Here is a 55,916-nt window from a genome sequence, read left to right on the forward strand (position 1 = left end):
GCGGCAGAAGGTGCGGGCCACGACGCACTCGCTGGCCCGGGCGTTCGACCGGATCCGGGCGCTGCTCGCCGAGCGCGGCTACCTCGTCCCGGCCGGGGAGGCCGAGCCCGGCGAGGAGGAGATCACCGCGCACGGCCGGGTCCTGGCCCGGCTGTGGGGCGAGTCGGACCTGCTGGCCGCCGAGTGCCTGCGGCACGGCGCGTGGGACGGCCTGGAGCCCGACGAGCTGGCCGCGGTGGTCTCGGCGCTGGTCTACGAGTCCCGCCGCGACGACGCGCCGATGCCGCGGCTGCCCACCGGTCCGGTGTCCGACGCGCTGGAGCGGACCGTGCGGCTGTGGGAGGAGCTCGACGCCGACCAGCGCCGGCACAAGGCCGAACGCACCCGCGCACCCGACCTGGCCTTCGCCTGGCCCATGCACCGGTGGGCCCGCGGCGAGTCCCTGGCACAGGTCCTGGAGGCGGCCGAACGGAACGGGCACGAGCTGTCCGCGGGCGACTTCGTACGCTGGACCCGGCAGGTCCTCGACCTGCTCGACCAGATCGCCGGGGTCGCCGGGCGGTCGAGCACGGTCGGGAAGGCGGCCCACCGGGCCTCCGGTGCGGTTCGGCGCGGCGTGGTCGCGGCCGGTATGCAGTAGCAGTCACGAACAGCACCAGCAGTCACGAGCAGCACCAGCAGTCACGAGCAGCACCAGTAGTCACGACGGTACGACGAGAGAGACGGGCGGACGAGTAGGCGATGAGCAACCCGCAGGGACCGGACCGGCATCCCGAGGATGCCGCGGAGCGGACCGGGGAGATCCCCGCCTGGGGCACGCCACCTCCCGGCGGGTGGGGCGCCGACCCCGAGACCACCGGAGCCTGGTCCCCCGACCGCGACGACCGTGACGGCTGGGCCGCCCCCGGCGCCGCCCACGACGCCGGCGGCGCACCCGCGCAGGGCACCGGCGGCTGGGACGCCGTCCCGCCCGCGGGCGGACGCCACAGCGGCGACACCGGCGGCTGGGCCGCCCACGACGGGGGCGCCGGGGACCCGGCCCGCGGCGAGCCGCTGTGGGGCGACGAGGCCGGCTCCGACACCGGCACCGACGGCGGATGGGCCGTCCCGACCGGGCGCCGCGCCCGTCGTCGGGCCGCCGAGACCGGAGCGCCCACCGACGCCGTCCCCGCGTCGTCGCCCGGGTCGCCCTGGGCCGACGCGCAGACCACCGCGGCCGTCCCGGCCGACGGCGGGTCCGGTCCGGGCGCGTGGCAGAACCCCGGGCCCGGTGAGGACGAGCCCTGGGTCTCCCGGGACGCGGTCCGCTCCCCGTCGCGGACGCGGCGCTACGTCCTGGCCGGGATCGGCGCCGTGGTGGTGGCCGCGCTCGTGGTCGGCGCGCTGTTCTGGGCGGGCGTGCTCGGCAGCGACCGGCTCGACCGCACCGCGCTGCAGGCCGGGGTCAACCAGGTCCTCACCCAGGACTACGGCCTGCAGGTCGGCGCGATCGCCTGCCCGGAGGACGTCGAGGTGTCGGCCGGCACGCAGTTCACCTGCCAGGCCGTCGTCGACGGCGAGCAGGTGGAGGTCCCCGTCGTCGTGACCAGCGACCAGGGCGACTACCAGGTCGGGCGGGTCTGACCGGGCCGCGGTGGCGGGCCGGGTAATCGGCTGGCGCGCGGGGCGCGCGGAGGCGAGGCTCGTCGGATGTGAGCCCCGATGACCCGTTCGCCCCGCACCCAGCCCCGCACCCAGCCCCGCCGACCGTCGCCCCGCACCCGGTCCGGACCCTGACCGACCCCGCCGACCGGCGCCGCGCGTTCGACCTGTTCCTGGGCACCCTGCACCACGGACCGATCACCGACGACGCGTGGGAGGCCCACGGGCAGGCCCCCGACGAGCACTGGCTCGGCGTCGCCGACCCCTCCGGTGCGGTCGTCGGGTCGGCGTACTCCTTCCCGACCCGGCTGACCCTGCCCGGCGGGGCCCGGGTCCCCGCCGCCGCGGTCAGCGGCGTCGGGGTGCGACCCGACCGGACCCGCGCCGGGCGCCTGACCGCGCTCATGCGCGCGCAGCTGACCGCGGCCCGCGACCGCGGCGACGTCGCCGCGGTGCTCCGCGCGTCGGAGGCCGGCATCTACGGTCGCTACGGCTACGGCGTCGCCTCCCGCGCCGACCAGGTCCGCGTCACGGCGGGGGCCGCGTGGCGCCCGGAGGCCCCGGCCGGGGGCACGGTGCGGATGCTCGACCCCGACGAGGCGACCGGGCTGCTGCCCGGCCTGCAGGAACGCCTCGCCGCGGACCGCCCGGGCGGGATGACCCGCTCCGCGCGCTGGTGGCGGCGGGCGCTGCGCCCCGCGGGCCCGCCCGCCGGCGAGTACAAGGGCATGGCGGTGCACACCGGCACCGACGGCGTCGACGACGGGTTCGTGGTGTGGGGCGTCGCGGAGGGCGACCTGGCCACCGGCGGCACGGACGAGGTCCGGGTGCAGCAGCTCTGGGCCGCCGGGCCCGCCGCGACCGCCGGACTGTGGCGGTTCCTGACCGGGCTCGACCTGGCCGGCGCGGTGACGAGCTGGGCACGTCCCCTCGACGAGGACCTCGACCTGGTGCTGGCCGACTCCCGGGCCCACCGGGTCACCGGCCGCGGCGACGACCTGTGGCTGCGCCTGCTCGACCCGGACGCCGCGCTGCGGGCCCGCGCCTGGGGCCCCGGCGGACCGGTCGTGCTGCGGGTGCACGACGCGTTCCTCGGCGACACCGGCACCTGGCGTCTCGCCGACGGCGCCGCCGAGCCCGCCGCCGGCACCGATCCGGACCTGGAGTGCACCGTCGACGCGCTGGCGGCGGCGTTCCTCGGCGACCGGTCGCCGTCGTCGCTGGTGGCGGCGGGCCGCTGGCGCGAGCACACCCCCGGCGCCCGGGCCCGGGCGGACGCGCTGTTCGCGGTGCCCGGACCGGCGCCGTGGTGCGGCACGTTCTTCTGAGCGTCCCCGCCGGCGACGCGGACGCTCAGGCCCGGCGGCGGGCCCGGACGACCGCGTCGTGGCCGGTCACCGTGCTGCCGTCGGGCAGCGTCACCGGCCGCGGCCGCGCGTCGGCGACCAGCACCTCCCACCGGTCCGGGTCGAGCGCACCGGCGAGCTCGTGCTCGTCGGGGAACAGCTCCGGCTCCGGCGGGCGCGGGATCCCGGCGGCCAGGTCGCGCGGGTGGTGCAGCACCAGCAGCAGCGTCCCACCGGGTGCGACGGCGCCGGCGAGCGCGGCGTACAGGGGGCGGCGCACGTCCGGGGGGAGGTGCAGGAACTGGGCGTTGACCAGGTCGTAGACGCCCGCGGCGGGCGGGTCGGAGCGCAGGTCGGCGGCGGTGAGGGTGACCGCGTCGGCCCACCCGGCCCGCTCGACGGCGGCCCGGGCCCGCTCCACCGCGACGGGGGAGACGTCGACGGCGTTCACCCGCCAGCCCCGCGCGGCGAGCCACACCGCGTCGCCGCCCTCCCCGCAGCCGACGTCGAGCGCCCGCCCGGCCGGCAGGTCCGCGGCCTCGGCGACGAGGGCGGCGTTGGCGTCGCCGCTCCAGATCTGCGGACGGGTGTCGTAGTGGGCGTCCCAGAACGCCGCGGACCAGCGGTCCTCGGTCACGGTGGCTCCTCCGGTGGATGTGGTCGGTGTGGTGGGCGCAGCGGCGGTGGTGGTGCCGGTGGCGAGTCCGTGCACCCGGTCGTCCGCGACGAGCGCGGCGACCCGGCGCTCGGACGCGGCACCGAACGGGTCTGCGGGAGAGGAGGTCATGGCACCACCCTGCGCGCCACGGCGCGATGCTGGCAAACGTCGTTGCCGGGATGGCAAACTGCCGGTGTGGACGAGGCGATCGCGGACACCCTGGCCGGCGTCGGCCCCCGGCTGGCCGGGCTGCGCACCGCGCACGGCATGACCCTGGCCGACCTGTCGGAGGCCACCGGCATCTCGGTGAGCACGCTGTCGCGCCTCGAGTCCGGCGGGCGCCGTCCGACCCTGGAGCTGCTGCTCCCGATCGCGGCCGCCCACCAGGTGCCGCTCGACGAGCTCGTCGCCGCCCCACCGGTCGGCGACCCGCGGGTGCGGCTGCGGCCGCGGCGGGCCAACGGGATGACCGTCGTCCCGCTGACCGAGCGCCCCGGCGGGCTGCAGGCGTTCAAGATGCTCATCCCGTTCCGCGGCGACGAGCCCGACCCGCGGGTGCACGAGGGCTACGAGTGGCTCTACGTCCTCGACGGCAGGCTGCGCCTGGTCCTCGGCGGGCACGACGTCGTGCTCGGCGCCGGGGAGGCCGCCGAGTTCGACACCCACGTCCCGCACTGGTTCGGCTCCGCCGACCGCGACCGCGCCGTCGAGGTGCTCAGCCTGTTCGGCCCGCAGGGCGAGAAGGTCCACACCCGCGCCGCGCCGCGTGAGCGCCGCACCGCAGGCCACGGCGGCTGAGCTCAGTCGAAGAACGCGGGCACGTCCACCGGGCCGCCCGCCTCGGCGAACTCCGCCGCGACCGCCCCGCGCAGCGCCTCGTCGTACAGCAGGTCGGCCACCACCGCCGCCAGCCCGGCGGCGCCGTCGAGCACCGCGCGGTCCCCGGCCGCGCTCGCGGCGGCCTCGGCGAACCCGGTGGTGTGCAGCGCGGTGCCCGGCTCCGCGATCGCGATCATCGGATGGATGGACGGCACCCGCAACGAGACGTTGCCCAGGTCGGTCGACCCGGTCTCGGTCTCCGGCACCACCCCGCGCGGGTACACCGTGCGCCCCCGCCCGGCCTGGTGCACCGCCCAGCGCGCGGCGAGGGTCCGGTTGTGGCGGATCGGCAGGTACGGCGGGCGCGGGTCCCACTCGAGGGTGTGCCCGCAGCCGGTCATCGCCGCCGCCGCGACGGCGATCGCCTCCACCCGCGTGGTCAGGTCCCGCAACGTCTCCGGGCGCTGCGAGCGCAGGTAGTAGCGCGCCGCCGCCCGCTCCGGCACGACGTTGGGCGCCTGCCCGCCGTCGACGACGACGCCGTGCACCCGGTCGGAGTCGGGGATGTGCTGGCGCAGCATCGCGATCCCCTGGTAGCCCAGGACGACCGCGTCCAGGGCGTTGCGGCCCCGGTGCGGCTGGGCCGAGGCGTGCGCGGCGACCCCGTGGTAGGTCACCTCCAGCTGACGGCGCCCCAGGAACGGGTGGTCGGCGATGTCGTGGGCGAACGGGTGCAGCATCACCGCGGCGTCGACGCCGTCGAAGGCACCGTCGCGGGCCATCGTCTCCTTCCCGCCCCCGCCCTCCTCCGCCGGCGTGCCGAGCAGCACCACGGTGCCGCCCACCGGGTGCGCGGCGAGCACCCGCGCCAGCGCCAGGAACGCACCCACCGCCGCCGAGCAGATCACGTTGTGCCCGCAGGCGTGCCCGATGCCGGGCAGCGCGTCGTACTCGGCGAGCACCGCGACCGTCGGGCCGTCCCCGGAGCCGAGCGTCGCCCGCAGCGCCGTGTCCAGCCCGTGCACGCCGACGGCGGCGTCGACCCCGTGCCCGGCCAGCAGCGCGGCCACCGCGGCGACCGAGCGGTGCTCGGAGAACGCGGTCTCCGGGTGGGCGTGCAGGTCGTGCGAGAGCGCCAGCAGCTCGTCCCGCAGCTCCTCGACCGAGGCCGCCACCGCCTCCCGCACCGCGGCGGGGGCGCCGTCGTGGGGGGAGGTGATCGGCTCGGCCGCCGCGGCGCGCACCGCGGTCTCCCGGGCCACGACCTCGTCGTACGCCGACGACGGCGGGACCGGCAGCCCGTGGTCCGGGCAGGTCACGACGACGCCGCCGCGTCCAGGGCCTTCCGCAGCCGCCCGACCGAGGACTCCAGACCCCACCGCCGTGCCAGCTCGTCGAGCCGGTCCGGGTCGGCGAACGACGCCGGGAGCACGTCGTCGCGGCTCAGGTCGACCTCGGCGTCGGTCCGCACCCGCACCACCGGCTCGACGACGTCGAGGTAGTCCCGCGCCGCCGCCAGCTTCGCCCGCGGCCCCGCCCCGATCCGGGTGTCGCCGTCGCCGACCGCGGCCAGCAGCTCCGCCCACGAGCCGAACCGGCCCACCAGCGTCGCCGCGGTCTTCGCCCCGACCCCGGGCACCCCGGGCAGCCCGTCGGAGGGGTCCCCGCGCAGCATCGCCATCTCCGCGTACGCCGCGCCCGCCCGCTCCCGGGGCACCCCGAACTTCTCGGCGACGTCGTCCGGGCCCAGGTTCTCGGCCTTGTTCAGCCCGCGGCCGATGTACAGCAGCCGCACCGGCGGGGCGTCGCGCACGATCTGCATGAGGTCCCGGTCCCCGGACACCCCCAGCACCGGGTCGGAGGCCTCCCGGTGGGCCAGGGTCCCGATCACGTCGTCGGCCTCGCAGCCCACGGCCCCGCCGGTCGCGATCCCCGCCGCGGCCAGCACCTCCATGATCAGCGGCACCTGCGGGGCGAGGGTGTCCGGCACCTCCTCGGGCACCCCGGCCGGCACCTCGTCGCCGGCCCGGCCCGCCTCCACCCGGTGCGCCTTGTACGACGGCAGCGCGTCCACCCGGAACGCCGGCCGCCAGTCCAGGTCGAGGCAGGCCACCAGCCGCACCGGGCGGTGCTCGGTGACCAGCCGCGCGATCATGTCGGTGAACCCGCGCACCGCGTTCACCGGCGTCCCGTCCGGGGCGGTGACGCTCTCCGGCACGCCGAAGTAGGCACGGAAGTACATGCTCGCGGAGTCCAGCAGCATCAGCGGGCGCTCACTCATGCCGCGAGTCTGGCACCGCCGCCGTACCCGGGTGGGCGCCACACCCGCGCGGACCGTGCAGAATGCCCGGTGTGGAGAACAGCGGAACCACCACGAACAGCGGACCTGCTGCGGTCACCGGGCGCGACGACTGGACCGCCGAGCGGGATCTGTTCGTCGTCACCGAGCAGCGCGGTGGCCCCGCCGAGGACGCCCTGGCCGACACCGGCCCGCTCGCCCGCGAGTTCGCCGCCCTCACCGGCGCCCTGCTCGCCTCCGGCTCGGTCGCCGACGTCCTCGCCCGGGTCGTCGCCGCGGTCCGCCGGGTCGTGCCCGGCGCGGACATGGTCAGCGTCACCCTCCGCGACGACGACGGCCGCTTCCACACCCCGGTCGAGACCGACCCCGCCGCCTCCTCGATCGACGAGGCCCAGTACACCAGCGGCTGCGGCCCCTGTGTCGAGGCCGCCCGCGCCGACGGCCCTGCGCTGGCCTTCTCCGACGACCTCGCCGCCGAGAGCCGCTGGAGCGACTTCGCCCACGCCGCCGTCGGGCACGGGTTCCACTCGGTGCTGGCGGTCTCGCTGATCCCCGACGCCGTGCCGCCGCGGCTGCCCGGCGCGCTCAACGTCTACGCCACCGACCGCCGGGCGTTCACCTCCGCCGACCGCGACCGCCTGATCCTGCTCGCCACGCACGCGTCGCTGGCCCTGGCCACCTGCGTCGCCGTGTCCGACGCCGGGCTCCAGGAGACCCAGCTGCGCCAGGCGATCGCCTCGCGTGACGTGATCGGCCAGGCCAAGGGCATCCTGATGGCGCGCCGCGGGCTCACCGCCGAGGAGGCCTTCGACGTGCTCCGCCGCACCTCCCAGGACCTCAACGTCAAGCTCGTCGAGCTCGCCGGGACCGTCACCGCGCACCCCACCGCGCTCGACACCGACTGACCCGCCCTCCGGCTCCGGCAGGCGTCCGGTGACGCAGCGCGTCCGGACGCCCACCGGCCTCCGCCCGGCCCACGCCGCGGTGCTCCGGGTGGCGGTCGTGTACCCCCCGTGCCCGCCTACGCTCACGGTCATGACCGATGCCGTCCCCACCGAGCTGCTCGCCGACCGGCTGCGCCGTGCCGGTGAGCACGCCGCCGAGCAGGGCACCGACGTGCTGTTCCTGACCCCGGGAACCGACCTGCGCTACCTGACCGGGTTCGACGGGTCCTCGCACGAGCGCCTGACCTGTCTGATCGTCCCGGCCGCCGGGCACCGGGCGCCGCCCGCGCTCGTCGTCCCGTCGCTGGAGGCGCCCGGGTTCGCCGGTGTGCCGCTGGAGGCGCTCGGCATCGACCTGGTCACCTGGACCGACGGCGAGGACCCGTACCTGCTGGTCAGCGACCTCGCCGGCGGCCCGACCCGGATGTCGGTCGACGACGACATGCCCGCCCGCCACGTCCTCGGCCTGCGTCACGCCTTCCCCGACGTCCCGCAGTATCTCGGCGGCACCGTGCTGCGCGAGCTCCGCATGCGCAAGGACCCGGCCGAGATCGACCGCCTGCGCGAGGCCGGTGCCGCCATCGACCGGGTGCACCGGCGGATGGGCGAGTTCCTGCGCCCCGGCCGCACCGAGGCCGAGGTCGGCGCCGACATCACCGCCGCCATCATCGCCGAGGGCCACACCGAGGCCGCGTTCGTCATCGTCGGCTCCGGCCCCAACGGCGCCAGCCCGCACCACGACGTCTCCGACCGCGTGATCGAGGCCGGCGACGTCGTGGTCATCGACATCGGCGGACCGCTGCCCGGCGGCTACAACTCCGACTGCACGCGCACCTACGCCGTCGGCGGCGAGCCCGGCCCGGACGTCAAGGAGACCTACGCGGTGCTGCAGGAGGCCCAGGAGCGCGCCGTCGCCGCCGTCCGTCCCGGTGCCACCGCCGCCGACATCGACGCCGCCGCCCGCGAGCACATCTCCGCCGCCGGGCACGGTGAGCACTTCATCCACCGCACCGGGCACGGCATCGGCCTCGACGTGCACGAGGAGCCCTACATCGTCGGCGGCAACGACCTCGTCCTCACCGAGGGCATGACCTTCTCGATCGAGCCCGGGATCTACCAGGCCGGCAAGTGGGGCGCCCGGATCGAGGACATCGTCGTCGTCACCGCCGACGGCGTGGAGCGGCTCAACACCACCGCCCGCGACCTCGTCGTCCTGTAGCGGCCCCCGGGCACGTTCGGGGTCACCCTCCGGGTGTTCCCCGAGCGCGCCGGGCCCCGGTGGTGCCAGGGTGGGGGAGGTCGAGTCCGCAGTACGAAGGAGAACGCAGTGAGCATGCCCCAGTCCCAGCGCCTGGTCCGGCCCCGTAGCGGGAAGGTGATCGCGGGGGTGTGTGCCGGGCTGGCCGACCGCTTCGGCATGGGTCGCAACACCGTGCGGTTCCTGTTCGTGCTGTCCTGCCTGCTGCCCGGCCCGCAGTTCGTCATCTACCTCGCCCTCTGGCTGATCATGCCGAGGAGCACGGTCTGACCGAGCGGTGTGAGCGCCGTCGCGGGGACCCGGTGTGGACCCGTGACGGCGGCCCTGCCATCATCTCCCGCGTGATCGAGCCGACGACCGCCGCCGCCGCGCGCCCCGTGCGCGCCGCCGCGTGTCGCTGTCGTCGGGGTCCGTCCCCGCGCGGCTGACACCGCCGTCCCGGCTCACCGTCCGTGGACCGCTCGCGCCGCCCGGGTACCGACCCGCTCCGGACCCGTGTCCGTACCGGCCGCCCCGGCCCCGCACGCGAAGCGATCACCAGGTGCACACCCTCTCCGGCCAGACCGTCCTGGCCCTGCACGCCCACCCCGACGACGAGTCGATCTTCACCGGCCTGACCCTGCGCCGTCTTGCCGACGCCGGCGCCCGCGTCGTGCTCGTCATGGCCACCGGCGGCGACCTCGGCGAGTCCCGCCTCCCCCTGGAACCCGGCGAGACCGTCCCCGACCGCCGCCGCCGCGAGCTCACCGACGCCGCCGCCCTGCTCGGCGTGCACCGCCTGGTGCTGCTCGGGCACCGCGACTCCGGCCTGCCCGGCGGCCCCGGCCTGCGCCACCCGCGCGCCCTCGCCGCCGCCGACCCCGTCGCGCTCGGCCGCGCCGTCGCCGAGATCGTCGACGCCGAGGGCGCGGGCACCGTCCTGCACGACGACGACGCCGGCATCTACGGCCATCCCGACCACCGCGCCGCGCACGCCGCGGGCGCCATCGCCTGCTCGCTCACCGGCGCCCACGGCTACCGGATGACCGTCGACCGCGAGCACCTCGCGCTGGCCGCGCGTGACCGGCACCTCGTCCACGGCGCCGCGCACGCCGCGGGCGTCGGCTACGGCCGGGTCACCGCCGAGATCGCCGTCGCCGTCGGGGGCGGCCCGGCCGAGCTCGCCGTCAAGCGGGCCGCGATGCTCGCCCACGCCAGCCAGATCGCCCCGGACGCGGTCGACGAGGCGGGCTTCGCCGCCGCCTACGGCTACGAGTGGTTCCTCCCCGGCGAGAACACCGGCGGCCGGGCCCGCGGCGGTGTCCTGGAGGCGCTGGGCAACGCCCACCTGCTCGCCGGGACCCGCTGACCGCAGCCCCCGTCCCGCGCCCGCTCCCGCCCCGGGTCCGGTCCCGCGTCCGGTGCCGCCGCGTCGGGCGGTCGCGGCGCTCCACTACGCTGTCCGCACGACCGCGCTCCGCCGCAGCACGACGAGCGGTGACCGAGCAGGTGCGGTCGGTACGGGTAGGGTCGTCCGGTCGACACCGATCGGGCGGGGGAGAGGACGAGCATGGTCGAACCGCCGGGCCCGGTCCTGGTCGTGGTTCCCACCTACGACGAGCGGGAGAACCTCGGTCCCGCCGTCGCGCGGCTGCACGCCGCGCTGCCCGACGTCGACGTCCTCGTCGTCGACGACGCCAGTCCCGACGGCACCGGAGAGCTCGCCGACGCCCTCGCCGCCGCCGACGAGCGGGTCCGCGTCCTGCACCGCTCCGGCAAGGACGGCCTCGGCGCCGCCTACCTCGACGGCTTCCGGCACGCGCTGACCGGCGAGCACCAGGTCGTCGTCGAGATGGACGCCGACGGCTCGCACGCCCCCGAGGACCTTCCCGCGCTGCTCGCCGCCCTGGCCGACGCCGACGTCGTCCTCGGCTCCCGCTACGTGCCCGGTGGGCGCGTCGTGAACTGGCCCTGGCACCGCGAGGTCCTGTCCCGCGGCGGGAACCTCTACTCCCGCCTCGCGCTCGGCGTGCCGCTGCGCGACATCACCGGCGGCTACCGCGTCTACCGGCGCACCGTGCTCGAGCAGCTGCAGCTGGACTCGGTCGCCTCCCAGGGCTACTGCTTCCAGGTGGACATGGCCTGGCGGGCCCTGCAGGCCGGGTTCCGGGTCAGCGAGGTCCCGATCACCTTCACCGAGCGCGAGCGCGGTGCCTCCAAGATGAGCGGCGGCATCGTCGCCGAGGCGCTGTGGCGGGTCACCTGCTGGGGCCTGTCGCACCGGCTCGGCCGCGACACCCCCCAGCGCCCCGCGGGGCCGGTCACCGAGGGCGCCGCACACGGCTGAGCCGCGCGGCGCCCCCGGGTGCGCTCAGGAGCGCGCCGGCAGGGCTGCCAGCTCCGGCACCAGGTCGTCGAGACCCAGCGTGCCCTGCGCGAGCGCGGCGGCGTGCCACGCGGCGAGGTCGAACTCCTCCCCGCGGGCGGCGTGCGCGGCGCGGGCCCGCTCCCGCCCGGTCAGCCAGGCCCGCTCGCCCAGCTTGTAGCCGATCGCCTGGGCCGGTCCGCCGAGGTAGCGCAGCAGCTCCGAGTCGGCCATCGCGTCCCCGCCGCCGACGTGCCGGCCGAAGAACTCCCGCCCCAGCTCCGGGGTCCACCGCCGACCGGCACCGACCGGGGAGTCGTCGGGGACCGGCAGCGACAGGTGCATGCCCAGATCGATCACCACACGCACCGCGCGCAGCATCTGGGCGTTGAGGTAGCCCAGCCGCGAGCCCGGGTCGGAGTGGTGGCCCAGCTCGTCCATTAGCCGCTCCGCGTAGAGCGCCCAGCCCTCCACGTCCGCGCTCACCGCACCCACCAGCGACGTCTGGAACGTCGACAGCTCGCGGCTGCGCACCGCCCACGACGCCAGCTGCAGGTGGTGGCCCGGGACGCCCTCGTGGTACCAGGTGCTGATCAGGTCCCAGAGCGGGTAGCGGTCGTCCTCGCTCGCGGGCAGCCAGGTCCGGCCCGGCCGCGAGAAGTCCAGCGCCGGCGGTGTGTAGTAGGGCGCCGCCGCGCTACCCGCCGGCGCCAGCCGGGACTCGACCTCCCGCAGCCGGCCGGACAGGTCGAAGTGGACACCGTCGAGCTCGGCGATCGTGTCGTCCATGATCTTCTGCAGGTGCGCCCGGGCGGCCTCCCCGCCCACGACGACCCCGGTCGAGCCCCCGTCGGTCTCCAGGAACTCCATCGCCTCGCGCACGCTGCCGCCGGGCACGATCCGCGCGGCCTCGACGGCCATCTCCTCGCGGATCCGGCGGAACTCCGACCAGCCCCACTCGTAGACCTCGACGGTGTCGATGTCGGCGCCGTTCCAGAACCGGTTCGCGATCCGGTACCGGTCGGGGCCCACGCCGTCCGGGGTCCCCTCCGCGGCCGGGAGGTACTCCGCGGCCAGCCAGTCCCGCAGCTCGCCCAGCGCCGCCGTCGCCTCCCGCGCACCGCGGTCCAGGTCGGCGCGCACGGCGTCACCGACCGAGGCGTCCGCGGCGAACCCGGCGAACCAGCCACGGCCGCCCGCGTCGCCGTTCCAGGCGTCGATCTGCTCGGTCACCCGCACCACCTGGCGCGGCGCGGCGAACAGCCCGCGACGGCGGCCCTCGGCCAGCGACGCCCGGTACCCCGCGAGTGCCTCGGGGACCCGCGCCATCCGCGCGGCCACGGTGGCCCAGTCCTCGTCGCCGTCGACCGGCATGAGGGTGAACGCGGTCCGCAGGGTCGCCAGCGGTCCGAACAGCTCCTGCACCGCGCGCAAGGGCTCCCCGGAGGTCAGGTGGTCGAGCTGGGCGCCGAGGCGCTCACGCAGCAGCCGCGCGCAGCGACGCTCGTCGGGGTCGGCGGGCTGCCGGGCGCCCGTGGTGGTGTCCAGTCGCTCCAGGGTCTCCCGGCAGGCGGCGACGAGCGCGGCGGTGCCGTCGGGGGAGAGGTCGGGCAGCTCGTCCTGCCGCTCGGTCCAGCCGAGGTCGCCGGCGAGGACCGGGTCGAGCTCGGCGAGGCGCCGGACGTGGTCGTCGGCGAGGTCGCGGACCGCCCGGGCGGGGCGGGAGGGGCTGGCGGTGCCGGTCTGCTGATCGTTCATCGCCGGTCATCATGCCCGCACGCGACGGAGCCCGGATCCCTGAGGGATCCGGGCTCCGTGGTCACCGGGCGGTGGTCCGGCGTGTGCCTGCCGTGCGGCCGGGATCAGGCGATCTCGGCGCGCCGCTCGCGCAGCAGCTCCAGGCGCTCGTCGAGCAGCTCCTCGAGCTCGGCGATCGACCGGCGCTCGAGCAGCATGTCCCAGTGCGTACGCGGCGGCTTCTGCTTCTTCTGCTCCGGCTCGGTCCCGTCCACCCGACGGCCGACGCCGCCCTGCGGGGACTCCCACGTCGCGGGAGCCTCGGCGTCGTTCGCGAACGGCACCTGGAACTCGTAGCCGGACTCGGACACATAACGGACCATCTGCCGCGGCGCCAGGTCGTGATTGCGGTCCGTCTCGTAGCTGACAGCCCCGAGCCGGCTGCCACGCAGAACGCGGTCGGCCATGCGTCACCCTCCTGTAGCGCGATGTCGAGGGAGCACCTCGACGGTTACGTCTCCGCCACCGGGTGTAACGTGCGTGGAGCTACGGTATTCCGGCGGCAGGGCAGAACGGACCCGCTGGAGTTACCTCGCGGTAACCCGCTCTGCGCCCGATTGACCAGTGTTCCCTATCGCCGCCCGTTACACACTCCGATGTGACGTGTCAGCCATGTGTGACGGTGCTCACCGGGGCGTCGACGAGTGTTCACACAGCCGACCGGACCGGTGCACGGCCGGGGGAGCGCACCGGCAGCAATGCGACCAGTCCCGCCGCCAGGACCAGCACGATCCCGATCGTCCCCGCCCGGTCCGAGCCGAACACGTAGGTGAACAGGCCGATGAGCGCCGGCGCCAGGAACGACACCGCGCGCCCGGTCGTCGCGTACAGCCCGAACAGCTGGCCCTCCTGCTGCGCCGGGCACACGCGCAGCAGGTACGACCGCGACGACGCCTGCGCCGGCCCCACGAACAGCCCCAGCACCAGACCGAAGATCCAGAACATGGTCGGCCCGGACACGAACAGCAGCACCACCCCGACCACGACCAGCCCGGCCAGCGAGCCGACCACGACCGCCTTCGGGCCGAACCGGTCGTCGAGCCTGCCCCCGAGCAGCGCCCCGGCGGCGGACACCACGTTGATCGCCACACCGAAGATCAGCACCTGGCCCGGCTCCAGCCCGTACACCGTCACCGCCAGGACCCCGCCGAAGGCGAAGATCGCGTTCAGGCCGTCCCGGTAGAGCGCGCTCGCCCCGAGGAAGTACACGGTGTGCGGGCTGGCCCGGTAGAGCGCGCGCAGGTCGGTCACCAGCCTGCGGTAGGAACCGGCCACGCCCAGCTTCGGTGCGTCCGGCGCCACCGGCGGCGTCTCGGGCAGCAGGAGGAACATCGGCGCGGCGAACACCGCGAACCACACCGCCGCCACCAGCACCGCGATCCGCACGTCGAGCCCGTCGGCGGTGGGGACACCGAGCAGCCCGCCGTCGCCGGACAGCAGGACCACGTACACCCCGAGCAGCAGCACGATCCCGCCGATGTAGCCCAGCGCCCAGCCGAAGCCCGACACCCGCCCGACCGTCGCCGGCGTCGACACCTGCGCCATCAGCGCGTAGTACGACACCGCCGCCAGCTCGGCGAAGATCGACGCCAGGCCCAGCAGCAGCAGGCCGAGCCACAGGTAGGACCAGTCGTCGCGGACGAAGAACATCCCGGCCATGCAGAGCACGACCAGCGCCGTCCACACCCCGGTCGCCCGCAGCCGCCGCCCCGTGCGGTCCGCGCTCTGCCCGACCACCGGCGCCATCAGCGCGATCAGCACCCCGGCTGCCGCCGTCGACCACGCCAGCCAGCTGTTCGCACTGACCGAGCCCGGCAGGTCCGCCCCGACGGCGTCGGTCAGGTACACCGAGAACACGAAGGTCAGCGCGATGTGCTGGAACCCCGAGGAGCCCCAGTCCCAGAGCCCCCAGGCCCACAGCCGGGATCGGCGGGGCGGGGCCGGCTCTGCGGTCGGAGCGGTCGAGACGGTCACGGCGCGAGCGTATCGACGCCCGCGGGACCCGGCCTCCGATCATCTACGCAGGCGCCCACCCGGTCAGCTCCCGACGACGTCGAGCAGCCGGTCCGGCCGGTCGGACAGCAGCCCGTCCACGCCGAGGGCCAGCAGCCGTCGCATCTGCTCGGTCTCGTCCACCGTCCACACGTGCACCTCGTGCCCGGCCCGGTGCGCCGCCTCGACGAACCGGCGGTCCGACGCCACCGGGATCGGCCCGAACATCGGCGGGACCTGCGCGAACACCCCAGCCGACGCCGGCAGCAGCCGGCCCGGGACGCCCCACGCACGGGCCCGCAGCGCCACCACCTCGGCCTGTCCCATCGACGTGCACAGCCTCGGCCCGGCCAGCGTCCGGGCGACGCCCAGCCAGCGGGCGGAGAACGAGCCCAGGCACACCCGGTCCCAGGCGTCGGCGGCGTCGAGCACCGCCAACGTCGGCGCGACGACCTCGGCCGACTTCAGCTCGATCGTCACCCGCACCCCGGGGACCGCGTCGAGCACCTCGGCCAGCCGCGGCAGCGGCTCGGTGCGCTGTGCCCCGGTGACCCGCACCGTGTCGAGCTCCGCGGCGTGGCGCGCGTCGATCCGGCCGGTGCCGTCGGTGGTGCGGTCCAGCGTCGGGTCGTGGTGGACGAACGGCACCCCGTCGGCGCTGGCGTGCACGTCCATCTCGACGTAGCGCAGACCGTGGTCGGCGGCGGCGGTGAACGCGGCGACGGTGTTCTCGCAACCTGCCAGCTCCCCGATGTGCCAGCCACGGTGGGCGTAGGCGCGGGGGTGCGGACCGTCGAGGTACGGGTGGTGCACGGCGGTCAGCCTGGCACCTGCCCGATCACGCCACCACGGGGGAGCCGGAAACCCTCGGTGTCGATCAGGGGACGCATGAGGTCCCCGTGCGTGTCCAGCCGGGCCGGCAGGTCGTCGAGGGTGAACACCAGGTCCGCGGGCTCGCGGCAGCCCTCGACCTCCGCCCACGTCACCGGGGTCGCGACGGTGGGTCGCTCGCGGCCGCGCAGCGAGTACGAGGCGATGGTGGTCTTGGCGGTGTTGTTCTGACTCCAGTCGACGAAGACCTTGCCGCGCCGGCGGGCCCGTGTCATCACCGCGATCACCTCGCGCCGGTGCTCCTCGGCCAGCCGCTCGGCCACCTCGCGGGCGAACCCACTGGTCCGCTCCGGATCGGTGACCCGCGCAGGTAGGTAGAGCTGCATCCCCTTGCCGCCCGACGTCGACGGGTACGCCACGAGTCCGTGCTCGTCGAGCAGATCCCGCACCCACAGTGCCACCCGGCAGCACTCCACGATCGTCGTGCCCTCGCCCGGGTCCAGGTCGAACACCACGCGGTCCGGCGGGTGGCGGCCGTCGCGCGGGCCCAGGCGCCACTGCGGCACGTGCAGCTCCAGCGCGGCCAGGTTCGCCGCCCACGCCAGTCCCTCGGCGTCGGCGAGGACCGCGAAGTCCGCGGACTCCGACCGGCCGCCGGGCGTCCCGACGCGGGCGGTGCGCAGCCAGCCCGGCGCGTGCCGGGCCACGTTCTTCTCGAAGAACGACGACCCCTCCACCCCGTCCGGCCAGCGCTTGAGCGTAGCCGGCCGGGCGTCGAGGTGCGGCACCATCACCTCGGCGACGGCCAGGTAGTGCCCCAGAACGTCGGCCTTGGTCGTGCCGGTGGCGGGGTAGAGGACCTTGTCCGGGTTGGACAGCGACGCCCGCCCGTACCCCTCGCGCCGCGCGGTCCCGCGCTGTGCCGTCCTCCGGCTCGCACCGTCCACCCGGACCTCCCGCCAGTCGTCGCCCGCGCCCTCGGGGTACCCGGAACCGGCCCGGACGGCGACCACCCCGGGCAGGCCCTGGTCGCGCACCGCGTCGAGCAGCCGGGCGCCCGCGTTCGGGTACGACGGCGCCGCCCGCCGGTGCGGTCCGTCCAGCGGCAGCTCCTCCAGCAGCGCGCGACGCTCCTCGGCGGGCAGCGCCCGGACGTCGCGGCCGCCGGTGTGCAGGACATCGGCCACCCACAGCTCGCCGCGGCCGGTCAGCTCGGCGTCGAGCAGGTGCCCACCGGCGCCCAGGGCGGGCCCCAGACCCCGCAGCGCACCCGGCGGGTCGAACGGCTCCCCGGCCCGGCCGTCGTCGTCCACGGGGCGCAGGGACAGCCGGCCGCCGTCCACCCGCACCAGTACCCGGCGGCCACCGAAGACCGGGCGGACCGTCCAGTCGTCCCCGGTGGGCAGCCGGTCGGCGGCGCGGGGGACGGCCAGGACGACGTCGTGGGGGAGCGGCTCACCCCCGGCGTCCATGCCGTCGGGCTGGTCCCGGGTGCGGCGCAGCAGCCAGTTGTCCTTCCGCCCGCCGGAGCTGCGGTGCAGCAGCACGAACCGGCCGCGGACGCGCCCGCCGTGCAGGACGAACGCGATCTCGCGGTCGTTCCACTTCTCGGTGTCGTAGCGGCCGTGGTCCCAGATCGCCATCCCGCCGCCGCCGTACTCGCCGCGCGGGATCTCCCCGGAGAACTCGAGGTACTCCAGCGGGTGGTCCTCGGTCCGCACGGCCATCCGGACGGTCTCGGAGTCCTCGGGCAGTCCCTTGGGGACCGCCCACGACGCCAGGACGCCGTCGCGTTCGAGCCGCAGGTCCCAGTGCAGCGCCGTCGCATGGTGCTCCTGGACGACGAACCGGTCGCCGACGGTGCCCGGCGGCCCGGCGTCGTGCTCGGGCACCGGCTCGGGCGTGCGCCGCGCGTCGCGCCGGCGGCGGTACTCGTCGAGGGGCACAGCGGCAGCGTAGTGACCGGCACCGACACCGACCGGGCCGCCGTTATGACAGTTCCGGTGGGGCCGGGACGGCTCGACGTGCGGGGAGTGCCGGTCGAAGATACGTTCGACCCATGACCAACGACCACAGCACCGACGCCGTCGACCCCGGGACGGCCGAGAAGGACCCCGCGGACTGGACGACCGGCGACGAGCCGATGACCGGCCCGCAGCGTTCCTACCTGGAGACGCTGCTGCAGCAGGCCGGGCAGGACGCCCCGGAGGGCCTGGACAAGCTGACCAAGGCCGAGGCCTCGAAGCGGATCGACGAGCTGCAGGACGCGACCGGCCGCGGCAACTGAGCCGGTCCGGTCAGGGCGCGCCGAGCTCCACCTCGGAGCCCTCGGCGTCCTCCGCGAACAGCGCGGTGTGGTCCGGGCCGCCGGCGTGCGGGTGGGTCCCGGCGAACAGCTCGGACCACCCGTGCGCGGCGCAGCGCGAGCCGGGCCGAGCCGTACCGATCCACCATGCCAGCGAGCCGATAATGCACGTTATGACAGTTCGAGCGGTGCGGGCCTGCGCACCGAGGTGATCCTCCTACCCCCCGAACGGCGTCATGCCGCAAGGATCACCCGGCCCCGGTGCCTCCGAGACCTCCCGGCGTCCTAGGTTGGACGCGTGAAGGTCCTGTTGCTCGAAAACATCCACCCCGGCGCCGCCGAGGCGTTCCGACGCGACGGCTTCGAGGTCGAGACCCGGCCCGGGTCGCTCAGCGGGGACGAGCTGCACGACGCGCTCGCCGGCGTGCAGCTGCTCGGCATCCGCTCCAACACCACGATCACCGCCGAGGTGCTCGACGCCGCCAAGGACCTGCTGGCCGTCGGCTGCTTCTGCATCGGTACCAACCAGGTCGACCTCACCGCGGCCGCCGAGCGCGGCATCGCCGTGTTCAACGCGCCGTACTCGAACACGCGCAGCGTCGTCGAGCTGGTCATCGGTGAGATCGTCGTGCTGGCGCGGCGGCTGACCGAGAAGACCCAGCGGATGCACGAGGGCGTCTGGGACAAGTCCGCCAAGGGCGCGCACGAGTTCCGCGGCCGCACCCTGGGCATCGTCGGCTACGGCAACATCGGCACCCAGCTGTCCAACATGGCCGAGGCCATCGGCCTGCAGGTCGTGTTCTACGACACCGCCGACCGGCTCGCCCACGGCAACGCCCGGCGGATGCCGAGCCTGGACGCGCTGCTGGCCGAGTCCGACGTCGTCTCCATCCACGTCGACGGCCGCCCCGGCAACGCCGGCCTCTTCGGCGCCGAGCAGTTCGCCCGGATGAAGCCCCGCTCGATGTTCATCAACGCCTCGCGCGGCATGGTCACCGACGAGCACGCCCTGCGGGACAACATCCTGTCCGGGCACCTCGCGGGCGCCGCCGTCGACGTGTTCCCGGTCGAGCCCAAGGCCCAGGGCGACGAGTTCGACTCACCGCTGCGCGGCCTGGACAACGTCATCCTGACCCCGCACATCGGCGGGTCGACCCAGGAGGCGCAGGAGGGCATCGGCACCTTCGTCTCGCGCAAGATGCTCGACTTCGTGCAGCTCGGTGCCACTCCCCTGTCGGTGAACCTGCCCAATGTGGGCGCCCCGAACCCGCCCGGGGTGTTCCGGACCGCCTACCTGCACACCAGCACCCCCGGTGTGCTCGCCGACATCAACCGGCTGCTGGCCGACGCCGGCGTCAACGTCGTCGGGCAGTCGCTGTCCACCGGCGGCGACCTCGGCTACGTGCTGACCGACACCGACCAGGTCCTGCCCGAGGACGTGCTCTCGGCGCTCCGCCGGGCCGCCCAGACCGTCTGGCTGCGGTCCTACCGGCTCTGAGCGCTCAGGCGCAGGCGTTCGCGCCGTACTCCTCGACGTCGGAGGGGTGCATCGGGCCGTGCACCCCGTGGAAGACGACGAACTCGACGCCGGTCGGGCGGTGGAACAGCCCGCCCGTCCGGCGCCGGTACACCAGCGGCGCGCAGCGGTACCCGAACAGTGCTCGCGCCCACCCCTCGGCCTCGCCGCGCGCCAGCGGCTCCGACCCGGTGACGGCGAGCTCCCAGATCCCCACGCCGGTCGCCGGGGAGCTCCGGTCCGGTGCGGTCGAGGCCACCAGCGTCAGCTCACCGGTCCCCCGCATCGCCGGCACGACGGTCCGCGCGCGGTGCCAGTCGGCCACCGGGTGCGGGTAGGGGTAGGTCAGCAGGCCCTCGCGCAGCGCCGTCACGGGTCCCCCGTGCTGCTCGTGGATCAGCTGTGCCAGGTCCACCGACCGCTTGCGGCGCAGGTCGGCGTTGACCAGACCGGCTTCGACCGTCATCCCCGTGGCCTCATTTCCGTCCCCGCGTCCCGGGACGGACCTCCGGCGCTGAGGCGGCGCGGTGGGGCCCGACGCCCGGGTGGGAGGACCCTCGAACGGTCCGGCGTCGGCACCGTGTTCTACGGCTCGTAGAGCATTCTAGATCACGTGCGGCATCCGGGCGAGAGCGGGATCACATGATCGCCGGATCACACGAGGCGTCGGTAGTGCACGCTCAGCGGATCGACCGGGTAGTCGGCGAACGGCGGGCAGACGGCGAACCCGAAGCGCTCGTAGAGCCGCCGCGCCGGGGCCCAGTACTCCCCCGCGCCCGTCTCCAGGTACACCGCCCGGTGCCCCCGCCCGCGCGCCGCGTCGAGCAGCCGGGTCAGCACCGCGGCGCCGACGCCGCGACCGCGGGCCCGCTCGGCCGTCCGCATGGACTTGATCTCCGCTGCCGGGTGCTCGGGCACCGACCCGGCCGCCAGCTCGCTCAGCGCGCCGCAGCCGAGGAGGGTGCCGTCGTCGTCGCGGGCGGCCCAGACGGTCACACCGGGCCCGCGGAGTCCGTCGAGGTCCAGCGCGTGTGTGCTCTCCGGCGGCCCCTGGGCGCGCATGTCGGAGAGGTGCCCTGCCAGGAACCGCCGGATCTGCGCTCCGGACAGGTCGTCGACGTCGATCTGCACGTGCTCCATCCTGGACCCTTCCCCGGCGGGCACGGCTCAAGAATTGCTCAAATACCGCGCCGACCCATTCGGCACGCTCCTATCGTCGGTACATCGCACTTTCACCGGCGGCGGGTGGCCGCGTACCGACCGGCGAGGAGAACACCGTGAGCGCAGTCGTCGCAGTACTGCTGGTCATTGTCCTGATCGGCCTCGCCGTCCTGATCGGAACGCTCCGTGAGGTGCGTCCGACCAGGCCGAGTGTGGTCCGGGCGCGGGAGTTCCGCCGTTCCGCCCGGCCGGGCGCCCACGATTAGGAGGGCCTCCGTCGTTATGCTGCCGGAGATCCCGGGTGAATCCGGGGCGGCGAACCGGGAGGAACTGCAGTGGCGAAGGTCGAGACGATCCGGCTGGTCGACGACATCACCGGCGGCGACGCCGACGAGACCGTCGATTTCGGGCTCGACGGCCGCCGGTTCGAGATCGACCTGACCGCGGACAACGCCGCGGCGCTGCGGGACGCGCTCGCCCCGTTCGTCGGGGTCGCGCGTGCCGCGGGGGCCCCGCGCACCGGACGCAACGCGGGCGTGTCCGCGCCGTCGGCCGGGCGCAGCGGTGCGGACGGCTCGGACACCGCGACCCGCGAGCACAACCGCGCGGTGCGGGCCTGGGCCCGGGAGAACGGCTGGACGCTGTCCGAGCGGGGCCGTATCCCGTCCGAGGTCGTCGAGGCCCACCGCCGCGCCCAGGACGGCGACGCCGCGGGCGACACGCCGCAGGGCCCGATCACCGGCGAGCCCGCCGCCGAGGCCGTGCCGACGGCGCGGGCCGTCCCGGACAGCGAGACCGGGGACGAGGCCCCCGCGGAGCGCAGGCAGCCCTCCGCCGCGGCACCCGCGGTCGAGTTCAGCGGCTGACCCCGCTCCCCGGGCCGGTCCGGCCCGGGGCCCGTCGTCACCGGCTCGGTGACGGGATGCCCGGCGGCGGCGCCGGCAGCGGACCGGAGCTGTAGAGCCCGGAACGGTCCACGTCGCGACGTTCCAGGGTCGGCGCGACCGCGTTCGGCCGGTACGGCTGGATCGCCTGCACCTTGCCCCAGTCCCGGCCCGGGTCGCCCTCGAGGTAGGTGGGCAGCTCCGCCTGCTTGCCGATCACGGTGATCCAGCCCAGCGGGCCGCCGGCCTGCGGGGACGACCAGCCCTCGCCGTCGCCGCGCATCTGGCTGCCGTCGGCCTGCAGGCGGTAGGCCGGGACCTCGGCGATCCCGCCCGAGGTGCGGAACGGGTGCAGGCACGGGCTGGCCAGCGACACGGGGTACTCCAGGAACATCGGCTGGTCGCCCACCACCTGCGACAGCGGCGCCAGCTGCGGCGCGCGCAGCGGTGCGACGGCGAGCCACCCGTCGGCGCCGAGCGAGTTGTCCTGCACGACCATCCGGACCTCGGTCGCGGCGCGGGCGGTGTCGGGCAGGTCGAAGCGCAGCTCGCGCCACGGCATCTCCTCCCCCCGGCCGTCGTCGAGGGTGGTCTGCTCGACCACGCGGACCCGCCCGTCGGACAGCCGCGTCGCGTACTGGACGGTGAGCCGGTTCCCGTTGCCCAGGCGCCCGGCCGCGGTGACGACCAGCGGCGTGGTGCCGGCGCGCTGTTCGGCGGTCAGCATCACCCAGGGGGTCCGCAGGGTGCCGGTGTTGCGGTCGCCGCGGGGCAGGTAGCTGCCGAACGCGGGCGCCGCGTCGCTCCCCAGGCCGCCGGACAGGACGTACTCGAACCCGGAGGCCCCGGTCCCGCCGCCGGTCGGCGGGATGCCGTTGCGGACGAAGCCGCTGCCCCCGCTGTTGGGGTCGAGCAGCTGGGCGTCGGGGCTGTTCGCGGGGACGACGCCCGGCGGCAGCGGTGCCGGGGTCGAGGTCGGCTCCCCCGGTGGGGGCGGCGGGGCGACGGTCGGGAGCAGCCCGGAGCGGGCCGGAGCGGCCATCCCGGTCGGTTCCGGGGCGGGGGGCAGCACGCCGTCGACGGGGCGGCGCTCGGCGAACACCTGGCTGGCGAGCCCGCAGGACCCGCCGAACGGGTGGGACAGCGCGTCGGCGCCCATCGTCCAGGTCCCGGAGCGGTCCTGGATGGCCGAGACCATCGACCACACGTTGAACGTGACCAGGAGTCCGCACAGCACCGCCAGCGGTGCCGACGTCAGCCGCAGCCGCCGTGTCGCCCGCAGCGCCGACGACGCGTCGCGGCGCCAGTCCCGGGCCCGGACCCAGCGGCCCAGCAGCGGGATCCGGCCCAGTGCCCGCTCGACACCCGCCAGCTGGTCGGGGTGACGCTCCTCGCGGATCCCGCGCAGGTGCTCGACACCGGCGCCCGCGGCGAGCAGCAGCGCGACGAGCAGCAGGATCGTGGAGAGCTCGTAGCCGGCGACGGTGACCTGCTCGCCGGCCCACGGCACGCCCCAGTTGTTCGTGTACCACCACAGGTTCGGCCCGGCCGCGGACAGCGCCGCCACCAGGAACACCGCGGACAGGAACGCGAGCCGGTTGCGCAGGGAGCGCAGGACGTCGGAGCCGGTGGCGATCGCGGCGAGCGCCACCATGCCCGAGCCGAGGCCGACCAGGTCGCCGAAGTGGTGGGTCCACTTCGTCGGCGTCAGCGCGAAGATCAGCAGCGCGATCACGGTGCTGCCGATCAGGCGCTGGGCCGGGCCGAGCGCGGCGCCCGGGATGCGGTTGCGCCGGATCAGCACGACCACGCACGCCAGCAGGCAGAGGATGACCAGCAGGATCGGGAACCGGCGCGCGATGGACCCGTCCGCGAGCCCCTCGAACAACGGCGCGTAGCGCTGGGCGATCTCGGTGTACCACGGCCAGTCCGGTCCGATGTCGGACCGCAGCCGGGTGGAGTCGATCACCGCGGCCCAGCTCTGGTCCGCCCAGGCGATCATCAGGATCGCGGTGCCCGAGGCCAGCAGCGGCGCGAGCACCGGCACCGCGCCGACGGCCCGGATACGGGCCGCGAGCAGGTGCCACAACGGACGCACACCGGCGATGAACGGCGCGATCGCGATCAGCCCGGCCGGGTTCGCCCCGACCGCCATCGATGCCGCGAACAGGCCGAGCGCGACCGGGAGCAGCCGCTGCAGGGCCAGCGCCCGCTCGACGCAGACCAGCGCCAGCAGCGAGCACACGACGACGACCGGCTCGGGCCGCAGCCCGGAGTTGTAGGCCATCCAGAACGCCAGGAACACCATGCCCGCGGCCCAGGTGGCGGCGCGGGAGCGGCGGGCCTGACGGCCCAGGCGCGGGAGCAGGCCGCGGGAGACCAGCCACCAGGCCATGATCCCCATCAGCACCGAGGGCAGCCGCAGCCACAGCAGCGAGTCCGAGACCCGCACCCACAGCGCGTAGAGGTCGTAGAACCAGCCGAACGGCGCCTCCGCGGCGTCGTACCAGCGGTAGTAGTTGCCGACGTAGCCAGAGGTGGGGACGTCGCGGACGATGCCGAGGGTGAACCCGTCGTCGGAGGTCTGGCCCCCGATCGCGGCCCACCCGACCAGCACCACCGTGACGATCAGGTCGATCGGCCGGGGCCTCGCACGGGACCACCAGCGGCGCAGCCGCGGCGGCCACCGCCCGGCGAGACCGCCGATGGCGTCGCGCCCCGCCCGGTGCGGGCTGCGGCCCAGGTGCCGGTCGACGCCGGCCAGCGCGAGCAGCGAGCCCAGCAGCGCCACCACGGCGACGACGGTGGCCGCGGTCTTCCACACCGACGGGCTGGTGTCGAAGCGGGTGTCCGGGGTGATCCGGACCGCGGTACCGGCCGTCGGGTCGAGCGCGGTGTCCAGGTCGGAGTAGATCCCCACGACCTGCGGCCGCAGGTCGCCCTCGAAGGTCTGCGCGCCGGAGCCCAGGTCGATCGTGGTGGACGTGCCGTCGGAGGTGATCCGGACCTCCGACGGGCCGGCCCGCAGCGGCGCCGTGGCGAGCTGCTGTCCGCGGTCGACCAGCGCCAGCTGGCCGTCGGCGACGGTCAGGACCATCCCGGAGCGGGCGCCCTCCGGCGACTCCGGCGGAACGGTCGACAGCACCGTGGCGGAGCCGTCGGTGCGGTCGTCGAGGCTGCGGATCGCGTCGGCGGGGACGACCACGGACATCGTCTCCGGGCGCAGCGCGACCAGCGGCGCGTTGACGTCGGCGGTGCCGTCCGTCACCGACGGCCAGACGATCGTGGTCGTGTGCTGCACCACGGGCAGGAAGGGCACCGCGACGGCGAGCACGAACGCCAGGAGGCCGAGCCGGCCCGCCCAGCGCAGGCGTCGACGGTCGCGGAGCGTGTCGACCGGAGCCGGCGCGGCGACCGTCGCTTCGGAGGTGAGCACCGAACGACGGTAGCGGCCTCGCTCCGTGTGATCCGGGGAGCCCCCGGGGGTGATCAGCCCACCGGGACGTGGTGCCGGTCGCGGAACCGCCTGCCCTGCAGCCACCACCCGAGGACGCGGGTGATCCAGGGCAGCATCACGTACACCATGACCGGGGTCAGGACGATCGTCGTGACCGCCAGCCGCGGCACGACGGGCCAGTCCGCGAGCAGCGCGCCGAGGGTCACCGTGGCCAGCAGGTTCATCGGGAAGAAGACGAGCCAGATCGTCGTCGCCTGCTTCCAGCGCGGCGGTGTGACCTGGGGCGGGCCGGCCGTCTCCACCGCGGTGGGCTGGTCGAACCAGCCCTCGATCCCGGTGCGGCGCTCGGCCCGGGTCATCTCCGCCAGGCCCTGGGCGGAGCCGAGCCACCAGCGGCGCTCCGGGCTGGCCTCCCAGCGCCCGAGCGACTCCGGGGAGTCGAAGCGGGCCAGCATGTGCCACTCGTCGGAGCCGTCGCGGCTGCGGACCCAGCCGCCGCCGAGGAAGCCGGGGAACCCCTCGGCCATGAGCAGGCCGGAGCGGATCCAGGCGGTCATCTCCGCGGCGTGACCGGGGTCGGCGCGACGGGTGAACGAGACCGTGACGGGGTCGCCGCCGGTCGGAGCGGGAGCGGACGCGGCGGCGGGGGTGGTGCCGTCGGCCCGGTCGCGGGTGTCGAGGGACATGCCCCTCATGGTGACCGCTGACCCCGGCGGACTCCCAGCCCGGCCGCACGACATCACTCCGGGACACTCGGGGAGCCCGTTCCCCCGCCGTCCCGCGTCGAGAGGTCCCGCCGTGCCCGTACCCGTCCTGCGCCGGGCCACGGTCCGTGACGTGCCGTCCGTCGTCGCGCTGCTGGCCGACGACCCGCTCGGCGCCACCCGGGAGGCCCCGGAGGACCTGGCGCCCTACCTCGCCGCGTTCGCCGAGCTCGACGCCGACCCGCGACACCTGCTCCTGGTCGCCGACGACGACGGCACGGTCGTCGGGACCCTGCAGCTCAGCCTGCTGCCGGGCCTGGCCCGCCGCGGCGCGCTGCGGGCACGGATCGAGGCCGTCCGGGTGGCCGCGGGCCGGCGCGGCGACGGGCTCGGGGCGACCATGGTCCGGTACGCCGTCGACGAGGCCCGTCGACGTGGCGCGGCGCTCGTCCAGCTCACCTCCGACCGGTCCCGTACCGACGCCCACCGGTTCTACGAGCGCCTCGGGTTCCTCCGGACCCACGACGGCTTCAGCCTCCCCCTCACCTGACGGCCGCTCCCCCGGTTCGGCCCGGTCTTGGCGGTTCTGTTGTCGTCGTTTCGATGACTACAAGTAAGCGTCAATGAAACATTGACCTCAGAGGAAACCGAGGCGCCGGCGGCGGGGATCCGGACCACGAGCGGGTCTCGACAGCCGTGGGGGCATCCCGGTTCGCCCCCGTCCGGCCGCGGGAGGTTCAGCGGGCCCTGGACAGGCCCGGTCGTGCGTGGCCGCCGGATGGTCCGTCCCCGCCGCGGCGGCCCGCACAGGGCCGTCCAGGGCGCTCCCGGCGCCTCCTGGGCCTCCTGGGCCTCCTCCGGCGACGACCGGCACCCCCGGGGCACCCGTGGTGCCACCGGCGCGTGGCCCGGTCACCGGCACCGCGGCCGTCGTCGTGGCCCGCTCCCCCGCGACACGCCCGTGTCGCGCAACGGTTGACCGCGCGCACGCGTCAATGAACCATTGACATCATGAGGTACGAGGAAGCGCAGCGCTGGCTGGAACGGGCCGACCCCTCGATCGCGAAGAAGCGGGAGTCCATCACCGAACAGCTGGACGGGATGAAGGAGCGGGCCGCCGACGGCGTCCTCACCCACGACGGGGCGGCCGCCTGGTACGCCCTGGTGCAGGAGATGCGCCGGCTGGCCGACTACTACGAGCGCGACCTGATCCGCACCCTGCGGGCCGGCGGGATGACCTGGAAGGAGGTCGCCGACGCCGTCCAGGCCCAGCTGTCGAGCCGTCAGGCGGCCCAGGCCAAGTGGAAACGCCTGGTCGACCCGACCCGGCGGACCACCAACGGGAACATGCGCCGCGGCGGACGTCCCCGCCAGGACCAGGTCCCCCGGCACGACGGGTCCACGGAGCCGGAGGGGAGCGCCGGTCAGGATCGGACGGAGTAGTCACCCCTCCCCCGGACGGCCCTGTCCGGTGACGGTGCGCAACCTCCGGTGACCGTCGTCGTTGATCCTCGTGACGACGGCATCCGAGGAGGCGGCTGGTGGCTGGACAGGGCAACGACCGGCGCAGGTGGGCGGCGGTCGTCTCGATCGCGGTCGCGGTGTGCACGGTCGGCCTCGCGCTGGTCCCGCCCGCCCAGGCGGCGGCACCGGAGCCCGAGCAGGTCGCGTCGGTGCAGGACCTGCTGGACCCCTCCCCACCCGGGTCGAACGACTGGGGCTGCCGGCCGTCGGAGGCGCACCCGGAGCCGGTCGTCCTCGTCCACGGCCTCTCGGCCAACCAGGGGAACAACTGGGCCTACATGGCCCCGCAGCTGGCCCAGCGCGGTTACTGCGTGTTCTCCCTGACCTACGGCCGCAACCCCCTGGCCCCGCCGCCGCTGACCCAGGTCGGCGGGCTCGCCCCGATGGAGGACAGCGCCGCCGAGCTCGCCGCGTTCGTCGACCGGGTGCGCGGGGCCACCGGTGCCGCGAAGGTCGACATCGTCGGCCACTCCGAGGGTTCGCTGATGCCGAACCACTACGTCCGGTTCCTCGGCGGCGCCGAGAAGGTCCGGCGCTACGTCGGCCTGACCCCGCTCTGGGACGGCACGAGCACCGCCGGGCTGGCGTTCCTCAACCGCACCGGTGAGCAGCTCGGCCTCGGCCCGGCGGTCGGCACCGTCCTCGACCCGCTGTGCGCGTCCTGCCGCCAGTTCCTGCGCGGCTCGGACTTCCTGCAGCGCATGAGCTCCGACGGCGGGCCCCGCGCCGACGGCGTCGACTACACGATGATCCTCACCCGCTACGACGAGCTGGTCGTCCCCTACACCTCGGGCCTGCTCGACGGCGCGCACAACATCGTCCTGCAGGACGGCTGCCCCACCGACCTCGCCGAGCACGTCGCCGTCGCGTTCGACCCGGTCACGCTGCAGCACGTGCTCAACGCGCTCGACCCGGCCCATGCGGACCCGGTGCGCTGCCTGCCGGTGGGCCCGGACGCACCCGCCGCATCCTGACCGTGCCACGCTGTCGCCCGTGACGGCGGTGACGACGGCGGAGGACCTGCTCGCGGCGGCCCGGGACGGCGTGGAGGTCGGCTCGGCCGTCCTCGACGAGACCGACCTGCGGGAGACCGACCTCGCCGGGCTGGTCCTGCGGGGCGGTTCGCTCGCCGGAGCCGATCTGCGCGGCGTACGGCTGGACCGGGCGCGGATCACCGGGACGTCGCTGGCCGGGGCCGATCTGCGCGAGGCGGACCTGACCGACGCCGTGCTCGGCGGTGTCGACCTGTCCGGGGCCCGGCTGGCCGGGGCGACGCTCGGCGACACCCGGTTCACCGGCTGCCGGATGATCGGCACCGTCCTGCGCGGACTGCGTGGGCTGACGGCGTCGTTCGTCCTGGACGACTGCTCGCTGCAGCTGGCCGACCTGCGCGACGTCGCGATGCGCGGGCTGCGGATCGCCGACTGCGACCTCTCCGAGGCCGATCTGTCCGGCGCCGACCTGCGCGACGTCCGGTTCGAGCGGTGCCGGCTGCGCGGCACGGTGCTGCGGTCCACCCGGCTCGACGGCGCCGACCTGCGGGGCTGCGACCTCGGCGAGGTCACCTCCGACACCCCACGCGAGCTGCGCGGGGCGATCGTCTCCCCCACCCAGGCGGGCGCGATCTGCGCGGCGCTGGGACTGACGGTGCTCGAGCCGTAGGCCGGGTCAGCCGACGGGGCGGTCGAGACCGCCGCGGCGCATCGCGTCCTCGACCTGGCCGGCAATCCACGGGTCCTCGTCGCACTGCGGGCCGGCCGCGGTGAGCGGGCCGAGCCGGACGACGTCCGCGGCGCGGCAGAGCGGCGAGGTGCCGGCGAGTTCGTCGTCGCCGGTCTGCTCGTCGGGGACGACGGGGCGCGAGGCGTCCGCGACCCGGTCCTGCCGGGCCGCCTCGTCGCGGTGGTAGGCGGCGAGCTCGGCGTCCCCGGCGGCGCGGGCAGCGTCGGCCCGGGACCGTGCCTGGTCGCGCAGCTCGGCGGCCACGGTGCTGACCCGGTCCGCGGTTTGTGCGTCGCCCGCGCGGGTGGCGGCGTCGCGGGCCCCGCCGACGGCGTCCAGCACGATCTCACCGCGCCCGGGGACGGCGATGGCGTCGGTCGGGTCGACCGCTGCGCCGTCGACCGCTGCGCCGTCGACCGCTGCGCCGTCGGCGGCTGCGGCGGTGGGGGTGATGTCCCGGGCCGGGTCCGTGCCGTCGGCGCCACCGACGAGGGCGGCCGCCAGACCGGCACCGCCGACCAGCGGGACGGTGCCGAGAAGGGCCAGGCGGCCCGGCGTGGTGCGTGGACGTCGGTGCCGTGCGCTCATCGTGATCGCCTCCTGTACTGTCGGTAGCCGGAGCCGGAGGGGCTCAAACCTGCATCGCCCGGCCGGGCCTCAGCAGGGGACGATCACGAACCGGACGACACGACAGACGACGCCCTCGGTGCGCGGGGCGCCCCCGGTCGGGGCGGGGGTCGCGGTCCGGGCGTCGTCGGGCGCGGTGCCGGTCGGCGGGGCCGGGGTGGTGGTCGGGGCGGGCGGGGTCGTGGGTGCCGCGGTCGGGGGGACGGCGGCGCGACGGCGCGCGTCGGCCTGCTCCCGGGCCCGTTGCGCGGCACGGTCCTGCGCCGCGCGCTGCTCCGCGGCCTGACGCTCCCGTGCGGCGGCCTCGGCGGCCCGGCGCTCCTCGGCGATCCGGCGGTCCTCGGCGATCCGGGCCGTGGCCGCGCGCACCGCCCCGTCGGCGACGGCGGCCGCGCGCGTCTCGCGGGCCGCGACCGGTGCCGTGGTGGGCGCGATCCCGGTGCCGGAGCCGTACCAGCGCGACGGCATCGGGATCGACGAGGCGTCGTCGACGGTCGGGCCGGACGCGAAGGTCGGTACCGGGACGTGGTCGTCGACCCGCTGGTCCGCCGGAGCGACCCCGCCGAGCACCCCGGTCCCGAGGAGACCGGCGACGGTGACCGACGCGACCAGCACCACCGGGACGACCCCGGCCAGGGTCACACGGAGACGCCGGCGGCCCCGCGGCTGCTGGGCCCGGCCCTCGACCGGTCGTGGCGCGTCCCACGGGCCGACGGGCGCCGTCGCGGTCGCGCCCCGGGAGCGGGCAGCGGAGCTCGGCCACACCTCGGGCCCGAGGGGGTCCGGGCCGGACCCGCCCGGCATCCGGTGCCGGCCGGTCACGTGGTGGAACCGCTCGCCGTGCGCATAGGGTGATCGTCACCGGCGGGCGGCGGTACGGCCATGCACCGAACGGGTGTGTCGCCGTCGCGGGCCGTCCCGGTGGGGTGAACTGCGCGCCGCCCGGACGGGCGGCCGGGCTCAGCCCCCGAGCAGCGACAGCGCGGGTCCGGGCACCCGGACGTCGACGGGCGGGGTCTCGGCGATCCGCAGGCGCAGCCGGAGCAGCGCCCCGTCCGCGGCGCCGGTGTCCGGGTCGGCCGGTGTGACGGTGCCCGGGGAGACACCGGAGGAACCGCTGCCGGCCGGGTCGTCGTCCGGCGGCGCGGCGGACCGTGGGGCGGCCTGGGGCGGGACGGCCACGCGCGGGGCGGGCACCACCGGCCGCGGGACCGTCGGCCGGGACGGGGCGGACCACCCGGTGTCGTCGCCGGGTGCGGTGTCGTCCGGGGCGGTCTCGTCCGGGGCGGTCTCGTCCGGAGCCGTGTCGTCCGGAGCGGTGACCTGGCCGGGCGCCGGCGCAGGGCCCGCGCCGGGCGCGACGGCGAGTGGTCCGGGCGCGGTCCGGTCACCGGCCGTGCCGTCACCCGGGCCCACCGGAGCGGGGCCGTCCGCCCCGCCGGTCGTCGACGGCGGTGCGGCGGCGCGCGACGCACCACCCCCGCCGGACCGGACCGGGCCGGACCCGCCGGTGGCCGTACCCGGCGACCCCGGCTCCCGGGGCGACCCCGCCGTGGGGTTCCGGGGTGCGGCGGCCGCGGCGTCGGCGGCCGCCCGCACCGGTGCCTGCGCGACCGGTGCCGGGTCGGCCGTCCGCGCCGGGGAGCCACCGCCGGGCACCGCGGGACCGGCGGCGAGCGGCGCGGCCGGGCCGGGGCCGGTCTGCTCCCCCTGCTCCCCCTGCGCCGCGACGGGCTGCTCCCCCGGCGTCACGGTGACGACGACCGCCGCGGCGACTGCGATCGCCCCGACCACCGGGACCGTCACGGCCAGGACCCGCCTGACCAGTCCGGCCCCCGCCGCCCTCCGGTGCCTGCCGCTCATCGCTCGGTCCTCCCCCACGTCCGGTACCGCCCCGCGTCACCGAGCGTCGAGTCTGGACCAGACGGCGCTGCGGGGCCAGCCCGAACGGGTGAGCGGGAGCGGTGTCACCGCTCCAGTGCGCTGTGCATCCGCGCGAGCCGGTCCTTGCGCTCGGCCCGCAGCGACAGCGCCGTCTCCAGGTCGACCGCCACGAACCGGGTGCGGGTGCGCGGCGCCGACTGGGCGACGACGTCGAGGTCCCCGGAGATCACCGTCGCCACCATCATGTAGCCGCCGCCGGACACCGCGTCCCGGTGCAGCACGATCGGCTCCACACCGCCCGGGACCTGGATGGAGCCGATCGGGTAGGGCGAGTCGACGATGTTCGACGGGTCCTGGCCCGCCCCGAACGGCGGCTCGCGGTCGACGGTCTCCAGCTCCCCGCCGGTGTAGCGGAACCCGATCCGGTCCGCGACCGGGGTCAGCGTCCACGTGGTGTCGAGGAAGGTGGTGCGGCCCCGGTCGGTGAGCCGGTGGTCGTAGAGCCCCATCACGACCCGGACCTCGACGTCCTTCGCGAGCGACGGCCGCAGGTCCTCGGGCACGACGAGCCCGGCCCGGCCGGTGCCGGACCCGACGGGCAGGACGTCGCCCTCGGCCAGCGGCCGGCCGTCGAGCCCGCCCAGGGCGCCGAGCGCGTAGGTGGCGCGGCTGCCGAGCTTCTCCGGCACGTCGATCCCGCCGGACACCGCGAGGTAGGCCCGTGCGCCCGCCTTCAGGTAGTCGAACGACAGCACGTCGCCCTCGGCGACGTCGAAGGACTCCCAGCCCGGCACCGCCGACCCGTTGACCTTCGGGGCCATCGTCGCCCCGGCGACGGCGAGGGTCGCCGGGCCGGTGAACACCAGCTCCGGGCCCATGTAGACGATCTCCAGCGCGGCGGCGCCGTCCGGGTTCCCGACCAGAGCGTTCGCGCAGGTCAGCGAGTACTGGTCCAGCGCGCCCGACGGCGGGATGCCCAGGTGGTAGTAGCCGGAGCGGCCACCGTCCTGCACGGTGGTGGACAGACCGGGCTTGCGGACCTCGATGCGTGTCACGCGAGCACCTCCAGCAGGCGCTTGTTGTAGCCGTCGGGGTCGTCGAGGAACGGTTGCAGGTCGAACGCCACCGGACGGGCGGTGATCCGGTACTCCCCCGCCTCGGCGGCGGCGTGGAGCTGGTCGTACTCGTCGCGGTCGATGCCGCGGAACTTGACCATGTCCCCGGGCCGCATGAACACCATGTGCTCGGTGAAGTCGGGCTTGGTCTGGGTCGGGTCGTAGATCGGCGCCGGGGTGATGCCGAACATCTGGTAGCCCCCGGCCCCCCGAACCGAGTAGATGCAGGAGAAGCAGCCGCCGTAGCCGACGGTCTGCTTGGGGGTGTCGGTGCGCGGGCGCAGGTACTTCGGCACCACGATCTGCCGGTCCCGGGGCACCATCTGGTACTTGAACGGCAGGCCGGCGACGAAGCCGACCATCGAGGTGAACCAGGGCGATCCGGAGTGCGCGGCGATGAACTCGTCCACCCCGGCGTAGCCGTTGATGCGGGCCGCGTACTCGATGTCGGTGGCCTCGGGGTCCTGGTGGCGGTCGCGGAACCGCATCAGGGTCTCGGTGGTCCACGGGTCCTGGTAGAGCACCGGGATCTCGACGACCCGGCAGTCCAGGGTGACCCCGAGCGCGTCGCCGACCCGGGTCTCCAGCTCCGTCAGCTGCGCCATCAGGGCGTGCGGGTCGAGCACGTCGGGGTCGTAGCGCACCTGGTAGGAGGCGTTCGCCGGGCAGATCTCCAGGATGCCGTCCGGACGTTCGGAGCGGAGCAGGTTGGTGATCGCGACGGCCTTGAAGTTGGCCTGCAGGCTCATGTCCTCGGCCAGCTCGACGAACACGAACTCGTCGCCGCCCCAGCTGTAGCGGGCGCTCATGAGGTCCCCTTCCCTTCGGCCAGCCAGTGTTCGAGGGTCCCGGTGTGGAAGTCGGCGTCGGCGACCCACGGCTCCCCGGCCAGGGTGCGGAGCAGCCCGGCGGTGGTCGGGATCCCGGCGACGGAGAACTCGTCGAGCGCGCGCCGGGACCGGGCCAGCGCCTCGGTCCGGTCGGCACCCCACACCACGACCTTCGCCAGCAGCGAGTCGTAGTACGGCGGGACCGTCCCGTCCGGCTCCAGCCACGTGTCGCAGCGCACCCACGGCCCGGACGGCAGCGTGACCCGCCCGACGCCACCGGGCTGGGGCAGGAAGTCCCGTTCCGGGTCCTCCGCGCAGACCCGGAACTCGATCGCGTGCCCGCGCCGGGAGATCCGGTCCTGGGTGAACCGCAGCGGCTCCCCCGCGGCGACGCGCAGCTGCTCGGCGACCAGGTCGATGCCGGTGACGAGCTCGGTGGTGGGGTGCTCGACCTGGATGCGGGTGTTCATCTCGATGAAGAAGAACTCCCCCGTCTCGTCGTCGACGAGGAACTCCACGGTGCCGGCCGAGGTGTAGCCGACCTCGCGGCACAGCGCGACCGCCGCGGCCGTCATCGCCTCGCGGGTCGCCCCGGTGATCCCCGGCGACACCGCCTCCTCGACGACCTTCTGCCTGCGGCGCTGCAGCGAGCACTCCCGCTCGAACAGGTGGACGGCGTCGCGGCCGTCGCCGAGGACCTGCACCTCGACGTGCCGGGCGCGCTCGACGAACCGCTCCAGGTACATGGTGCCGTCGCCGAACGCCTTCTCCGCCTCGGTCGAGGCCTGCCCGAACGCGGTGCGCAGCGCCTCGGCGTCGGCGACGACCCGGATGCCCCGGCCGCCGCCGCCGGCGGCGGCCTTGAGCATCACCGGGTAGCCGACCTCCTGGGCGGCGGCGACCGCGGCGTCGGCATCGGCGACCCCGCCGGGGGTACCGGGCACGGTCGGGACCCCGGCGGCGCGCGCGACCTCCCGGGCGGCGACCTTGTCGCCCATCCGCTCGATCGTCGCCGCGTCCGGGCCGACGAAGGTCAGACCCGCACCGGCGACGGCCGCGGCGAACGACGCCCGCTCGGACAGGAACCCGTAGCCGGGGTGGACGGCGTCGGCGCCGGTCTCGGTCGCCGCGGCCAGGATCGCGTCGGCGACCAGGTAGGACTTCGACGCGGGCGAGGGCCCGATCGCCACGGCGGTGTCGGCCAGGCGCACGTGCAGGGCGTCGGCGTCGGCCTTCGAGTGCACCGCGACGGTGCCGATGCCCAGGTCCCGCGCGGCCCGGATGATCCGGACGGCGATCTCGCCGCGGTTCGCGACGAGCAGCCTCATGCCGTCTCCACCACCGCCACGGGCTGGCCGGCGTCCACCTCGTCCTCGTCGCCGACCAGGAACTCGACGACGGTGCCGGTGGCGCCCGCCGGGATCTGGTGGAAGGACTTCATCACCTCGACCAGGCCGATCGCCTGGTCGTCGGTGACGGCTGCGCCGTCCTCGGCGAACGGCGGGCTGCCGGGGTCGGGACGGCGGTAGAACACACCGGGGATCGGGGAGACGACCTCGTGTCGGGGCACTGCGGTACTCCTTCTCAGCTGCTCAGGTGGGGCTTCAGCGCGTCGTGCACGGCACGGGCGAGCTCGACGGCGTTCGGGGTGTCGGAGTGCACGCAGACCGAGTCGGCGCGCACGGTGAGCTCCTTGCCGTTCTCCGAGGTCGCCTTCCCCTCGGTGACCGCGCGCAGGGCGCGTTCCGCGGACCGCACCGGGTCGAACGCCTCGTGCTCACGGGTGATGATCAGCGAGCCGTCGTCGCGGTAGTCCAGATCGGCGTAGTACTCGGCGACGAACCCCGCGGGCCGGTCACCCCAGACCTGTTCGTGCGCGGTGCCGACCATGCCGACCAGCGGGGCGCCGAAGACATCGGCGGCGTCGGCGATCGCGGCGGCCACCTCCGGGTCCCGGGCCGACATGCCGTAGAGCGAGCCGTGCACCTTGACGTGGTTGAGCTCCATGTCGTGCGCGCGCAGGAACCCCGCCAGCGCACCGATCTGGTAGACGACGCCCGCGGTCAGCTCCTCGCGGTCGAGCGTCATCTCGCGGCGGCCGAAGCCCTCCCGGTCGGGCAGCGACGGGTGCGCCCCCACCTTCACCCCGTGCCGCTCGGCCAGCGCGACCGTGCGGGCCATGACCCGTGGGTCGGAGGCGTGGAAGCCGCACGCCACGTTGGCGACGGTCACCCAGGGCATCAGTCCCTCGTCGTCGCCGCAGTGGTAGATCGAGTACGACTCGCCCATGTCACAGTTGATGTCCACCATGTCCGGTCTCCCTCCCGGTGGGTTCAGGCAGTCTGGCCGGACGCGGCGGTGATCGCCCGCCAGACCGCCTGCGGCGTCGCGGGCATGTCCACATGGGTCACCCCGAGGTGTGCGACGGCGTCGATCACCGCGTTCACCACGGCGGGCGAGGAGCCGATCGCGCCGGACTCGCCGATCCCCTTGACCCCCATCGGGTTCGTCGGCGACGGCGTGACCAGCTGCTCGAGCTCGAAGTGCGGCAGGTCGGTCGCGGCGGGCACGGCGTAGGACGCCAGGTTGCCCGCCGTCGGGTTGCCGGCCTCGTCGAAGGTGGCGTGCTCGTAGAGGGCCTGCCCGATGCCCTGGGCGATGCCGCCGTGCAGCTGCCCCTCGACGATCGTGGGGTTCACCACGACCCCGCAGTCGTCGACGGCGACGTAGCGGCGGATCCGGGTGAACCCGGTCTCGGTGTCGACCTCGGTGACGCACACGTGCGTCCCGAACGGCCAGGTGAAGTTCGGCGGGTCGAACGCCGAGTCCGCGGTCAGGTTGGGCTCCATGCCCTCGGGCAGGTCGTTCGCCAGCGACGCCGCGCCCGCCACCTCCTGGATGGTCACCGACGGCCCGGCCGTCCCCGCCACCGAGAACCGGCCGCCGGTGAACTCCAGGTCCTTCTCGTCGGCCTCCAGCAGGTGTGCGGCGATCTGCATCGCCTTGTCGAGCACCTTGCCCGCGGCCAGGTGCACCGCGGTGCCGCCGACGGCGAGGCTGCGCGAGCCGTAGGTGTCGCGCCCGAACGGCGCGACCAGGGTGTCGCCGTGCAGGACCTCGACGTCGTCGGGGTGCACACCGAGTCGGTCGGCGACGATCTGCGACCAGGCGGTCTCGTGGCCCTGCCCGTGCGGGGAGGTGCCGGTGACGACCTCGACCTTCCCGCTGGTCGTCATCCGGACGGTGGCCTGCTCCCAGCCGCCGGACTGCAGCCGGACCCCGGCCGCGACCTTCGACGGCGACAGACCGCCGGACTCGGTGAAGTTGCCGAACCCGATGCCGAGCTGGACCGGGTCGCCGGACTCGCGGCGGCGGGCCTGCTCGGCGCGCAGCTCGTCGTAGCCGACCAGCTCCATCGCCCGGCGCATGCAGGTCTCGTAGTCCCCGGAGTCGTACTGCACCCCGGACGGGACCGTGCGCGGCTCGAGGAACTTGGGGTGCAGGTTGCGCAGCCGCACCTCGGCGGCGTCCATGCCGAGCTCGCGGGCCAGGTCGTCCATGATCCGCTCGTGGCCGTAGGCGGCCTCCGACCGGCCGGCGCCGCGGTAGGCGTCGGTCGGGGTGAGGTTGGTGAACACGCCCTTCGCGGTGAACGAGTAGTGCCCGAAGTCGTAGAGCCCGCAGAAGGTGAACGCGCCGAACACGGCGATGCCCGGGGTGAGCAGCTGCAGGTAGGCGCCCATGTCGGCGAGCAGCTCCACCTTCATCCCGAGGATCTTCCCGTCGCGGGTGGCGGCGACGGAGACGTCCTGGATCTGGCCGCGGCCGTGCGTGGTGGCCTGGTGGTGCTCCGAACGGGTCTCGGTCCACTTCACCGGTGCCCTCAGCCGGCGGGCGAGGACGAGGGCGAGGAACTCCTCGGCGTAGACGTTGAGCTTCGCGCCGAACCCGCCGCCGACGTCCGGGGCGACGACCCGGATCCGGGTGTCCGGGATACCGGTGACCGCGGCGAGGATGTCCCGGACGAAGTGCGGTACCTGGGTGGCGGTGTAGACGGTGAACCCGGCGCCGACCGGGTCCGGCACGCACACCACCGCGCGCGGCTCCATCGGCGAGGGGACGACCCGCTGCTGCAGGTAGCGCCCGGACACGACGACCTCGGCCTCGGCGAAGGCGGTGTCCACGTCGCCGGTGGCCAGCGGCCAGGTGTAGCAGTGGTTGGTGCCCATCTCCCCGTGCACGACCGGGGCGCCGTCGGCGAGGGCGTCGGCCATGTCGACCACGGCGGGCAGCTCGGCGTACTCGACGTCGACGAGGTCGGCGCCGTCACGGGCGGCCGCGGCGCTCGTGGCGAGGACGACCGCGACGCCGTCGCCGACGTGGTTGACCTCGTCGCGGGCGAGCGGGCGGTGGTCGGGGATGCGGATGTCCTCGGTGACCGGCCAGCCGCACGGGATGCCGGCGAGGAACTCGTCGTCGACGTCGGCGGCGGTGAGCACCGCGCGGACCCCCGGGGCGGCGGCCGCGGCGGCGGTGTCGACCGCGACGATCCGGGCGTGCGGCAGCGGGCTGCGCACGACGACCATGTGCAGGGTGCCGGGCGGGGCGATGTCGTCGGTCCAGGTGGCCCGGCCGGTGAGCAGCGCCTGGTCCTCCTTGCGCTGCATGCGGGTTCCCACCCACGGTGCCGCAGCGGTACCGGTCTCCTGCGTGGCGGTCACGACGCTCCCTCTGACGACGACTGCGGTCCGTGCCGGACAGCGTGATCCGGAACACGCCGGGGCGGTAGTGTCCGCACTGTCCAGTTCGATGTCCGGTACACGCCGATCCGGCAGGGGGCCAGATGGCGCTGACGCTGCGCACGCTGTGTGCGAGCCGCAGTCTCGGACTGCGGCTCGCGTGTCCGTCCGCGGATCAGGATCGACCGCTCACGTGGGTGCATTCGAGCGAACTGTCCGATCCGACGCCCTATCTCGACGGCGACGAACTGCTGCTGACCACCGGGCTCGGACCGGCGCCCGACCCGGCCGGCTACGTGGACCGGCTCGTCGCGCACGGCCTCGCCGGGCTCGGGTTCGGCTGTGGTCTGGGACACGACGACCTGCTCCCCGCGCTGCGCGAGGCCTGCGCGCGGGCCGGGCTGGCGCTGCTGGAGATCCCCGAGCGCACCCCGTTCCTGGCGCTGACCAAGGCCGTCGCCGAGGCCCGCGCCGCCGACCGCTACGCCGAGGTCGTCCGCACCGACGAGGCGCAGCGGGCGCTCACCGCCGCCGCCCTGGGCGAGGACGACCCGGACACCGGCACCGCCCGGGTGCTGGACCGGCTCACCGAGCGTCTCGGCGCCTGGGCGCTGATCTCCGGGGCCGACGGGCGGGTCCGCCGGTCCGCGCCCGCCGGGGCGGCCCGGCGCGCGGTCCTGCTCCGCGCCGAGATCGACCGGGTGCGGGACCACCCCGGGCCGTCCAGCGTCACCGTCGCCGTCGGGGACGGGCAGGTCGTGCTGCAGCCGGTGCGCCTGATGGGGCCCGCGGTGCTCGTCGTCGGGCGGGACCGGCGCTTCACCCCGGTCGACCGGCAGCTCATCGGGTCGGCGGTGTCGGTGCTGACCCTGGCCCACGCTCGCAGCGCCGCGGCCGGGCGGGCCGAGCGCCGGGTGCGGACCGCGGTGCTGCGGGCACTGGCCACGCTGCCGGGCTGCGGCGCCGAGGACGTGCTCGCCGAGACCTGGGGCCCGCTGCCCGGTGGGGACCTGGTCGCGGTCGCGCTCGGCGGGCGGGCGACCGGTGCGCCGCCGGACCTCCTGCTCGACGCCCTGGAACGGGCCCCCGGGGTCGCCTTCCACGCCGAGCTCGACGGGCAGGTGGCCGCGCTCGTCGGCGCCGGCTCGGTGCCCGCGGTGCTGGAGGTCGCCGGGCGGGTGCGCGGGGTGCGGGCCGGGGTGTCGACGCCGGCCCCGGTCGGTGAGCTGGGCCGCGCACTGCGCGAGGCGGGCCGGGCGCTCGACGCCGCCGAACGCCGCGACCGGGCGGTGCTGCGCTTCGCCGACCTCGCGGGCAGCGGGCTCGCGTCGCTGGTGCGCCCCGAGGACGCCACCGCCTTCGCCGACGCCGTGCTGGCCCCGCTCGTCCGCCACGACACCGAGCGGCGCGGCGACCTGGTCGCCTCCCTGCGGGAGTGGCTGGCCCACCACGGCCAGTGGGACCCGGCCGCGTCCCGGCTCGGGGTGCACCGCCACACCCTGCGGGCCCGCATCACCCGGGCCGCCGCGCTGCTGGAGCGCGACCTCGACTCCCCCGGCGTCCGCGCCGAGCTGTGGTTCGCCCTGCACACCGCCGACCCCGCCTGACCGGGCTCCCCCGCCGATCCCTACCGGGCGGCGACCGACCCCACCGTGGCCTGCGGCGGCGCCGGGTCGGCGGAGCACACCGGGCCGGGGCGCGGCACGAAGGTCCCGCCGCTGCCCCCGGGCGGGGCGACCCGCAGCCCGCGCGCCTGCTCGGGGAGGCAGTCCGCCTCCGGGTACGACGTGGTCGCCCGAACCCGCAGCGGCGCCGTCGCCGCGGCCCCCGGCGCCAGCCGCACCCGCGCCCGGGGGCCGTCGATCGCGGCCCGCGGCCCGACGCGGGTCCCCTCGTTGCCCGCCACGAACGCGACCCCGGGATAGCCGTCGAGCACGCAGGGGGCGCTGCCGGTGTTGCGGAACACCAGGTCGGCGACGGCGACCGGCCCGTCGGTGCGGGGTGCGGTGGCGGACACGTCGAGGGTGTCGCCGGTGCACGGACCGGCCGGGCCGCCGTCGTCGGCCGGGGCGGACGCGGTGGTCGCCGGGGGCGGGGTCGTCGCGGCCGCGGGGGCCGGGGCGGGCGGGCGCGGGGCAGGGACGCCGGGACCCGCGGCGGCGCAGCCGGCGAGCAGGAGCAGCACGGCGGCACCCACCCCGGCCTCGCGCGGCCCCACCACCGTGACCCCCGTTCCGACGCAGGTCGCTGCGCCGATCGGCGTCATTGTGACGTGGTCGTGCCCCTCACCGGGCGGCGGGTAGGGTCCTGTGCATCGACAACGAGGTGCTCCGCCCGTGACCCCGTGGCAGCTGCTCACGCTGTTCGGTGCCGGCGTCGCGGCCGGCCTGATCGGCGCCGTCGCCGGCCTCGCGTCGCTGTTCTCCTACCCCGCGCTGCTGGCCGTCGGGCTCCCCGCGACGACGGCGAACATCACCAACACCGTCTGCATGCTGTTCCAGGGGGCGGGCGCGGTCGCCGGGTCCCGCCCGGAGCTGCGCGGCGCCGGGCCGCAGCTGCGCCGCTGGATCGGCCCGGCGCTGCTCGGCGGCGCGGCCGGGGCCGGGCTGCTGCTGCTCACCCCGGCCGGTGGCTTCGAGCGGATCGTGCCGTTCCTCGTCGCGGTCGCGGCCCTGCTGCTCCTGCGCCCGCCCCGGCCCGCGGCCGAACCGCGACCGCCCGGGCCGGGCGTCGCGGTGGGGGTGTTCGGCGTCGCCGTGTACGCCGGGTACTTCGGCGCCGCGGCCGGGGTGATGATGCTGGCGCTCACGCTGTCGCTGCCGGGCGCGACCCTGCTGCGGGCCAACGCGCTGAAGAACGTGCTGACCTGGGCGGCGAACGCCGTCGCCGCGGTCGGCTTCGCGGTCCTCGGCGACGTCGCGTGGGCCGCGGTGCCCGCACTGGCCCTGGGCCTGCTCATCGGCGGCCGGCTCGGCCCGGTCGTGGCCCGGCGTCTCCCGGCCCGCCTGGTCCGGATCGGCATCGCGGTCGCGGGCCTCGGCCTGGCCGTGCGGCTGTTCGTCCAGGCCTGGCTCTGAGCGGTCCGGCGTGGCCCTGCGCCACGCCGTGGGCGGGCCCTCAGCCCCGGCGGTACTCCAGCATCGCGGTGACCGGGCCGTCGGTGCGGTGTCCGTGGCGGCGCAGCCAGCCGTCGAGCTTGCCCTGCACCGTGGGCAGGTCCGGGCGCCGGTGCGGCTCGGTGCGCATCGCCTGCTTGAGCAGCGCCAGGTGTGCGGTGCGGCTCGGCAGGTGGGTGAGCTTCGCCCCCGCCGCGGCCGCCCGCAGCCCGGCGACGGCGTCGGCGGACTCCCCGCGCGGCGGGTGCCCGCTCAGCGCGAACGACACCGCCGCCGCGAGCTGCCAGGCGTCGGAGGCGGGCGAGGCGGGCTTCCCGGCCGCGGCCTCCGGCGCCAGGTAGTCCGGCGTGCCCAGGACGTAGCCGGTCTGGGTCAGCGTGGAGTCGCCCTGCTTGCGCGCGATCCCGAAGTCGATCAGGTGCGGGTGCCCCTGCGGGTCGACGACGATGTTGCCGGGCTTGATGTCGCGGTGCAGCACCCCGGCACGGTGCGCGGTGTGCAGGGCGCCGGCGATGCCGGTCCAGATGCGGGCCGCGGAGATGTCGTCCACCGGGCCCTGCTCGCCGACGAGCTGGCCCAGGGACATGCCGTCGACGTACTGCATGACGATGACCAGCCCGTCCATGCCCTGCAGGCCCGGGTCGGACGAGGCGTGCAGCAGGTCGTGGATCTGCACGCAGCACGGGTGGCGCAGCGCGCCGAGCGCGGCGGCCTCCCGGCGGATGCGCTCCTCGGTCTCCGGGTCCGCGGCGTGCGCGGACTTGACCGCGACGGTGTGGCCGAGCTTGGCGTCGTGGGCCAGCCAGACCCCGCCGAAACCACCGGCACCGAGGCGGCGCATCAGCCGGAACCGGGGCGCCCGCGGCGGACCGCCCGCCACGGGTGCGACGAGCGTGGGCCGGCGCGGCGGCCCCGCCGGCGGCCGTCCCGCACCGGAGGCCGGGCCGCGGGCCGCTCCCGGCACCGGGCCGCGCAGCGGACCCGCGGCGGGGTGCGCGGCCGGGCCGGTGAACGGCGGCGGTCCGGCGGGCGGGCGCCCGGTCGGGCCGGGGGCGTACCCGGCGGGCGGCGGCGCGCCGTACCCGGACGGCGGGCGGGGCGCGGCGGCGAACCCGGCGTAGGGCGCGGACTGCTCGACCGAGGACGGCCCGCGGGTGCCGTCGGTCCCGGCGGTGCCCGGGGTCTCGCGGGCGGAGAAGCGCTGGGCGAGCCGCTCGGCGACGCTGGGCGTCGCGGCGGCGCCGGACTGCGGGGCGAGCCCGTCGCCGCCACCGCGCCCGGCCCGCGACGACCCGGTGCCGGTGCGTCCCGCGGCGGGCGGCTCGGCGCGGCGCGGCGGCGCGTCGCGCCCGGCGCGGATCCGCTCGACCGTCGCCCGCGACGGTGCGGGGAACAGCGGGACGATCAGCACCCCGGCCAGGCTCGCGGCGAGGATGCCGACCCACAGGTGCTCGGCGGTGCCCGCGGGGACCCCGCCGGTCAGCACGATCAGCGCGAACAGCGGGAGCCAGAAGAACTTGGCGGGCCAGCGGGGCCCGCGACGCAGCGCGGTGCGCGCCTGGACCGCGACGAGCACGGTCGCGAGCAGCGGCACGACGCCGAGCAGGGCGACGGAGGTGACCGAGGTGACGACGTCCCCGCCGATGGACCCGGCCACGGTGCCGCGGCCCAGGTAGCTGCTCTGGGTCCCGACGACGCTGCAGGTCTCGACCCGGATCGACGAGGTGGCCGACGAGCTCAGACCGGGGACGGCCGGCACACCGGCGGTGGCACGGCTGAACACCCCGCCCGCCCCGACGAACACCGCCAGCGGGAGCAGGCCCGCCGACAGCACTCCGATCCCGGCCAGCAGCACGGACTCGGCCGAGCCGTAGCCCGACGAGGACCCGGAGCCGATCCCCCGGCGCAGCAGCGCGACCAGCGCCGCACCCGCGGTGGGCAGCAGCCCCGTCAGCACGCCGAGCGCGGTGACCGACCAGGCCCAGTCCCCCGGGCACACGTCCGGCACACCGAGCCCGCGGATGCCCTCCAGAACCCCGGCGACGAGCGCCACCAGCGCGTCCACGCCCGTCCTCACCCCCGAACTCGCTCCGGGTGCGGCCACCCGGACTGCCCACTATCGCATCACCCGGGTGGGGCCCGGCGGAGCAGCGGGTGCACGGGGGCGCGCGCGGGCGGGTGCAGCGGGGTCAGCGCACGAAGAGGTCCAGGTCGGTGTTGAACCGGTCGAGCAGCTCGGCCAGGGAGTCGCGGTCGTGGGTCGGCCAGTGCGCGATGACCTCGCGCAGCGGCGCCAGGCGGGCCTCGCGGACCTGCTCCCGGGCGGCGAGGCCGGCCGGGGTCAGGGTGACGCTGACCGAGCGGGGGTCGCGCTCGTGCGGGGACACGTCGACCAGGCCGGCCCGCGACAGGCGCGAGACCTGGCGGCTGGCGGTGGGCTTGGAGACGCCCAGCTTGCCGGTCAGCGCGGTGAGCGAGAGGGCGCCCTCGTCGTCGAGCAGCATGAGGACCGGGTAGGTGTAACGGTCCACGGCGTCGTTGGCGCCGTAGCCGTTGGACCACACCGACTCCATGGTGCGGCGGACCAGCAGCGTGATCTGCTTCTCCAGCGAGTGCAGCGGGTCCTGGGTCGCCGTGGCGAGACCGCCGGCCGCCACGGTTGCGTCGTCGTCAATCGGGCCAATCGGACGTTCCGTCATGATTCGCATGCTACACACGTTGCGGACTGCAACATTGACGATCGCAATCACGTAAGCGGATCGAAAGGTTCGTGCGCCTTCACGCAACGATGCTCCGCCGAACGGGTGTGATCAGCGACGCCCGTCGTCGAAAGCGCTGGACGAACCGCCCGTTGCCGGACGGAGCGCCCACGTCGCGTTACTCACGTGTTGCGTCTCGCAATCATTAGCGTTGCAATCGATCTTACCGGGCGGCGCGGCCCGGGCCACGAGATCGAGGAGGCGCTCAACCGTGTGCGGAATCTGCGGCTGGATCGACTACCGACACGACCTGGGGGCGGACGAGCACGCCCGCACCCTCGCGGCGATGAACGACACGATGTCCTGCCGCGGACCGGACCAGCAGGGCGTGTGGGCCCAGGGTCCGGCGGCGCTGTGCCACCGCAGGCTCGCGGTCATCGACATCGAGGGCGGCCGCCAGCCGATGACCCTCGACGAGGGCGGGGCCCCCGCCCTGCACATGGTCTACTCCGGCGAGACCTACAACTTCCGCGAGCTGCGCGAGCAGCTCGCCGCCGCCGGGCACCGGTTCCGGACCTCCAGCGACACCGAGGTCGTGCTGCGGGCGCACCGCGAGTGGGGCGCGAAGGACCCACGGGACGTCGCCCGCCGGCTCAACGGCATGTTCGCCTACGCCCTGTGGGACTCCGGCACGAACGAGCTGGTGCTGGTGCGTGACCGCCTGGGCATCAAGCCGCTGTACTACTACCCCACCCCGCACGGGGTGCTGTTCGGCTCCGAGCCCAAGGCGATCCTGGCCAACCCCGAGGCCGAGCGGGTCGTCGACGCCGAGGGCCTGCGCCGGGCGCTGGCGTTCGTCTCCGACATGTCCAACGCGGTGTTCCGCGGCATGCGCGAGGTCCCGCCCGGCTGCGTCGTGCGGGTCTCGCGGGACGGCGGCGTCCGCGAGGAGCGCTACTGGGAGCTCACCGACACCGGGCACACCGACGACGTCGACACCACCGTGCACCACGTCCGCGAGCTGCTCGAGGACACCGCGCTGCGCCAGCTCTACGCCGACGTCCCGCTGTGCACGCTGCTCTCGGGCGGGCTGGACTCCTCGGCGCTCACCGCGCTGGCCGCCAAGCACGTCGACGGCACCGTGCGGTCCTTCGCGGTGGACTTCGTCGGCTACGCCGACAACTTCGTCGCCGACGACGCCCGCGGCACCCCCGACTCCCCCTACGTGCACGAGGTCGCCGAGTACGTCGGGACCTCGCACCGCGACATCGTGCTGCGCACCGAGGACATGATGGACCCGGCCGTGCGCCGGGCCACGGTGCACGCCCGCGACCTGCCCGCCGGCATCGGCGACATGGACTCGTCGCTGTACCTGCTGTTCTCCGCGATCCGCACGGAGTCCACGGTCGCGCTGTCCGGGGAGTCCGCCGACGAGGTGTTCGGCGGCTACCGCGACTTCCACGACCCGGAGACCGTCGCCGCGGACACCTTCCCGTGGCTGGCCGGGCGGATGATGAACGCGGACCAGTCCGACCCCGGGCTGTTCGACCGGGCCCTGTGGGACAAGCTCGACGTCCCCGGCTACCTCGACGACCAGTACCGGGCCGCGCTCGCCGAGGTGCCGGAGCTGACCGGCCCGGCCGCCGACGACCCGCACGAGCGCCGGATGCGCGAGATCTGCTACCTCTACCTGACCCGCTGGCTGCCGGTGCTGCTGGACCGCAAGGACCGGATGAGCATGGCCGTCGGGCTCGAGGTGCGGGTCCCGTTCTGCGACCACCGACTCGTCGAGTACGTCTTCGGCACACCGTGGGCGCACAAGACCTTCGACGGGCGCGAGAAGTCGCTGCTGCGCCACGCCACCTCCGACCTGCTGCCCGAGTCGGTGGTGCAGCGGGTCAAGAGCCCCTACCCCTCCACCCAGGACGACTCCTACGAGAAGTCGCTGCGCGACCAGGTCGCCGAGATCGTCGGGCAGGGCGACGACGCGCCCGTCGCGCCGCTGGTGGACCGGGCGGCGGTGCGGCGCCGGCTCGACGAGGGCGGGGGGCACGAGGCCAACTCGATGGGCCGCCGGATGCAGCTGGAGCGCATCATCGACCTCAACACCTGGATCGGCGACTACGACGTGCAGCTCTCGCTGTAGCCCCGTGGCAGGTTCTCCCCGTGGGTGGTTGTGTGGGTACCGACCCGCACGACCACCCACGAGGTGAGGCCACATGGGACTGACCCGCACCGACGGCCCGCTGTCGCCGTACGCGCCGACCACGGTGAACTACGCGATCGACGGCCCGCCGCACAAGCTGCTCATGCATCCGTTCCCGAGGCGGGTGCGGGCGGAGTTCGCCGGGCGCACCGTGCTCGACACCCGCGGCGGGTTCCTCCTCCACGAGTCGAACCTGCTGCCCGTGCTCTACGTCCCCGAGGCCGACCTCGACCAGGACGTGCTGGTCGCCACCGACCACACCACGCACTGCCCGTTCAAGGGCGACGCGTCCTACCGGTCGCTCGTCGTGGGCGACCGGACCGCCGAGAACGCCGTCTGGCACTACCCCGAGCCCGTCGCGGCCGCCCCCTGGCTGCGCGGGCTCGCCGCGGTGTACTGGAACGCCGCCGACGCCTGGTACGACGAGGACGAGCAGGTCTTCGCCCACCTCACCGACCCCTACACCCGGGTCGACGTGCGCCCGACCCACCGCGAGGTCGTGGTCACCCACGTCGCGACCGACGGCGTCGAGACGGTGCTGGCCCGCTCGGAGCACCCGTGGGTGCTGTCGGAGACCGGGCTGCCGAACCGCTGGTACCTGCCCGCCGCCGACGTCGCCGTCCCGACCACGCCGAGCGGGCTGCGCACCCGCTGCCCCTACAAGGGCGAGGCGCACTACGAGCACGCCGACCTGCCCGGCGGGACCCGGCTGGCCGACCTGTTCTGGCACTACCCCGACCCGCTGCCGGAGTCGGCGCGGGTCGCGGGGCTGCGGTCCGTCGCGGGCGGCAGCCGGGACGACGGCTCCCGGGTCGTGGTCAGCGTCGACGGCGCCGAGGCCTGAGGGGACCCGGCGGCGCTCAGTCCTCGTCGGCGACGATCAGCGCCTCGATCGCGGGCAGCGCGGCCTCCAACGCGGCGCGCTGGGCGGCGTCGAGCCGGTCGAGGCGGCGGGCGACCAGCGCGGTGCGCTGGCTGCGGACCTCCCGCAGCCGGTCGAGCCCGTCGGCGGAGATCGAGATGAGCACGCCGCGGGCGTCGCCCGGGTCCGGGGCACGCTCGACCATGCCCTGGTCGTCCAGCGCGGACAGCACCCGGGACATCGTCGGTGCGGTCACGCCCTCCCGGCGGGCCAGCTCCGACAGGCGCAGCGGGCCGTGCTGCTCGACGGTGACCAGGGTCGACAGCTGCAGCGGCGGCAGCGACTCGGAGCCGTCGATGCGGATCCGGCGGTTCAGCCGTCCCACGGCCAGCCGCAGCCGGGAGGCCACCTCGTCGTCGCTCGTCTCGAAGCGGCTCGACACCACGGTGCCGCCGGAGCCGCCGGACTCGCTGCCCGATCCCTCACTCATCGCCCCATTCTGCCAAAGAAGTGATGAGCAATGGCATCGGCCCTCGGAGGCGGCGGGGTCGTGGAAGGGTCGCGGAGATGGAGACCCCCGACCCCGTCGCCCTCGCCGGCTCGCTGATCGCCCTCGACACCCGGGGCGGCGGGGAGCGCGCGGCCGCCGACCTGCTCGCCGGCCTGCTCGAGGACGGCGGCTTCACCGTGCGCACCGAGCCCGACCCGACCGACCCGGCGCGGGCGAACCTGGTGGCGCGCCGCGGCGACGGCCGCCCGCCGGTGACCCTCACCGGGCATCTCGACACCGTCCCCGCCGACCCGGCGGGCTGGTCGTTCGACCCGCACGCCGGTGACGTCGTCGACGGGCGGCTGCGCGGGCGCGGCAGCACCGACATGAAGGCCGGGGTCGCGGCGCTCGTCGTCGCGGCGCTGCGCAGCGACCCGGCCACCCCGCTGCAGCTGGTGTTCACCTTCGGCGAGGAGACCGGCGGCGACGGCGCCCGCCTGCTCACCGGCCTGGAGCCCTCACCGCTGCTGGTGGTGGCCGAGCCGACCGCCAACCGGGTGCTGCACGGCCACAAGGGCGTGCTGTGGCTGCGACTGGTGCAGCACGGGGTCGGCGCCCACGGGTCGCGCCCCGAGCTGGGCGACAACGCACTCGTCGCGCTCGGCCGGGTCGCGGCGGCGCTGCACGACCACACCTGGCCCGTCAGCGCCACGCACGGCGCCGCCACGGCCAACCCCGGGACGCTGCACGCCGGACTGCAGCCCAACCTGGTGCCCGACCGCGCCGAGCTGGAGGTCGACCTGCGCCTGGTCCCCGGCCTGGACGCCGCCACCGCCCGCGACGAGGTCGCCGGGATCGCCCGCGCCGTGCTGGCCGCCACCCCCCACCGCGGCGTCCCGGAGGTCGAGGTCCGCCTGGACCTGCCCGCCGTCGCGACCGACCCGGCCGACCCGCGGGCGGCCGCGGCCGCGACGGCGCTCGGGTACGGCGGGCCGGCGGCGTACGCGTCCTACTTCACCGACGCGTCGGTGCTCGTCGGGGCGCTCGGGGACCCGGCGGTGCTGGTGTACGGGCCCGGCGACCCCGAGCTGGCGCACGTCACCGACGAGACCTGCTCCGCGGCCCGGGTCGGCGAGGCCGCCGACGCCCTGGTCCCGGCGCTGGTCAGAGCTTGCGCAGCCGCACCCGCGTGACGTCGTGGTTCGGCCCCTTGGTCAGCACCGCGCTGGCCCGTGAGCGGGTGGGCAGCACGTTCTGCTCCAGGTTGGGCTGGTTGATCGTCGCCCAGATGTGCTCGGCCCGGGCCACGGCCGCGTCGTGGTCGAGCTCGGCGTAGCGGCGGAAGAACGACTGCGGGTCCCGGAACGCGGTCTCGCGCAGCCGCAGGAACCGCTCCACGTACCAGCGGCGGACGTCGGCCGTGGCGGCGTCGACGTAGACCGAGAAGTCGATGAAGTCCGACACGGTCAGCGCACCCGCGACCGCGGGCTGGAGCACGTTGAGGCCCTCGACGATGAGGATGTCGGGGCTGCGGACCACGAGCTGGGAGTCGGGCACGATGTCGTAGACCAGGTGCGAGTAGACCGGGGCGCTCACCTCGGGGCGGCCCCCCTTGATCTCGGAGACGAACCGCAGCAGCTTGCGGCGGTCGTAGGACTCCGGGAAGCCCTTGCGCTCCATCAGCCCGCGGGCCTGCAGCTCGGCGTTGGGGTAGAGGAACCCGTCGGTGGTGACCAGCTGCACGTCGGGGTGCTCCGGGGAGCGGGCCAGCAGCAGGCGCAGCAGCCGCGCGGTGGTCGACTTGCCGACCGCGACCGAGCCCGCGATCCCGATCACGAACGGGGTGCGGGCCCCGCCCGAGCCGAGGAAGCGCCGGTAGGCCCGGTAGAGCCGCCCGCCCTCCTCGACGTGCAGGTTCAGCAACCGCGACAGCGGCAGGTAGACCTCGCGGACCTCGTCGAGGTCGACGAAGTCGCCGTAGCTGCGCAGCTGCTCGAGCTCCTGGGCCGACAGCGGCACCGTGGTCGAGGACGCGAGCTGTGCCCAGGAGCGGCGGTCGAAGTCCACGAACGGTGAGGCGCTCCCCCGGGCCAGCCCGGAGCTGCGCCGGCCGCCGTACTGCGGGGGCGCCGCGGCCGCGGGGGTCGCGCGCTCCGACGGGGGCGTCGGCTGCGGGGCGCTCACCGCTGCGCCGCGGTCGGGGCCCCGGCCACCGGCCCCCGACGGCCGTCCGGGGGGCCCGGTGGCGCGGGGAGCGGTGCGGAGGGCGACGTCGCCGTGGTCATGGCTGACCAACCTAGACCCCGGTCACGGCCCGGATCACCGTCGGGACGCCGTGAGATCACTCGCAGCTCCCGTCGGGCGGGCCGGGCACGGCCGCCGTATCGTCGTGCACCGTTTCTCCCTGATGGAGGCCCTGAACTCCGTGTCCGTCCTGCTCTCCTGTCTCGGGCTGCTCGCGGTCGTCGCGCTCACCCTGGGAACCGCCGTCTCCGTCGCCTCGGAGTTCTCCCTCACCGCGCTCGAGCGCAGCCGCATCGACGCCGCCGTCGCCCGCAGCGACGACCGGCGGACCCGCTCGGTGCAGCGGGCGCACGCCGGCCTGTCGTTCCAGCTGTCGGGCTGCCAGCTCGGCATCACCGCCACCACCCTGGCCACCGGCTACATCGCCGAGCCCGCCGTCGCCGAGCTGATCCGGCCGGTGCTGGAGGCCGTCGGGCTGCCCGCCGGGATCGCCTCGGGCACCGCCACCGTGCTGTCGCTGGTCCTGGCGACGGTGCTGTCGATGGTGTTCGGCGAGCTGGTCCCGAAGAACCTCGCGATCGCCCACCCGATGGAGGTGGCGCGCTCGGTGGTCTGGCTGCAGGCCGGGTTCGCCGCGGCGTTCCGCTGGCTCATCACCGGCCTGAACACCGCGGCCAACGCGATCGTGCGCCGGTTGGGCATCGAGCCGGCCGAGGAGCTGCGCTCGGCCCGCTCCCCCGGCGAGCTGAGCTCGCTGGTCCGGGCCAGCGCCGAGAGCGGCAGCATCGACCCGGGCACCGCGGTGCTGCTGGAGCGCTCGCTGCGCTTCACCGACCGCGTCGCCGAGGACCTGATGACCCCGCGCGTGCGGGTGGAGACCATCGACGCCACCGACACCGTGACCGACCTGGTGGCCCTGGCCCGCCGGTCCGGGTTCTCCCGGTTCCCGGTCGTGGACGGCGACCCCGACGTCCCCCTGGGGCTGGTGCACGTCAAGCAGGCGTTCTCGGTCCCGCCGGCCCGCCGCGCCGACACCGCCGTGCGGGACCTGGCCCGGCCGGTCGAGACCGTGCCGTCGTCGCTGGACGGTGACGAGCTCATGACCCGGCTGCGGGCGGCCGGGCTGCAGACCGCCGTCGTCGTCGACGAGTACGGCGGCACCGCGGGCCTGGTGACCATGGAGGACCTGGTGGAGGAGATCGTCGGCGACGTCCGCGACGAGCACGACCGCGGCGAGCAGAACCGGGTGCGCCGCCTCGGCGACGGGGTCTGGGCACTGTCCGGGCTCATGCGCGACGACGAGGTCGACGAGGCCACCGGCTTCCGGATGCCGCACGGGGAGTACGAGACCCTCGCCGGGCTGGTCGTGGCCCGGCTGGGCCGCATCCCCGACGTCGGCGACGCCGTCGAGGTCGACGGGTGGACCCTCGAGGTCCTGCGCCGCGACCGCAACCGGGTCGCCGAGGTCCGGGTGGGCCGCACCACCGACCGCGCGGCCGGCCGCACCGCAGCGCACGGGGCGGTGTCGGCGTGAACGACCTGATCGCACTGCTCGCCGCCGTCGCCCTGCTCGGGGTGAACGCGTTCTTCGTCGCCGCGGAGTTCGCACTGATCTCCGCCCGGAAGGACCGCCTGGAGGCCATGGCCGACGGCGGATCCGCCGGGGCGCGGCGGGTGCTCGACGCCTCGCACGACCTGTCCCGGATGCTCGCGGCCTCCCAACTGGGCATCACCATCGCCTCGCTGCTGCTCGGCCGGCTCGGCGAGCCCGCCGTCGCGCACCTCATCGACGGGCCGCTCGCCGCCGTCGGGGTGCCGGAGGCGTTCGCCTACCCGGTCGCGTTCGCGGTGTCGCTGATGATCGTCGTCGTCGCGCACATGATGCTCGGCGAGATGGTGCCGAAGAACATCTCGATCGCGGGCCCCGAACGCGCGGCGATCCTGCTGGTCCCGCCGTTCCTGGTGTGGACCCGGGTCACCCGCCCGTTCATCGACCTGTTCAACGCGATGGCCAACGGCACCCTGCGCCTGGTCGGGGTGACCCCGCGCGACGAGCTGGAGACCGCGTTCACCACCGGCGAGCTCGCCGAGATGCTGGGCGACTCACGCCGGGAGGGCCTGCTCGACGACTCCGAGAGCTCCCGGATCGAGCGGACCCTGTCCTCGGCGGAGGCGACCGTCTCCGACGTCGTCGTCGCGCTGGAGGACCTGGTCTGCCTCGACGCGGGCCCCGGCGGGTCGACGACGGTCGCCGCGCTCACCGAGGCCGTGGAGCGGACCGGGTACTCCCGCTTCCCGATCCGCGGCGCCCAGGGCAGGCTCACCGGGTACCTGCACGTCAAGGACGTGCTGGACCTCGCCGACTCCGAGTCGGCGACGATCCCGCCGCAGCGGGTGCGCAGCCTGCCCTCGGTCCCGGCCTCGGCCCGCCTGGACGAGGCGCTGGCGACGCTGCGGGCGGCCCGGGCACACCTGGCCCGCGCCGTCGACGGGCACGACACCACCGTCGGCATGGTCACCATGGAGGACCTCACCGAGGCGTTCGTCGGCAGCGTCCGCGACGCCACCCACGCCCCCGGCACCCCGGCCTGACCCGGGCGGGTCGTACCGTCGGACACCGTGCCCACGCCCTCCGCCCCCACCACCGCCGTGCCCGTCCTCGACGGCGCCGCGTGGCGGGCGCGGGCGGCGGCGCACCGGGATCGGGTCGCGGTGTGGACCGCGCCGCACCGCGAGCGGCGACGGCGCGGCGAGCCGCACCCGGTGTGGGACTTCCTGTTCACCTACTACTCCCACCGCCCCGCCCAGCTGGAGCGCTGGGACCCGGGTCCCGGAGTGGCGCTGGCCGACGCCGCGGAGCTCGCCGACCGCCCCGGTCACGTCACCCGGCCCGACGGCACGGTGCTGTTCGACCCCGCGGCGGCGCCGGCGCGGCTGCGGACGACGGCGGCGTTCGTGCACCGGCTGCTCACCGCGACCCGCTCCCGGGCGCCGCGGCTGGGCTGCTTCGGCCTGCACGAGTGGGCGATGGTCTACCGCACCGACGACGCCCGGCACCGCGACACGGTGCCGCTGCGCCTCGGGCGGGCGGGCACCGACGCCGTCGTCGAGTCGGCGCGGATCAGCTGCACCCACTACGACGCCTACCGGTTCTTCACCGATGCCGCGGCCCCGCGCAACGAGCTCGTCCCGACCCGGGAGCGGCAGGTCGAGATGGAGCAGCCGGGCTGTCTGCACGCGACGATGGACCTCTACAAGTGGGCCTACAAGCTCGCCCCTGCGGTGCCGTCGGAGGTCGTGGCCGACTGCTTCGCCCTGGCCGCGGACGTGCGCGAGCTGGACATGCGGGCCTCCCCCTACGACCTGTCCGGGCACGGGTTCGACCCGGTGCCGATCGAGACGCCCGCCGGGCGTGCCGAGTACGCCCGCGCCCAGGCCGGGTTCGCCGAGCGGGCGGCGCCGCTGCGCGAGGAGCTGATCGACCTCGCGGGGAGCCTCGCCGGGGCCGGTGACCGGCCCCGGAACGACGACGGGGCCGCCGGGGAGGTCCCCGGCGGCCCCGCGACCGCGTAGCGGCTCAGCTCGCGACGAGCTCGTCCAGCAGGCCGTTGCGGGCCGAGGCGACCAGGTCGGCGAACTGGTCCACGCTCATCTGCACGCGCTGGCCGAAGTCGTCGGTGACCACGATGCGCTTCTCCGGCGCGGCGGCGTCGTCGACGTACAGCTCGGGGCATCCGCAGTTGCAGCTGCCGCAGAAGGTGGCGATGTGTCGCACTCGGGTGCTCCTCGTCGTCGGTCCGGGGTGGCGGGACGGGTGCCCGCGCCGTCGTGAGGGGTCGCGCACCCGGGCCCGCCGGTTCCGGGCATCACCCGATGGGGTCAACCGGTCACCGTCGGGGCACTAGTGCTTCGGGAGGTCGGCCGGGTCGGTGCCCTCGATGAAGAAGTCGATGTCGTTGTGCTCGGAGTCGCCGTACGGGGCGAGGTCGGTGACGCCGTGCGCGGCGAGCACCTCGTCGTCGATGAAAGTCTGCCCGGTGGGGCGGGCCGGGTCGGTCAGGACGGCCACGGCGGCGTCGGCCATGATCTCCGGGGTGCGGGCCCGCCTGCCGGCGTCGTCGCCGCCGAGCAGGTTGACCACGGCCGCGGTGGCGATGGTGGTGCGCGGCCACAGGCAGTTGGCCCGGATGCCGTCGCCGGCGAACTCGTGCGCCCAGCCCAGGGTCAGCAGCGACATGCCGTACTTGGAGAGCATGTAGGGCGGGAACTCCCCGAGCCACTTCGGGTCGAGGTTGATCGGCGGGGACAGGGTGAGGACCTGCGCGTCGTCGGAGGCCTTCAGGTGGTCCAGCGCGGCCCGGGTCAGCAGGTAGGTGCCGCGCGAGTTGATCGACTGCATGAGGTCGTAGCGCTTGGGCGTGACGTCGGCGGTGCCGCTCATGTTCAGCGCACTGGCGTTGTTGACGACGATGTCGACGCCGCCGAAGGTCTCGACGGCGGTCGCGACGGCGCGGTCCACGTCCTCCTCGACCCGCACGTCGCCGACGACGGCGACGGCCTTGCCGCCGGCCTGCTCGATCTCGGCGACCGCGGTGTGCACGGTGCCGGGCAGCCGCGGGTCGGGCTGGTCGGTCTTGGCCAGGATGACGGAGTTGGCGCCGCGGCGGGCGGCCGCGAGCAGGATCGCGAGGCCGATGCCACGGCTGCCGCCGGACATGACGATGGTGCGGCCGTTCAGGTCCCGCTGGGCAGGCTGGGTCATGGGGTCCTCCGGTGACGGTGCGTCGGTGCACGTGCTCGGAGCGCACTGTAACAGTCAGATCTGACCGTTTCTGTGGAGGTGGGTCACACGCGCCGGTCGCAGGCGGTTCAGGGCGGCCGCGACCTCGTGCCGGCGCGGCACCGCGACGTCCACGGGAGCGCCCCGGGTGATCGCGTCGGGCCCCTCGCGGCGCACCGCCTCCTCCAGCCGGTCCAGGGCGTGGGCGAGGGTGACCCCGCGCAGGTCGAGGGCGGCCAGGGCGTACCCGACGCCGGTGGTCTGGCCGGGGTCGGCGAGCTGGGCGATCGCGGACAGGTCGATGTCGTCGGCGCCGAAGGTGAGCCGGCCGCGGCCACGGGCGGTGACCCGGCGCCGGCCGCGCACCGAGGCGTCCACGCTGCGGGGGTCGAACTCGCGGCGCGCGAACGCCGGGAACGCCGTGTCGCCCGCCTCGTCCGCCCGCCCGGCGATCTCCCGGGCCCGCCCGGTGACCTCGGAGGCGGCGTAGTCCTGCAGCAGGACCACCGTGTCGGCGCGGTCGAGGTACTCCCCCGACCCGCCCATGACGAGCACGGTGGACACCCCGTGCCCGCGGTGCAGCGGCCGGACCCGCTCGACGAACGGGACCAGCGGCTCGGCCGGGATCAGCGCGCGCATCCGGTCGTCGCGGATCATGGCGTTGGTGGCGGCGGTGTCCTCGTCGATCAGCAGCACGCCGGCACCGGCCTCCAGCGCCTCGACCGTGGCGGCGGCCTGGGAGGTCGACCCGGACGCCGACTCCGTCGAGAAGTCGTCGGTGGGATCACCCGACGGCAGGCCGGTGACGAAGGCCGACACGTCGACGCGCTGCACCGAGCGCTCGTCCTCGGCGCGCACCGACACCGTGTCGGCACGGGCGACGACGAGCTCACGGCCGTCGCCGGGGACGTGGTCGTACACGCCACTCTCCAGCGCGCGCAGCAGCGTGGACTTGCCGTGGTAGCCGCCGCCGACGATCAGCGTGACCCCCTCGGGGACGCCCATCCCGGTCACCGTGCCGCGGTGCGGGACGTCCAGGGTCACCCGCAGCTCCGGCGGGGAGACGAACGGCACCCCGCCGGCCAGCGGCCGGTCGTCGACACCGGAGGCCCGCGGCAGCAC

54 protein-coding genes (2 of these 54 only partly in view) are annotated in these 55,916 nt (G+C 75.4%); 25 read left to right on the plus strand and 29 right to left on the minus strand.

All coding sequences use genetic code 11. The annotated features are described in order from the left end of the window. The 3 genes from KPF22_RS15445 to KPF22_RS15455 all read left to right on the plus strand — a co-directional run. A protein-coding gene (locus KPF22_RS15445; RefSeq protein ID WP_224402486.1) for an RNA helicase crosses the window boundary here: on the plus strand, window positions 1-640 show its end. Its footprint begins 2,267 nt before the window's first position; only the last 640 of its 2,907 coding nucleotides appear in the window; its start codon lies off the left edge, out of view; the stop codon is at window positions 638-640. Window positions 641-741: 101 nt separating this feature from the next. Further along, window positions 742-1,623: a DUF4333 domain-containing protein gene (locus tag KPF22_RS32700; RefSeq protein WP_208823714.1), complete on the plus strand. Its 882-nt coding sequence runs from the start codon at window positions 742-744 to the stop codon at window positions 1,621-1,623. A 68-nt stretch (window positions 1,624-1,691) separates the two neighbouring features. Then, the gene (locus KPF22_RS15455) at window positions 1,692-2,969 is read left to right on the plus strand and encodes a GNAT family N-acetyltransferase (RefSeq protein WP_224402487.1); all 1,278 of its coding nucleotides are present in this window, start codon (window positions 1,692-1,694) and stop codon (window positions 2,967-2,969) included. Window positions 2,970-2,994: 25 nt separating this feature from the next. Here KPF22_RS15455 and KPF22_RS15460 read toward each other — a convergent pair whose 3' ends face one another. Beyond that, window positions 2,995-3,774, minus strand: coding sequence for a cyclopropane-fatty-acyl-phospholipid synthase family protein (locus KPF22_RS15460; RefSeq protein ID WP_224402488.1), 780 nt, complete (start codon window positions 3,772-3,774; stop codon window positions 2,995-2,997). Between the two features lie 66 nt (window positions 3,775-3,840). Here KPF22_RS15460 and KPF22_RS15465 point away from each other — a divergent pair, with 66 nt between their 5' ends. After that, window positions 3,841-4,443 (plus strand): helix-turn-helix domain-containing protein, encoded by a 603-nt coding sequence (locus KPF22_RS15465; RefSeq protein ID WP_224402489.1) that lies wholly within the window; start codon window positions 3,841-3,843, stop codon window positions 4,441-4,443. 2 nt (window positions 4,444-4,445) lie between these two features. Here KPF22_RS15465 and KPF22_RS15470 read toward each other — a convergent pair whose 3' ends face one another. Further along, the gene (locus KPF22_RS15470; RefSeq protein ID WP_208825067.1) at window positions 4,446-5,783 is read right to left on the minus strand and encodes a M20 family metallopeptidase; all 1,338 of its coding nucleotides are present in this window, start codon (window positions 5,781-5,783) and stop codon (window positions 4,446-4,448) included. After that, window positions 5,780-6,745, minus strand: a complete 966-nt coding sequence (locus KPF22_RS15475) for a 5'-3' exonuclease (RefSeq protein ID WP_224402490.1) — start codon at window positions 6,743-6,745, stop codon at window positions 5,780-5,782. Before KPF22_RS15475 ends, KPF22_RS15470 begins: the two co-directional genes overlap by 4 nt. A gap of 71 nt (window positions 6,746-6,816) precedes the next feature. On the opposite strand from KPF22_RS15475, the gene KPF22_RS15480 reads away from it, so the two are divergent. The 5 genes from KPF22_RS15480 to KPF22_RS15500 all read left to right on the plus strand — a co-directional run bounded on the left by KPF22_RS15480 (window position 6,817) and on the right by KPF22_RS15500 (window position 11,291). Then, window positions 6,817-7,668: a GAF and ANTAR domain-containing protein gene (locus tag KPF22_RS15480; RefSeq protein WP_374107493.1), complete on the plus strand. Its 852-nt coding sequence runs from the start codon at window positions 6,817-6,819 to the stop codon at window positions 7,666-7,668. A gap of 130 nt (window positions 7,669-7,798) precedes the next feature. Continuing rightward, a complete protein-coding gene (locus tag KPF22_RS15485; protein ID WP_208825072.1) occupies window positions 7,799-8,926 on the plus strand; it encodes a Xaa-Pro peptidase family protein in 1,128 nt (375 codons plus the stop codon). 114 nt (window positions 8,927-9,040) lie between these two features. Next, entirely contained in the window at window positions 9,041-9,235 is a 195-nt protein-coding gene (locus tag KPF22_RS15490; protein WP_208825119.1) for a PspC domain-containing protein, read from the plus strand. A 271-nt stretch (window positions 9,236-9,506) separates the two neighbouring features. After that, the gene (locus tag KPF22_RS15495; protein ID WP_224402491.1) at window positions 9,507-10,313 is read left to right on the plus strand and encodes a PIG-L deacetylase family protein; all 807 of its coding nucleotides are present in this window, start codon (window positions 9,507-9,509) and stop codon (window positions 10,311-10,313) included. 201 nt (window positions 10,314-10,514) lie between these two features. Beyond that, on the plus strand, window positions 10,515-11,291 hold the full coding sequence (locus KPF22_RS15500) for a polyprenol monophosphomannose synthase (protein WP_208825076.1): 777 nt from the start codon (window positions 10,515-10,517) through the stop codon (window positions 11,289-11,291). Between the two features lie 24 nt (window positions 11,292-11,315). Here KPF22_RS15500 and KPF22_RS15505 read toward each other — a convergent pair whose 3' ends face one another. The 5 genes from KPF22_RS15505 to ligD all read right to left on the minus strand — a co-directional run bounded on the left by KPF22_RS15505 (window position 11,316) and on the right by ligD (window position 17,875). Then, a complete protein-coding gene (locus KPF22_RS15505) occupies window positions 11,316-13,067 on the minus strand; it encodes a DUF885 domain-containing protein (RefSeq protein WP_224402492.1) in 1,752 nt (583 codons plus the stop codon). 104 nt (window positions 13,068-13,171) lie between these two features. Continuing rightward, window positions 13,172-13,513, minus strand: a complete 342-nt coding sequence (locus KPF22_RS15510; RefSeq protein WP_020627709.1) for an RNA polymerase-binding protein RbpA — start codon at window positions 13,511-13,513, stop codon at window positions 13,172-13,174. 241 nt (window positions 13,514-13,754) lie between these two features. After that, entirely contained in the window at window positions 13,755-15,080 is a 1,326-nt protein-coding gene (locus tag KPF22_RS15515) for an MFS transporter (RefSeq protein WP_224402493.1), read from the minus strand. Window positions 15,081-15,143: 63 nt separating this feature from the next. Next, the gene (locus tag KPF22_RS15520) at window positions 15,144-15,911 is read right to left on the minus strand and encodes a glycerophosphodiester phosphodiesterase family protein (protein WP_208825080.1); all 768 of its coding nucleotides are present in this window, start codon (window positions 15,909-15,911) and stop codon (window positions 15,144-15,146) included. A gap of 5 nt (window positions 15,912-15,916) precedes the next feature. Next, window positions 15,917-17,875 (minus strand): non-homologous end-joining DNA ligase, encoded by a 1,959-nt coding sequence (gene ligD, locus KPF22_RS33170; protein WP_308010404.1) that lies wholly within the window; start codon window positions 17,873-17,875, stop codon window positions 15,917-15,919. Between the two features lie 113 nt (window positions 17,876-17,988). On the opposite strand from ligD, the gene KPF22_RS15535 reads away from it, so the two are divergent. Continuing rightward, the gene (locus KPF22_RS15535; protein ID WP_208825084.1) at window positions 17,989-18,216 is read left to right on the plus strand and encodes a DUF3072 domain-containing protein; all 228 of its coding nucleotides are present in this window, start codon (window positions 17,989-17,991) and stop codon (window positions 18,214-18,216) included. 316 nt (window positions 18,217-18,532) lie between these two features. Continuing rightward, window positions 18,533-19,732: a phosphoglycerate dehydrogenase gene (gene serA / locus KPF22_RS15540; protein ID WP_062395041.1), complete on the plus strand. Its 1,200-nt coding sequence runs from the start codon at window positions 18,533-18,535 to the stop codon at window positions 19,730-19,732. Window positions 19,733-19,736: 4 nt separating this feature from the next. On the opposite strand, the gene KPF22_RS15545 is transcribed toward serA, so the two are convergent. Beyond that, window positions 19,737-20,216 carry a hypothetical protein gene (locus tag KPF22_RS15545; RefSeq protein WP_062395039.1) on the minus strand — a complete coding sequence of 160 codons (480 nt, stop codon included), beginning with the start codon at window positions 20,214-20,216 and terminating at the stop codon, window positions 19,737-19,739. A gap of 188 nt (window positions 20,217-20,404) precedes the next feature. Then, a complete protein-coding gene (locus tag KPF22_RS15550) occupies window positions 20,405-20,890 on the minus strand; it encodes a GNAT family N-acetyltransferase (RefSeq protein ID WP_208825088.1) in 486 nt (161 codons plus the stop codon). 137 nt (window positions 20,891-21,027) lie between these two features. On the opposite strand from KPF22_RS15550, the gene KPF22_RS15555 reads away from it, so the two are divergent. Together KPF22_RS15555 and KPF22_RS15560 are read left to right on the plus strand one after the other, a co-directional pair. Further along, window positions 21,028-21,177, plus strand: coding sequence for a hypothetical protein (locus KPF22_RS15555; protein WP_224402494.1), 150 nt, complete (start codon window positions 21,028-21,030; stop codon window positions 21,175-21,177). A gap of 69 nt (window positions 21,178-21,246) precedes the next feature. Then, window positions 21,247-21,777 (plus strand): Lsr2 family protein, encoded by a 531-nt coding sequence (locus KPF22_RS15560; protein WP_308010405.1) that lies wholly within the window; start codon window positions 21,247-21,249, stop codon window positions 21,775-21,777. Between the two features lie 37 nt (window positions 21,778-21,814). Here the strand turns inward: KPF22_RS15560 and KPF22_RS15565 are convergent, their stop codons facing one another. Both KPF22_RS15565 and KPF22_RS15570 read right to left on the minus strand, forming a co-directional pair. Beyond that, window positions 21,815-25,231: an arabinosyltransferase domain-containing protein gene (locus KPF22_RS15565; RefSeq protein ID WP_224402495.1), complete on the minus strand. Its 3,417-nt coding sequence runs from the start codon at window positions 25,229-25,231 to the stop codon at window positions 21,815-21,817. A gap of 53 nt (window positions 25,232-25,284) precedes the next feature. After that, window positions 25,285-25,938 (minus strand): antibiotic biosynthesis monooxygenase, encoded by a 654-nt coding sequence (locus tag KPF22_RS15570; protein ID WP_083474738.1) that lies wholly within the window; start codon window positions 25,936-25,938, stop codon window positions 25,285-25,287. A 112-nt stretch (window positions 25,939-26,050) separates the two neighbouring features. On the opposite strand from KPF22_RS15570, the gene KPF22_RS15575 reads away from it, so the two are divergent. The 4 genes from KPF22_RS15575 to KPF22_RS15590 all read left to right on the plus strand — a co-directional run bounded on the left by KPF22_RS15575 (window position 26,051) and on the right by KPF22_RS15590 (window position 29,142). Then, window positions 26,051-26,506 (plus strand): GNAT family N-acetyltransferase, encoded by a 456-nt coding sequence (locus KPF22_RS15575; RefSeq protein ID WP_224402496.1) that lies wholly within the window; start codon window positions 26,051-26,053, stop codon window positions 26,504-26,506. A gap of 461 nt (window positions 26,507-26,967) precedes the next feature. Beyond that, the gene (locus KPF22_RS15580) at window positions 26,968-27,399 is read left to right on the plus strand and encodes a hypothetical protein (protein ID WP_224402497.1); all 432 of its coding nucleotides are present in this window, start codon (window positions 26,968-26,970) and stop codon (window positions 27,397-27,399) included. A gap of 98 nt (window positions 27,400-27,497) precedes the next feature. Then, complete coding sequence (locus tag KPF22_RS15585) at window positions 27,498-28,454, plus strand: triacylglycerol lipase (RefSeq protein WP_224402498.1); 957 nt, start codon at window positions 27,498-27,500, stop codon at window positions 28,452-28,454. 19 nt (window positions 28,455-28,473) lie between these two features. Continuing rightward, complete coding sequence (locus tag KPF22_RS15590) at window positions 28,474-29,142, plus strand: pentapeptide repeat-containing protein (RefSeq protein ID WP_208825100.1); 669 nt, start codon at window positions 28,474-28,476, stop codon at window positions 29,140-29,142. Between the two features lie 6 nt (window positions 29,143-29,148). On the opposite strand, the gene KPF22_RS15595 is transcribed toward KPF22_RS15590, so the two are convergent. The 9 genes from KPF22_RS15595 to KPF22_RS15635 form a co-directional block, all read right to left on the minus strand. Next, on the minus strand, window positions 29,149-29,790 hold the full coding sequence (locus KPF22_RS15595; protein ID WP_208825102.1) for a hypothetical protein: 642 nt from the start codon (window positions 29,788-29,790) through the stop codon (window positions 29,149-29,151). A gap of 69 nt (window positions 29,791-29,859) precedes the next feature. Next, window positions 29,860-30,651 carry a hypothetical protein gene (locus KPF22_RS15600; RefSeq protein WP_224402499.1) on the minus strand — a complete coding sequence of 264 codons (792 nt, stop codon included), beginning with the start codon at window positions 30,649-30,651 and terminating at the stop codon, window positions 29,860-29,862. A 138-nt stretch (window positions 30,652-30,789) separates the two neighbouring features. After that, on the minus strand, window positions 30,790-31,692 hold the full coding sequence (locus KPF22_RS15605; RefSeq protein WP_208825106.1) for a hypothetical protein: 903 nt from the start codon (window positions 31,690-31,692) through the stop codon (window positions 30,790-30,792). Between the two features lie 104 nt (window positions 31,693-31,796). Continuing rightward, window positions 31,797-32,768: a biotin-dependent carboxyltransferase family protein gene (locus tag KPF22_RS15610; protein ID WP_224402500.1), complete on the minus strand. Its 972-nt coding sequence runs from the start codon at window positions 32,766-32,768 to the stop codon at window positions 31,797-31,799. Then, window positions 32,765-33,637: an allophanate hydrolase subunit 1 gene (locus KPF22_RS15615; protein WP_062395016.1), complete on the minus strand. Its 873-nt coding sequence runs from the start codon at window positions 33,635-33,637 to the stop codon at window positions 32,765-32,767. The genes KPF22_RS15610 and KPF22_RS15615 overlap by 4 nt, the downstream gene beginning before the upstream one ends. Further along, complete coding sequence (locus tag KPF22_RS15620) at window positions 33,634-34,986, minus strand: acetyl/propionyl/methylcrotonyl-CoA carboxylase subunit alpha (RefSeq protein WP_208825110.1); 1,353 nt, start codon at window positions 34,984-34,986, stop codon at window positions 33,634-33,636. Before KPF22_RS15620 ends, KPF22_RS15615 begins: the two co-directional genes overlap by 4 nt. Beyond that, window positions 34,983-35,228: an acetyl-CoA carboxylase gene (locus tag KPF22_RS15625; RefSeq protein WP_020625095.1), complete on the minus strand. Its 246-nt coding sequence runs from the start codon at window positions 35,226-35,228 to the stop codon at window positions 34,983-34,985. The genes KPF22_RS15620 and KPF22_RS15625 overlap by 4 nt, the downstream gene beginning before the upstream one ends. 14 nt (window positions 35,229-35,242) lie before the next feature. Continuing rightward, window positions 35,243-35,968: a 5-oxoprolinase subunit PxpA gene (pxpA, locus tag KPF22_RS15630; RefSeq protein ID WP_208825112.1), complete on the minus strand. Its 726-nt coding sequence runs from the start codon at window positions 35,966-35,968 to the stop codon at window positions 35,243-35,245. Between the two features lie 23 nt (window positions 35,969-35,991). Next, window positions 35,992-38,325 carry a molybdopterin cofactor-binding domain-containing protein gene (locus KPF22_RS15635; RefSeq protein ID WP_255624829.1) on the minus strand — a complete coding sequence of 778 codons (2,334 nt, stop codon included), beginning with the start codon at window positions 38,323-38,325 and terminating at the stop codon, window positions 35,992-35,994. A 176-nt stretch (window positions 38,326-38,501) separates the two neighbouring features. Between KPF22_RS15635 and KPF22_RS15640 the strand changes: the two genes are divergently transcribed. Beyond that, entirely contained in the window at window positions 38,502-40,004 is a 1,503-nt protein-coding gene (locus KPF22_RS15640) for a PucR family transcriptional regulator (protein WP_208825114.1), read from the plus strand. 20 nt (window positions 40,005-40,024) lie between these two features. Here the strand turns inward: KPF22_RS15640 and KPF22_RS15645 are convergent, their stop codons facing one another. Beyond that, the gene (locus KPF22_RS15645) at window positions 40,025-40,618 is read right to left on the minus strand and encodes a DUF4232 domain-containing protein (protein ID WP_224402502.1); all 594 of its coding nucleotides are present in this window, start codon (window positions 40,616-40,618) and stop codon (window positions 40,025-40,027) included. Window positions 40,619-40,733: 115 nt separating this feature from the next. Here KPF22_RS15645 and KPF22_RS15650 point away from each other — a divergent pair, with 115 nt between their 5' ends. Continuing rightward, entirely contained in the window at window positions 40,734-41,474 is a 741-nt protein-coding gene (locus KPF22_RS15650) for a sulfite exporter TauE/SafE family protein (RefSeq protein ID WP_224402503.1), read from the plus strand. Window positions 41,475-41,514: 40 nt separating this feature from the next. Here KPF22_RS15650 and KPF22_RS15655 read toward each other — a convergent pair whose 3' ends face one another. Together KPF22_RS15655 and KPF22_RS15660 are read right to left on the minus strand one after the other, a co-directional pair. After that, window positions 41,515-43,578 (minus strand): serine/threonine-protein kinase, encoded by a 2,064-nt coding sequence (locus tag KPF22_RS15655; protein ID WP_208820350.1) that lies wholly within the window; start codon window positions 43,576-43,578, stop codon window positions 41,515-41,517. Between the two features lie 124 nt (window positions 43,579-43,702). Beyond that, window positions 43,703-44,212 carry a MarR family winged helix-turn-helix transcriptional regulator gene (locus KPF22_RS15660; protein ID WP_208820347.1) on the minus strand — a complete coding sequence of 170 codons (510 nt, stop codon included), beginning with the start codon at window positions 44,210-44,212 and terminating at the stop codon, window positions 43,703-43,705. A gap of 271 nt (window positions 44,213-44,483) precedes the next feature. On the opposite strand from KPF22_RS15660, the gene asnB reads away from it, so the two are divergent. Together asnB and KPF22_RS15670 are read left to right on the plus strand one after the other, a co-directional pair. After that, window positions 44,484-46,358 (plus strand): asparagine synthase (glutamine-hydrolyzing), encoded by a 1,875-nt coding sequence (asnB, locus tag KPF22_RS15665; protein ID WP_208820345.1) that lies wholly within the window; start codon window positions 44,484-44,486, stop codon window positions 46,356-46,358. 73 nt (window positions 46,359-46,431) lie between these two features. Then, window positions 46,432-47,262: a DUF427 domain-containing protein gene (locus KPF22_RS15670; protein ID WP_208820343.1), complete on the plus strand. Its 831-nt coding sequence runs from the start codon at window positions 46,432-46,434 to the stop codon at window positions 47,260-47,262. 16 nt (window positions 47,263-47,278) lie between these two features. On the opposite strand, the gene KPF22_RS15675 is transcribed toward KPF22_RS15670, so the two are convergent. Then, on the minus strand, window positions 47,279-47,770 hold the full coding sequence (locus KPF22_RS15675; RefSeq protein ID WP_208820340.1) for a MarR family winged helix-turn-helix transcriptional regulator: 492 nt from the start codon (window positions 47,768-47,770) through the stop codon (window positions 47,279-47,281). Between the two features lie 77 nt (window positions 47,771-47,847). On the opposite strand from KPF22_RS15675, the gene KPF22_RS15680 reads away from it, so the two are divergent. After that, window positions 47,848-48,963 (plus strand): M20/M25/M40 family metallo-hydrolase, encoded by a 1,116-nt coding sequence (locus KPF22_RS15680; RefSeq protein ID WP_224402504.1) that lies wholly within the window; start codon window positions 47,848-47,850, stop codon window positions 48,961-48,963. Here the strand turns inward: KPF22_RS15680 and coaA are convergent. Further along, window positions 48,935-49,864, minus strand: a complete 930-nt coding sequence (gene coaA, locus KPF22_RS15685) for a type I pantothenate kinase (protein WP_208820371.1) — start codon at window positions 49,862-49,864, stop codon at window positions 48,935-48,937. The two genes, KPF22_RS15680 and coaA, sit on opposite strands and share 29 nt — an antisense overlap. A gap of 313 nt (window positions 49,865-50,177) precedes the next feature. Between coaA and KPF22_RS15690 the strand changes: the two genes are divergently transcribed. From KPF22_RS15690 to KPF22_RS15700, 3 genes are read left to right on the plus strand one after another with little or no spacing between them, the layout of a single operon-like run. After that, window positions 50,178-51,548, plus strand: coding sequence for a hemolysin family protein (locus tag KPF22_RS15690; RefSeq protein ID WP_208820370.1), 1,371 nt, complete (start codon window positions 50,178-50,180; stop codon window positions 51,546-51,548). Continuing rightward, a complete protein-coding gene (locus KPF22_RS15695; protein ID WP_224402505.1) occupies window positions 51,545-52,606 on the plus strand; it encodes a hemolysin family protein in 1,062 nt (353 codons plus the stop codon). Before KPF22_RS15690 ends, KPF22_RS15695 begins: the two co-directional genes overlap by 4 nt. Before the next feature lie 27 nt (window positions 52,607-52,633). Then, on the plus strand, window positions 52,634-53,587 hold the full coding sequence (locus KPF22_RS15700; protein ID WP_374107494.1) for a 3-methyladenine DNA glycosylase: 954 nt from the start codon (window positions 52,634-52,636) through the stop codon (window positions 53,585-53,587). Window positions 53,588-53,591: 4 nt separating this feature from the next. Here the strand turns inward: KPF22_RS15700 and KPF22_RS15705 are convergent, their stop codons facing one another. The 3 genes from KPF22_RS15705 to KPF22_RS15715 form a co-directional block, all read right to left on the minus strand. Further along, window positions 53,592-53,789 carry a hypothetical protein gene (locus KPF22_RS15705; RefSeq protein ID WP_208820333.1) on the minus strand — a complete coding sequence of 66 codons (198 nt, stop codon included), beginning with the start codon at window positions 53,787-53,789 and terminating at the stop codon, window positions 53,592-53,594. A gap of 126 nt (window positions 53,790-53,915) precedes the next feature. After that, a complete protein-coding gene (locus tag KPF22_RS15710) occupies window positions 53,916-54,776 on the minus strand; it encodes an NAD(P)-dependent oxidoreductase (protein WP_208820331.1) in 861 nt (286 codons plus the stop codon). A gap of 54 nt (window positions 54,777-54,830) precedes the next feature. Next, window positions 54,831-55,916, minus strand: the 3' portion of a protein-coding gene (locus KPF22_RS15715; RefSeq protein WP_224402506.1) for an ABC-ATPase domain-containing protein. Its footprint extends 618 nt past the window's final position; the window shows 1,086 of its 1,704 coding nt (coding positions 619-1,704); its start codon lies beyond the right edge, outside the window; its stop codon occupies window positions 54,831-54,833.

It is taken from the genome of Pseudonocardia sp. ICBG1034, assembly GCF_020131375.1.
GTDB classification, from domain to species: Bacteria; Actinomycetota; Actinomycetes; order Mycobacteriales; family Pseudonocardiaceae; genus Pseudonocardia; species Pseudonocardia alni.

What these genes read in the sequence shown, in the direction of transcription:
- KPF22_RS32700 (WP_208823714.1), top strand. Translation starts at nt 742, where the DNA reads ATGAGCAACCCGCAGGGACCGGACCGGCATCCCGAGGATGCCGCGGAG.
- KPF22_RS15460 (WP_224402488.1), bottom strand. Translation starts at nt 3,774, where the DNA reads ATGACCTCCTCTCCCGCAGACCCGTTCGGTGCCGCGTCCGAGCGCCGG.
- KPF22_RS15475 (WP_224402490.1), bottom strand. Translation starts at nt 6,745, where the DNA reads ATGAGTGAGCGCCCGCTGATGCTGCTGGACTCCGCGAGCATGTACTTC.
- KPF22_RS15485 (WP_208825072.1), top strand. Translation starts at nt 7,799, where the DNA reads ATGACCGATGCCGTCCCCACCGAGCTGCTCGCCGACCGGCTGCGCCGT.
- KPF22_RS15490 (WP_208825119.1), top strand. Translation starts at nt 9,041, where the DNA reads ATGCCCCAGTCCCAGCGCCTGGTCCGGCCCCGTAGCGGGAAGGTGATC.
- KPF22_RS15500 (WP_208825076.1), top strand. Translation starts at nt 10,515, where the DNA reads ATGGTCGAACCGCCGGGCCCGGTCCTGGTCGTGGTTCCCACCTACGAC.
- KPF22_RS15505 (WP_224402492.1), bottom strand. Translation starts at nt 13,067, where the DNA reads ATGAACGATCAGCAGACCGGCACCGCCAGCCCCTCCCGCCCCGCCCGG.
- KPF22_RS15510 (WP_020627709.1), bottom strand. Translation starts at nt 13,513, where the DNA reads ATGGCCGACCGCGTTCTGCGTGGCAGCCGGCTCGGGGCTGTCAGCTAC.
- KPF22_RS15535 (WP_208825084.1), top strand. Translation starts at nt 17,989, where the DNA reads ATGACCAACGACCACAGCACCGACGCCGTCGACCCCGGGACGGCCGAG.
- KPF22_RS15545 (WP_062395039.1), bottom strand. Translation starts at nt 20,216, where the DNA reads ATGACGGTCGAAGCCGGTCTGGTCAACGCCGACCTGCGCCGCAAGCGG.
- KPF22_RS15550 (WP_208825088.1), bottom strand. Translation starts at nt 20,890, where the DNA reads ATGGAGCACGTGCAGATCGACGTCGACGACCTGTCCGGAGCGCAGATC.
- KPF22_RS15570 (WP_083474738.1), bottom strand. Translation starts at nt 25,938, where the DNA reads ATGTCCCTCGACACCCGCGACCGGGCCGACGGCACCACCCCCGCCGCC.
- KPF22_RS15580 (WP_224402497.1), top strand. Translation starts at nt 26,968, where the DNA reads ATGAGGTACGAGGAAGCGCAGCGCTGGCTGGAACGGGCCGACCCCTCG.
- KPF22_RS15595 (WP_208825102.1), bottom strand. Translation starts at nt 29,790, where the DNA reads ATGAGCGCACGGCACCGACGTCCACGCACCACGCCGGGCCGCCTGGCC.
- KPF22_RS15605 (WP_208825106.1), bottom strand. Translation starts at nt 31,692, where the DNA reads ATGAGCGGCAGGCACCGGAGGGCGGCGGGGGCCGGACTGGTCAGGCGG.
- KPF22_RS15615 (WP_062395016.1), bottom strand. Translation starts at nt 33,637, where the DNA reads ATGAGCGCCCGCTACAGCTGGGGCGGCGACGAGTTCGTGTTCGTCGAG.
- KPF22_RS15620 (WP_208825110.1), bottom strand. Translation starts at nt 34,986, where the DNA reads ATGAGGCTGCTCGTCGCGAACCGCGGCGAGATCGCCGTCCGGATCATC.
- pxpA (WP_208825112.1), bottom strand. Translation starts at nt 35,968, where the DNA reads ATGGTGGACATCAACTGTGACATGGGCGAGTCGTACTCGATCTACCAC.
- KPF22_RS15635 (WP_255624829.1), bottom strand. Translation starts at nt 38,325, where the DNA reads ATGCAGCGCAAGGAGGACCAGGCGCTGCTCACCGGCCGGGCCACCTGG.
- KPF22_RS15640 (WP_208825114.1), top strand. Translation starts at nt 38,502, where the DNA reads ATGGCGCTGACGCTGCGCACGCTGTGTGCGAGCCGCAGTCTCGGACTG.
- KPF22_RS15660 (WP_208820347.1), bottom strand. Translation starts at nt 44,212, where the DNA reads ATGACGGAACGTCCGATTGGCCCGATTGACGACGACGCAACCGTGGCG.
- KPF22_RS15670 (WP_208820343.1), top strand. Translation starts at nt 46,432, where the DNA reads ATGGGACTGACCCGCACCGACGGCCCGCTGTCGCCGTACGCGCCGACC.
- KPF22_RS15675 (WP_208820340.1), bottom strand. Translation starts at nt 47,770, where the DNA reads ATGAGTGAGGGATCGGGCAGCGAGTCCGGCGGCTCCGGCGGCACCGTG.
- KPF22_RS15680 (WP_224402504.1), top strand. Translation starts at nt 47,848, where the DNA reads ATGGAGACCCCCGACCCCGTCGCCCTCGCCGGCTCGCTGATCGCCCTC.
- KPF22_RS15690 (WP_208820370.1), top strand. Translation starts at nt 50,178, where the DNA reads ATGGAGGCCCTGAACTCCGTGTCCGTCCTGCTCTCCTGTCTCGGGCTG.
- KPF22_RS15710 (WP_208820331.1), bottom strand. Translation starts at nt 54,776, where the DNA reads ATGACCCAGCCTGCCCAGCGGGACCTGAACGGCCGCACCATCGTCATG.